General features: G+C 62.6%; 58 protein-coding genes, 2 tRNA genes and 1 pseudogene (1 of these 61 cut by a window edge). 33 read left to right on the plus strand and 28 right to left on the minus strand.

The window, feature by feature from the left end:
- Positions 1 to 42 precede the first annotated feature (42 nt).
- Positions 43 to 119: transfer RNA gene (locus E8E75_RS01470), tRNA-Met, on the minus strand.
- A gap of 186 nt (positions 120 to 305) precedes the next feature.
- On the opposite strand from E8E75_RS01470, the gene dinB reads away from it, so the two are divergent.
- Complete coding sequence (gene dinB / locus E8E75_RS01475) at positions 306 to 1,361, plus strand: DNA polymerase IV (RefSeq protein ID WP_153920853.1); 1,056 nt, start codon at positions 306 to 308, stop codon at positions 1,359 to 1,361.
- 142 nt (positions 1,362 to 1,503) lie between these two features.
- Here the strand turns inward: dinB and E8E75_RS01480 are convergent, their stop codons facing one another.
- From E8E75_RS01480 to E8E75_RS01495, 4 genes are read right to left on the minus strand one after another with little or no spacing between them, the layout of a single operon-like run.
- Positions 1,504 to 1,908, minus strand: coding sequence for an META domain-containing protein (locus tag E8E75_RS01480; protein ID WP_174235611.1), 405 nt, complete (start codon positions 1,906 to 1,908; stop codon positions 1,504 to 1,506).
- Positions 1,908 to 2,348, minus strand: coding sequence for a hypothetical protein (locus E8E75_RS01485; protein WP_120654912.1), 441 nt, complete (start codon positions 2,346 to 2,348; stop codon positions 1,908 to 1,910). The genes E8E75_RS01480 and E8E75_RS01485 overlap by 1 nt, the downstream gene beginning before the upstream one ends.
- Before the next feature lie 35 nt (positions 2,349 to 2,383).
- A complete protein-coding gene (locus E8E75_RS01490; RefSeq protein ID WP_153920856.1) occupies positions 2,384 to 3,367 on the minus strand; it encodes a 2-hydroxyacid dehydrogenase in 984 nt (327 codons plus the stop codon).
- 60 nt (positions 3,368 to 3,427) lie between these two features.
- On the minus strand, positions 3,428 to 6,184 hold the full coding sequence (locus E8E75_RS01495) for an ATP-binding protein (protein ID WP_280357797.1): 2,757 nt from the start codon (positions 6,182 to 6,184) through the stop codon (positions 3,428 to 3,430).
- A gap of 120 nt (positions 6,185 to 6,304) precedes the next feature.
- On the opposite strand from E8E75_RS01495, the gene E8E75_RS01500 reads away from it, so the two are divergent.
- Positions 6,305 to 6,466, plus strand: a complete 162-nt coding sequence (locus tag E8E75_RS01500; RefSeq protein WP_153920858.1) for a hypothetical protein — start codon at positions 6,305 to 6,307, stop codon at positions 6,464 to 6,466.
- Positions 6,467 to 6,593: 127 nt separating this feature from the next.
- Here E8E75_RS01500 and E8E75_RS01505 read toward each other — a convergent pair whose 3' ends face one another.
- The 3 genes from E8E75_RS01505 to E8E75_RS01515 all read right to left on the minus strand — a co-directional run bounded on the left by E8E75_RS01505 (position 6,594) and on the right by E8E75_RS01515 (position 8,333).
- Positions 6,594 to 6,773, minus strand: coding sequence for a hypothetical protein (locus E8E75_RS01505; RefSeq protein ID WP_153920860.1), 180 nt, complete (start codon positions 6,771 to 6,773; stop codon positions 6,594 to 6,596).
- 76 nt (positions 6,774 to 6,849) lie between these two features.
- On the minus strand, positions 6,850 to 7,650 hold the full coding sequence (locus tag E8E75_RS01510) for a tetratricopeptide repeat protein (protein ID WP_153920862.1): 801 nt from the start codon (positions 7,648 to 7,650) through the stop codon (positions 6,850 to 6,852).
- A gap of 2 nt (positions 7,651 to 7,652) precedes the next feature.
- Complete coding sequence (locus tag E8E75_RS01515) at positions 7,653 to 8,333, minus strand: Fe2+-dependent dioxygenase (RefSeq protein ID WP_153920864.1); 681 nt, start codon at positions 8,331 to 8,333, stop codon at positions 7,653 to 7,655.
- Positions 8,334 to 8,854: 521 nt separating this feature from the next.
- Between E8E75_RS01515 and cysM the strand changes: the two genes are divergently transcribed.
- The 5 genes from cysM (at position 8,855) to E8E75_RS01540 (ending at position 15,084) form a co-directional block, all read left to right on the plus strand.
- Positions 8,855 to 9,763 carry a cysteine synthase CysM gene (cysM, locus tag E8E75_RS01520; RefSeq protein WP_120654917.1) on the plus strand — a complete coding sequence of 303 codons (909 nt, stop codon included), beginning with the start codon at positions 8,855 to 8,857 and terminating at the stop codon, positions 9,761 to 9,763.
- A gap of 135 nt (positions 9,764 to 9,898) precedes the next feature.
- Positions 9,899 to 11,251 carry a 23S rRNA (uracil(1939)-C(5))-methyltransferase RlmD gene (rlmD, locus tag E8E75_RS01525; RefSeq protein WP_153920868.1) on the plus strand — a complete coding sequence of 451 codons (1,353 nt, stop codon included), beginning with the start codon at positions 9,899 to 9,901 and terminating at the stop codon, positions 11,249 to 11,251.
- Between the two features lie 83 nt (positions 11,252 to 11,334).
- Entirely contained in the window at positions 11,335 to 13,581 is a 2,247-nt protein-coding gene (relA, locus tag E8E75_RS01530) for a GTP diphosphokinase (RefSeq protein WP_120654919.1), read from the plus strand.
- 111 nt (positions 13,582 to 13,692) lie between these two features.
- Positions 13,693 to 14,523 (plus strand): nucleoside triphosphate pyrophosphohydrolase, encoded by an 831-nt coding sequence (mazG, locus tag E8E75_RS01535; protein WP_120654920.1) that lies wholly within the window; start codon positions 13,693 to 13,695, stop codon positions 14,521 to 14,523.
- Between the two features lie 21 nt (positions 14,524 to 14,544).
- A complete protein-coding gene (locus E8E75_RS01540) occupies positions 14,545 to 15,084 on the plus strand; it encodes a DUF2058 domain-containing protein (protein WP_280357804.1) in 540 nt (179 codons plus the stop codon).
- Between the two features lie 123 nt (positions 15,085 to 15,207).
- Here E8E75_RS01540 and E8E75_RS01545 read toward each other — a convergent pair whose 3' ends face one another.
- From E8E75_RS01545 to purM, 4 genes are all read right to left on the minus strand, one after another.
- Complete coding sequence (locus E8E75_RS01545) at positions 15,208 to 15,483, minus strand: Rho-binding antiterminator (protein ID WP_069086607.1); 276 nt, start codon at positions 15,481 to 15,483, stop codon at positions 15,208 to 15,210.
- A gap of 170 nt (positions 15,484 to 15,653) precedes the next feature.
- Entirely contained in the window at positions 15,654 to 16,370 is a 717-nt protein-coding gene (locus E8E75_RS01550; protein WP_153920869.1) for a DUF3108 domain-containing protein, read from the minus strand.
- An 11-nt stretch (positions 16,371 to 16,381) separates the two neighbouring features.
- Positions 16,382 to 17,032 carry a phosphoribosylglycinamide formyltransferase gene (purN, locus tag E8E75_RS01555; protein WP_120654923.1) on the minus strand — a complete coding sequence of 217 codons (651 nt, stop codon included), beginning with the start codon at positions 17,030 to 17,032 and terminating at the stop codon, positions 16,382 to 16,384.
- A complete protein-coding gene (gene purM / locus E8E75_RS01560) occupies positions 17,032 to 18,090 on the minus strand; it encodes a phosphoribosylformylglycinamidine cyclo-ligase (RefSeq protein WP_120654924.1) in 1,059 nt (352 codons plus the stop codon). The genes purN and purM overlap by 1 nt, the downstream gene beginning before the upstream one ends.
- 229 nt (positions 18,091 to 18,319) lie before the next feature.
- On the opposite strand from purM, the gene E8E75_RS01565 reads away from it, so the two are divergent.
- From E8E75_RS01565 to hda, 4 genes are read left to right on the plus strand one after another with little or no spacing between them, the layout of a single operon-like run.
- Positions 18,320 to 19,360, plus strand: coding sequence for a DUF2066 domain-containing protein (locus E8E75_RS01565; RefSeq protein WP_153920871.1), 1,041 nt, complete (start codon positions 18,320 to 18,322; stop codon positions 19,358 to 19,360).
- A gap of 38 nt (positions 19,361 to 19,398) precedes the next feature.
- A complete protein-coding gene (locus E8E75_RS01570) occupies positions 19,399 to 19,947 on the plus strand; it encodes a CDP-alcohol phosphatidyltransferase family protein (protein WP_153920873.1) in 549 nt (182 codons plus the stop codon).
- Between the two features lies 1 nt (position 19,948).
- A complete protein-coding gene (locus E8E75_RS01575; RefSeq protein WP_153920875.1) occupies positions 19,949 to 21,043 on the plus strand; it encodes an AI-2E family transporter in 1,095 nt (364 codons plus the stop codon).
- Positions 21,040 to 21,744: a DnaA regulatory inactivator Hda gene (gene hda / locus E8E75_RS01580; protein ID WP_044873840.1), complete on the plus strand. Its 705-nt coding sequence runs from the start codon at positions 21,040 to 21,042 to the stop codon at positions 21,742 to 21,744. Before E8E75_RS01575 ends, hda begins: the two co-directional genes overlap by 4 nt.
- A 71-nt stretch (positions 21,745 to 21,815) precedes the next feature.
- Here the strand turns inward: hda and E8E75_RS01585 are convergent, their stop codons facing one another.
- Genes E8E75_RS01585 through arsC form a run of 3 tightly spaced genes read right to left on the minus strand, consistent with a single transcriptional unit; the run spans position 21,816 to position 23,171 of the window.
- Positions 21,816 to 22,223, minus strand: a complete 408-nt coding sequence (locus E8E75_RS01585; RefSeq protein WP_120654927.1) for a DUF2069 domain-containing protein — start codon at positions 22,221 to 22,223, stop codon at positions 21,816 to 21,818.
- The gene (gene wrbA, locus E8E75_RS01590; RefSeq protein ID WP_153920877.1) at positions 22,216 to 22,821 is read right to left on the minus strand and encodes an NAD(P)H:quinone oxidoreductase; all 606 of its coding nucleotides are present in this window, start codon (positions 22,819 to 22,821) and stop codon (positions 22,216 to 22,218) included. The genes E8E75_RS01585 and wrbA overlap by 8 nt, the downstream gene beginning before the upstream one ends.
- The gene (gene arsC, locus E8E75_RS01595) at positions 22,818 to 23,171 is read right to left on the minus strand and encodes an arsenate reductase (glutaredoxin) (RefSeq protein WP_153920879.1); all 354 of its coding nucleotides are present in this window, start codon (positions 23,169 to 23,171) and stop codon (positions 22,818 to 22,820) included. Before arsC ends, wrbA begins: the two co-directional genes overlap by 4 nt.
- A 124-nt stretch (positions 23,172 to 23,295) precedes the next feature.
- Between arsC and E8E75_RS01600 the strand changes: the two genes are divergently transcribed.
- Together E8E75_RS01600 and E8E75_RS01605 are read left to right on the plus strand one after the other, a co-directional pair.
- Positions 23,296 to 24,516: a YihY family inner membrane protein gene (locus E8E75_RS01600; protein ID WP_120654930.1), complete on the plus strand. Its 1,221-nt coding sequence runs from the start codon at positions 23,296 to 23,298 to the stop codon at positions 24,514 to 24,516.
- A 138-nt stretch (positions 24,517 to 24,654) separates the two neighbouring features.
- The gene (locus E8E75_RS01605; RefSeq protein ID WP_153920881.1) at positions 24,655 to 24,846 is read left to right on the plus strand and encodes a hypothetical protein; all 192 of its coding nucleotides are present in this window, start codon (positions 24,655 to 24,657) and stop codon (positions 24,844 to 24,846) included.
- A gap of 8 nt (positions 24,847 to 24,854) precedes the next feature.
- Here the strand turns inward: E8E75_RS01605 and E8E75_RS01610 are convergent, their stop codons facing one another.
- A complete protein-coding gene (locus tag E8E75_RS01610) occupies positions 24,855 to 25,244 on the minus strand; it encodes a hypothetical protein (protein ID WP_120654931.1) in 390 nt (129 codons plus the stop codon).
- A gap of 121 nt (positions 25,245 to 25,365) precedes the next feature.
- Positions 25,366 to 26,772, minus strand: a complete 1,407-nt coding sequence (locus E8E75_RS01615; RefSeq protein ID WP_153920883.1) for a PilZ domain-containing protein — start codon at positions 26,770 to 26,772, stop codon at positions 25,366 to 25,368.
- A 30-nt stretch (positions 26,773 to 26,802) separates the two neighbouring features.
- On the opposite strand from E8E75_RS01615, the gene E8E75_RS01620 reads away from it, so the two are divergent.
- Together E8E75_RS01620 and E8E75_RS01625 are read left to right on the plus strand one after the other, a co-directional pair.
- On the plus strand, positions 26,803 to 27,282 hold the full coding sequence (locus tag E8E75_RS01620) for a TlpA disulfide reductase family protein (protein WP_120654933.1): 480 nt from the start codon (positions 26,803 to 26,805) through the stop codon (positions 27,280 to 27,282).
- 4 nt (positions 27,283 to 27,286) lie between these two features.
- On the plus strand, positions 27,287 to 27,562 hold the full coding sequence (locus E8E75_RS01625) for an acylphosphatase (RefSeq protein WP_120654934.1): 276 nt from the start codon (positions 27,287 to 27,289) through the stop codon (positions 27,560 to 27,562).
- Positions 27,563 to 27,604: 42 nt separating this feature from the next.
- Here E8E75_RS01625 and E8E75_RS01630 read toward each other — a convergent pair whose 3' ends face one another.
- Positions 27,605 to 28,561 carry a hypothetical protein gene (locus E8E75_RS01630; protein WP_153920885.1) on the minus strand — a complete coding sequence of 319 codons (957 nt, stop codon included), beginning with the start codon at positions 28,559 to 28,561 and terminating at the stop codon, positions 27,605 to 27,607.
- 8 nt (positions 28,562 to 28,569) lie between these two features.
- Positions 28,570 to 30,285, minus strand: coding sequence for a proline--tRNA ligase (locus tag E8E75_RS01635; protein ID WP_120654936.1), 1,716 nt, complete (start codon positions 30,283 to 30,285; stop codon positions 28,570 to 28,572).
- Positions 30,286 to 30,443: 158 nt separating this feature from the next.
- Here E8E75_RS01635 and E8E75_RS01640 point away from each other — a divergent pair, with 158 nt between their 5' ends.
- Entirely contained in the window at positions 30,444 to 30,818 is a 375-nt protein-coding gene (locus E8E75_RS01640) for a PaaI family thioesterase (RefSeq protein WP_256673170.1), read from the plus strand.
- 109 nt (positions 30,819 to 30,927) lie between these two features.
- On the opposite strand, the gene E8E75_RS01645 is transcribed toward E8E75_RS01640, so the two are convergent.
- Complete coding sequence (locus tag E8E75_RS01645) at positions 30,928 to 32,265, minus strand: OprD family porin (RefSeq protein WP_120654937.1); 1,338 nt, start codon at positions 32,263 to 32,265, stop codon at positions 30,928 to 30,930.
- A 707-nt stretch (positions 32,266 to 32,972) separates the two neighbouring features.
- Here E8E75_RS01645 and E8E75_RS01650 point away from each other — a divergent pair.
- Both E8E75_RS01650 and E8E75_RS01655 read left to right on the plus strand, forming a co-directional pair.
- Positions 32,973 to 33,398, plus strand: coding sequence for an HIT domain-containing protein (locus tag E8E75_RS01650; RefSeq protein WP_120654938.1), 426 nt, complete (start codon positions 32,973 to 32,975; stop codon positions 33,396 to 33,398).
- A gap of 3 nt (positions 33,399 to 33,401) precedes the next feature.
- Positions 33,402 to 33,608: a SlyX family protein gene (locus tag E8E75_RS01655; RefSeq protein WP_120654939.1), complete on the plus strand. Its 207-nt coding sequence runs from the start codon at positions 33,402 to 33,404 to the stop codon at positions 33,606 to 33,608.
- Between the two features lie 46 nt (positions 33,609 to 33,654).
- Here the strand turns inward: E8E75_RS01655 and E8E75_RS01660 are convergent, their stop codons facing one another.
- The 5 genes and pseudogenes from E8E75_RS01660 to E8E75_RS01680 all read right to left on the minus strand — a co-directional run bounded on the left by E8E75_RS01660 (position 33,655) and on the right by E8E75_RS01680 (position 37,005).
- Positions 33,655 to 33,879 carry a cold-shock protein gene (locus tag E8E75_RS01660; RefSeq protein ID WP_162945915.1) on the minus strand — a complete coding sequence of 75 codons (225 nt, stop codon included), beginning with the start codon at positions 33,877 to 33,879 and terminating at the stop codon, positions 33,655 to 33,657.
- A 57-nt stretch (positions 33,880 to 33,936) separates the two neighbouring features.
- Positions 33,937 to 34,371 (minus strand): annotated as a pseudogene (locus tag E8E75_RS01665) (cold shock domain-containing protein membrane protein); the annotation flags it as partial.
- A 37-nt stretch (positions 34,372 to 34,408) separates the two neighbouring features.
- Positions 34,409 to 35,476 (minus strand): GGDEF domain-containing protein, encoded by a 1,068-nt coding sequence (locus E8E75_RS01670; RefSeq protein WP_120654940.1) that lies wholly within the window; start codon positions 35,474 to 35,476, stop codon positions 34,409 to 34,411.
- A gap of 105 nt (positions 35,477 to 35,581) precedes the next feature.
- Positions 35,582 to 36,052, minus strand: a complete 471-nt coding sequence (locus E8E75_RS01675) for a Dps family protein (RefSeq protein ID WP_077524023.1) — start codon at positions 36,050 to 36,052, stop codon at positions 35,582 to 35,584.
- 134 nt (positions 36,053 to 36,186) lie between these two features.
- Entirely contained in the window at positions 36,187 to 37,005 is an 819-nt protein-coding gene (locus tag E8E75_RS01680) for an SDR family NAD(P)-dependent oxidoreductase (RefSeq protein WP_120654941.1), read from the minus strand.
- Positions 37,006 to 37,276: 271 nt separating this feature from the next.
- Here E8E75_RS01680 and aspS point away from each other — a divergent pair, with 271 nt between their 5' ends.
- From aspS to E8E75_RS01755, 15 genes are all read left to right on the plus strand, one after another.
- On the plus strand, positions 37,277 to 39,052 hold the full coding sequence (aspS, locus tag E8E75_RS01685) for an aspartate--tRNA ligase (RefSeq protein WP_153920889.1): 1,776 nt from the start codon (positions 37,277 to 37,279) through the stop codon (positions 39,050 to 39,052).
- A gap of 61 nt (positions 39,053 to 39,113) precedes the next feature.
- A complete protein-coding gene (locus E8E75_RS01690) occupies positions 39,114 to 39,863 on the plus strand; it encodes a YebC/PmpR family DNA-binding transcriptional regulator (protein ID WP_120654943.1) in 750 nt (249 codons plus the stop codon).
- Between the two features lie 275 nt (positions 39,864 to 40,138).
- Positions 40,139 to 40,663, plus strand: coding sequence for a crossover junction endodeoxyribonuclease RuvC (gene ruvC, locus E8E75_RS01695; RefSeq protein ID WP_120654944.1), 525 nt, complete (start codon positions 40,139 to 40,141; stop codon positions 40,661 to 40,663).
- A 21-nt stretch (positions 40,664 to 40,684) separates the two neighbouring features.
- Positions 40,685 to 41,290: a Holliday junction branch migration protein RuvA gene (gene ruvA / locus E8E75_RS01700; RefSeq protein ID WP_151136196.1), complete on the plus strand. Its 606-nt coding sequence runs from the start codon at positions 40,685 to 40,687 to the stop codon at positions 41,288 to 41,290.
- 6 nt (positions 41,291 to 41,296) lie between these two features.
- The gene (gene ruvB, locus E8E75_RS01705; RefSeq protein ID WP_120654946.1) at positions 41,297 to 42,349 is read left to right on the plus strand and encodes a Holliday junction branch migration DNA helicase RuvB; all 1,053 of its coding nucleotides are present in this window, start codon (positions 41,297 to 41,299) and stop codon (positions 42,347 to 42,349) included.
- Between the two features lie 90 nt (positions 42,350 to 42,439).
- The gene (gene ybgC / locus E8E75_RS01710) at positions 42,440 to 42,886 is read left to right on the plus strand and encodes a tol-pal system-associated acyl-CoA thioesterase (RefSeq protein ID WP_120654947.1); all 447 of its coding nucleotides are present in this window, start codon (positions 42,440 to 42,442) and stop codon (positions 42,884 to 42,886) included.
- Between the two features lie 2 nt (positions 42,887 to 42,888).
- Positions 42,889 to 43,584 carry a protein TolQ gene (tolQ, locus tag E8E75_RS01715; RefSeq protein ID WP_120654948.1) on the plus strand — a complete coding sequence of 232 codons (696 nt, stop codon included), beginning with the start codon at positions 42,889 to 42,891 and terminating at the stop codon, positions 43,582 to 43,584.
- 34 nt (positions 43,585 to 43,618) lie between these two features.
- The gene (gene tolR / locus E8E75_RS01720; RefSeq protein WP_120654949.1) at positions 43,619 to 44,077 is read left to right on the plus strand and encodes a protein TolR; all 459 of its coding nucleotides are present in this window, start codon (positions 43,619 to 43,621) and stop codon (positions 44,075 to 44,077) included.
- Complete coding sequence (gene tolA / locus E8E75_RS01725; RefSeq protein WP_120654950.1) at positions 44,077 to 45,114, plus strand: cell envelope integrity protein TolA; 1,038 nt, start codon at positions 44,077 to 44,079, stop codon at positions 45,112 to 45,114. Before tolR ends, tolA begins: the two co-directional genes overlap by 1 nt.
- On the plus strand, positions 45,111 to 46,415 hold the full coding sequence (gene tolB, locus E8E75_RS01730) for a Tol-Pal system beta propeller repeat protein TolB (protein ID WP_120654951.1): 1,305 nt from the start codon (positions 45,111 to 45,113) through the stop codon (positions 46,413 to 46,415). The genes tolA and tolB overlap by 4 nt, the downstream gene beginning before the upstream one ends.
- A 57-nt stretch (positions 46,416 to 46,472) precedes the next feature.
- Positions 46,473 to 46,970, plus strand: coding sequence for a peptidoglycan-associated lipoprotein Pal (pal, locus tag E8E75_RS01735; protein ID WP_028627602.1), 498 nt, complete (start codon positions 46,473 to 46,475; stop codon positions 46,968 to 46,970).
- A 6-nt stretch (positions 46,971 to 46,976) separates the two neighbouring features.
- Positions 46,977 to 47,801: a tol-pal system protein YbgF gene (ybgF, locus tag E8E75_RS01740; protein ID WP_153920892.1), complete on the plus strand. Its 825-nt coding sequence runs from the start codon at positions 46,977 to 46,979 to the stop codon at positions 47,799 to 47,801.
- Between the two features lie 125 nt (positions 47,802 to 47,926).
- Complete coding sequence (gene queE, locus E8E75_RS01745; RefSeq protein ID WP_120655375.1) at positions 47,927 to 48,574, plus strand: 7-carboxy-7-deazaguanine synthase QueE; 648 nt, start codon at positions 47,927 to 47,929, stop codon at positions 48,572 to 48,574.
- A 70-nt stretch (positions 48,575 to 48,644) separates the two neighbouring features.
- Complete coding sequence (queC, locus tag E8E75_RS01750; protein WP_120654953.1) at positions 48,645 to 49,319, plus strand: 7-cyano-7-deazaguanine synthase QueC; 675 nt, start codon at positions 48,645 to 48,647, stop codon at positions 49,317 to 49,319.
- A gap of 58 nt (positions 49,320 to 49,377) precedes the next feature.
- Positions 49,378 to 49,453 (plus strand) — tRNA-Lys (locus tag E8E75_RS01755).
- A gap of 136 nt (positions 49,454 to 49,589) precedes the next feature.
- Here E8E75_RS01755 and E8E75_RS01760 read toward each other — a convergent pair.
- The 3 genes from E8E75_RS01760 to E8E75_RS01770 form a co-directional block, all read right to left on the minus strand.
- Positions 49,590 to 51,173: an aldehyde dehydrogenase (NADP(+)) gene (locus E8E75_RS01760; protein WP_120654954.1), complete on the minus strand. Its 1,584-nt coding sequence runs from the start codon at positions 51,171 to 51,173 to the stop codon at positions 49,590 to 49,592.
- A gap of 185 nt (positions 51,174 to 51,358) precedes the next feature.
- Positions 51,359 to 53,143, minus strand: coding sequence for an IlvD/Edd family dehydratase (locus tag E8E75_RS01765; RefSeq protein WP_153920896.1), 1,785 nt, complete (start codon positions 53,141 to 53,143; stop codon positions 51,359 to 51,361).
- 47 nt (positions 53,144 to 53,190) lie between these two features.
- A protein-coding gene (locus E8E75_RS01770; RefSeq protein WP_153920898.1) for a fumarylacetoacetate hydrolase family protein crosses the window boundary here: on the minus strand, positions 53,191 to 54,274 show its 3' portion. The gene runs 98 nt beyond the window's last position; 1,084 of the gene's 1,182 nt are visible here — the last part of the coding sequence; its start codon lies beyond the right edge, outside the window — the gene reads right to left on this strand; the stop codon is at positions 53,191 to 53,193.

Here is a 54,274-nt window from a genome sequence, read left to right on the forward strand (position 1 = left end):
AAACGAAAAAGGCCACTCCGAAGAGTGGCCTTTTCCTAATGTTGGTTGCGGGAGCTGGATTTGAACCAACGACCTTCGGGTTATGAGCCCGACGAGCTACCAGACTGCTCCATCCCGCGGCGGCAATTCTACAGTTCTGCGAGGGGCTGTCAAACGATTTCTCAGAAAAAATCTTTTTCCCTCAAATATTTAGCAATCCGCGGAGAGGGCAAGGCTGGCTTACTACTACGCTAGAGCGGCCGGCGGGAGCGACGGCTGCTGTATCATCGCCGGTTACCCGAACCGCCCCTGCGCCACCTACCGCCATGCCGCAACGAAAAATCATCCACATTGACTGCGACTGCTTCTACGCCGCTATCGAAATGCGCGATGACCCTGCTTTGGCGGGTAAGCCCCTGGCCGTGGGTGGTTCCCCGGACAAGCGCGGGGTCGTGGCTACCTGCAACTACGACGCACGGGCCTACGGAATACGCTCGGCCATGCCGATGCGCACGGCCGTCAAGTTGTGCCCGGACCTGAACATCGTCCGTCCGCGGATGGATGTCTATAAATCCGTGTCGCGGCAAATCCACCAGATTTTTCGCGACTACACCGAGATCATCGAGCCGTTGTCGTTGGACGAGGCTTACCTGGATGTATCCGACAGCCCGCATTTCAATGGCAGCGCAACACGCATTGCCCAGGAAATTCGCCGGCGAGTGGCGGCGGAGTTGCATATCACGGTGTCCGCTGGTGTTGCGCCCAACAAGTTCATCGCCAAGATCGCCAGTGACTGGCGCAAGCCGGATGGCCTGTTCGTGGTCACGCCGGACCAGGTGGACGAATTCGTCGCCGCGCTTCCGGTGGGCAAGCTGCATGGGGTCGGCAAGGTGACTTCAGAGAAGCTTGCGCGCCTGGGGGTACGCACCTGTGCGGACCTTCGCGACTGGAGCAAGCTGGCACTGGCACGAGAGTTCGGCAGCTTCGGCGAGCGCCTCTACAACCTGGCCCGTGGTCAGGACGACCGCATCGTGCAGGTGGACAGCCGCCGACAGTCCATCAGCGTGGAAAACACCTATGACCAGGATTTGCCGAATCTGGACGCCTGCCTTGAGCAACTACCGGCCCTGCTGGATGAACTACGCGGGCGAATGGCGCGGCTGGATGCCAGCTACAAACCGGATAAACCCTTCGTGAAGCTGAAGTTCCACGACTTCACCCAGACCACTCTGGAACAGGCCGGTGCCCGTCGTGACCTGGACAGCTATCGGCAACTGCTGAGCACGGCATTCGCCCGTGGCGACAAACCGGTGCGCCTGATTGGCGTGGGGGTGAGGTTGCAGGACCTGCGTGGCTCGCTCGAGCAACTATCCCTGTTCTGACGCACGCCCCGCCTTTTTGTAGGGGCGAACTCATTCGCCAAGCAGGTCGAAGGCCTGCCCTTCGACGCCGCGAGGGGCAGCGTTGCTGCCCTTGGCGAGTGAGTTTACCCCTACATTGAAAGGATGGCGCGGGAGGAGGAGATCAACCTTCCGCCGGCCAAAGCCGGATCGGCTTGCCTTCGGCGGGCCACAGGCGCAGTTGGTCGATGGGGGAAATGTCCCAGCGTTGCACCTTGCCCAGGGAGTCGAGGAAGCGCTGTTCCTGCTCCATCAGTGCTGGGGCGCACATCTTGCGGGTGCTGCCGGCGGCGCCGAAGGTGAGCTTGTCGCCTTCCAGGGTGTAGGACGCGAACCAGTGGTTGCAGCCGGCGTTGCCGTAGGCGCGGTTGTCGTCGCCCAGGGTGATGGTCAGGTGGCTACGGTCGATCAGCGGGCGTTCGCCGATCCACTCCACCTGATAGGTCGTGCCGGTTTCCAGTTGCGGACGGTCAGTGGCGCAGCCTGTGAGAGCGGCAGCCACGGCAGTCAGCAGCAGGGTTTTTGGGATCATTGGGCGTCCTCCTGACGACAGTTCGGGCAGTAATGCTTGCCAGCCTGGCTGCGCCAGCCCAGCTCCGCGATACGCGCTTCGGCGGCGGGGGCCTGGGCCTGCTTGCCGAGGCCGCCGTCGACGGCGAACTCGAAGTCCAGGTGCGCGCCGCAGGCGTCACAGTCAACTTGCCAGTTGTGAATCGAGAGCTCCTTGAAAACCGGGCCCTTGGCCACCGCCAGCCACTGGCCGGGCGGGTTGATCAGGTGGCGCACCTTGTCCACGGTCAGGCGCATGCTGAGGTCGCGGCTGCCTTTGAGGGTTACCAGCAGGGTGTCGCCAGTCTTGATCGAGCCGCCGGTACCCGTTACCTGGTAGAGGCCCGGGGAGAGGGCGCGGCATTCGTTCAAGGTGTGGGCGGGATTGAGCAGGTTGTAACGGAAATCGTGTTCGGCCATAGGTCCTCCGGAAGCGCCGCGCATGCTAACACGGCCTAGGCGTCCACCTGATTGCACGGCCGTCCGGCGGCCCAGGCGAGGATGTTATCCAGGGTGGTGCGGGCTATGGCGGATAAGGCTTCGTGGGTGAGGAAGGCCTGGTGGGCGGTGATGATCACGTTGGGAAAGGTGAGCAGTCGCGCCAGCACATCGTCCTGCAGGGGCAGGTCGGAACGGTCCTCGAAGAACAGGTTGGCTTCTTCTTCATAGACATCCAGGCCCAGGTAGCCGAGCTGGCCGGATTTCAGCGCATCGATCAGCGCTGGCGTATCCACCAGGGCACCGCGCCCGGTGTTGATCAACATGGCACCGGGTTTCATCTGTTCCAGGCTACTGGAGTTGATCAGATGCCGGGTGGCCTCATTGAGCGGGCAATGGAGGCTGATGACGTCGCTATCGGCCAGCAATTCCGGCAGCTCGACATAGACCGCGCCCATCGCTTCGACACTCGGATTGCGCTGCGGATCGAAGGCCAGCAGGCCGCAGCCGAAGCCGGCCATGATGCGAGCGAAGGTGGCGCCGATCTGGCCGGTGCCGACCACGCCGACGGTCTTGCCTACCAGATCGAAACCAGTCAGGCCGTGGAGGGTGAAGTCGCCTTCGCGGGTGCGGTTATAGGCACGATGCAGGCGTCGGTTGAGCGCCAGGATCAGCGCTACCGCGTGCTCGGCTACGGCATGGGGGGAGTAGGCCGGTACTCGCACCACGGTCAGGCCGAGGCGCTTGGCGGCCGCCAGGTCGACATGGTTGTAGCCGGCCGAACGCAGGGCGATGAGTCGTGTACCGCCGCTGGCCAGGCGCTCCAGTACGGGGGCGGACAGGTCGTCATTGATGAATGCGCAGACCACATCGAAACCATTGGCCAGAGCCGTGGTGTCGAGGGTCAGCCGCGTCTGCTGGAAGTGCAGCTCGAAGTTTGGGCCGGCCCCGAGGAAGCTCTCGCGATCATAGGCCTGACTGCTGAACAGAATGGTGCGCATGGATTCTCCTTGGTTGCCCAGCAGCATAGCTGGCGTCTGGCCACTGCACGTTGTTCCGGGTCAGGCCTCCATTCGCGCCACTTCGGCGAGGCGAGTGATGGCCGCATCCAGTTCAGCCAGTGCCTGCGGGGCGCCGGGATCGTTCTGTTTGAGCAGGGTTTCGCTGCGCTGGCAGGCTGCGCGCAGTTGTGGAACGCCGCAGTAGCGAGTGGCGCCGTGCAGGCGGTGAACGCGTTCCAGCAGGGTGGTGCGGTCGCCACTGCGGGCGGCGAGCTGGATGGCTTCGCGGTCTGCGTCGAGAGAGGCCAGCAACATCGAAAGCATGTCCGCGGCAAGGTCCGCCTTGCCCGCGGCCAGGCGCAACCCTTCCTCCGGGTCGAGCACTTCCAGGCCATCATCCAACCGGCCTTCACGCCCCTGGCGTTGCACGGGCTGGCTACCGAGGCTGAGGCCGGTCCATTTGAGGACGACCTGGGCCAGCTGGCGTTCGCCAATGGGCTTGGTCAGGTAGTCGTCCATTCCGCCCTGGAGCAGGGCGCGCTTTTCGTTCGCCAGAGCGTGGGCGGTGAGGGCGACGATGGGCACCGGATCGATGCGCTGGTCGCTTTCCCAGCGGCGGATCGCCTCGGTGGCCTGGGTGCCATCCATGCCGGGCATCTGCACATCCATCAGGATCAGGTCGAAGCGCTCGCGTTGCACGGCTTCTATGGCGTCGAAGCCGCTGTCGACGGCTCGCACTTCGGCGCCCATGTCCGTCAGCAGGGTCTGCACCAGAAGTAGGTTGGCCGGGTTGTCGTCGACGCAGAGCAGACGTGGCGCACGGCTGTTGTTCGGTTGCTGCGGCTCGACGCGCATTTGGCGGGGGCTGACCAGGCCGCTCAGGGCCTGCTGCAGCTTGATTGTGCAGGTGGGCTTGGCCTGCAATTGGCTATGCGCTTCGGGCAGGGCGCGATGGTAGAGCGCCTGTTCGGTCGTGGGGCAGAGCACCAGGCTCTTGCAGCCGAGCTGTTCGAGATCCCAGACCCTTTGGCTGAGCTGCTCTGGTGAAAGTGCCTGGACGTCGGCGCCGATCACGGCGAGGCCGATTGGGCGCTTGCTCAGGCGGCGTGCGGCGACGTCGTCCACCAGAGCGCTGATGCTCGGGTAGTCCAACACTTCCAGGCCGCAGTCTTCCAGTTGGTGATGCAGCGACTGCCGTGTCAGTTCCTGTGGCTCCAGCACGGCTATGCGACGGCCTTCCAGTTGGGGTTGTACACCGCTCTCCATCTCGTCCAGCGACTTGGGCAGGCTGAGCGTGATCCAGAACTCCGAGCCGACCCCCGGTGTGCTGCTGACGCCAATCTCACCGCCCATCTGTTCGATAAGGCGCTTGGATATCACCAGGCCGAGACCGGTGCCACCGGCCTGGCGGGAGAGGGAGTTGTCGGCCTGGGTGAAGGCCTGGAACAAGGCGCGCAAGTCTGCGTCGGTCAGGCCGATGCCGGTGTCCTGAACGCTGATGCGCAACTGCGCCAGCTCGTCGTCGCTGTCGTCTTCGAGCATGGCGCGCACGGCGATGCTGCCTTCGCGGGTGAACTTGATGGCATTGCTCACCAGGTTGGTCAGGACCTGCTTGAGACGCATCGGATCGCCCATCAGGTGCAGGGGGGTGTCGCGATAGACCAGGCTGACCAGCTCCAGGTGTTTCTCGTGGGCAGCCGGGGCAAGGATGGTGAGGGTGTCCTGGACCAGGTCGCGGAGATTGAAGGGGATGCTCTCCAGGACCAGTTTGCCGGCCTCGATCTTCGAGAAGTCGAGCACCTCGTTGATGATTCCCAGCAGGCTGTCGGCGGATTTTTCGATGGTGGCGAGGTAGTCCTGCTGGCGTGAGGTGAGGTCGCTTTTCTTCAGCAGGTTGGTGAAACCGAGAATGCCGTTGAGCGGGGTGCGGATCTCGTGGCTCATGTTGGCGAGGAACTCTGACTTGATGCGGCTTGCCTCCAGGGCTTCCTTGCGCGCCAGGTCCAGTTCGATGTTCTGGATCTCGATGGTCTCGAGGTTCTGGCGGACGTCCTCGGTGGCCTGGTCGATGTTGTGCTGCAGTTCTTCCTGGGCGGTCTGCAGGGCCTCAGCCATGCGATTGATGCCTGACGCCAGTTCGTCCAGTTCATGGCTACCCAGCGGGGGCAGGCGGGTTTCCAGGCGACCCTCCTTGAGCAGCGCGACACCCTGCTTGATGCGGCGTAAGGGGTCGTTGATCGCGCGGCTCATGCGCAGGGCCAGCAAAGCGGTGACACCCAGGCCCGTGGAGATCAGCAACAGACTGGCGAGCAGGCTGCGATAGCCGCGCAGCAAGGTGCCCTGGTGGGACATTTCCAGTTCAACCCAACCCAGCAGGTTGTCGTTGGGTAGTGGTGTCTTGTCGCCGGAAAGCACCCGATGGCGCTCGAACACTGGCTGCAGGAAGCGAGTGGCCTCCGTGTTGCTCGTCAGCGAGAGATTGTTGCCTTCGCCATCAGGGCTTTCATTGAGCATGCGGGGCCCGGCATGGGCGAGGCGCTTGTGATCAGCACCGATGAAACTCACTGCGCGCACATCGGCCTGGTCCAGCGCGTGGTCGGCGATGCGCTCCAGCAACACAGCGTCCCCGCGAATCAATGCGGGAGCAGCGAGAGGCGCCAGGTGCTCGGCGATCATCTGGCCGCGTTGCAGCAGCTGGGCCTGCATGTCGGCCTGCTGCACCCAGGTGAAATAGCCGCCCAATACCAGTGCCAGCAGGCTGGTGGGCAGCAACGTCAGCATGAGCACGCGGCCCTTGATACCCAGATCCTTGTACACGCCCATCCTCTCCCCATGCGCTTTCCGCGCAGTGTAGCGACTCATTGGGTGGGAATCTGCTGGCCGTCTTGTAGAATTGCCGGCGCTCTACGTAATCATTCCTGTTTGCAGGTGATCTCCGTGCTAGGTATCCATCGCGCTCCCGCTCGAATCCTGGCTATCAAGGACGATCTCCGCGACGAAGGCTCAGGTGTACTCGAAGAACAACTGGAACTGATGCTCGAACCCTTCGCCCGGCTCAACCAGGCACGTCAGGGGATGGCGGCTTCGGTTTGGGTTTGAGCATCGCCGCAGCGCGATCGTCCTGCAGGGTGGGGCGGTCTGGGCGCGTAACCTCGATCCGGGCTGTGCATGTACCTTCGTCTGCCGGTCTGGCAGGGCAGCCCGAGCTGAGCCGCCCCGTCACAGGTCAGAACCTGACGTTGGTGGTCAGTTCGGCGAACGGCCTGCAGGTGGCCCACAGGCTGAGGCTTTCCGGGGCGATGAACTTCATCTCCTTGCCGGAATAGTCCGCACCACCGCGTTTCTTCGCGGCCAGGCTAAGGTTTGCCGAAGGCAGAATGGCGCCCTCGGACCTGTTTGTGCTCATCGCAAGTTTCTCCCCGGTGAAAAAATGGAGGGGATCAGATGAGAGGGTTTCTCAAAAGAAAGTTTTTACGTTTGGTTTACCGGTGCGCTATCAACAGGTATTCCTGTAGCGCCTCGCGATCGCTGTCGTCGCCCAGTTCGGCCGCGCGCTGGTAGTAGGGCAGGGCCAGCGCCTGGATGCGTGATTCTGCCGCTTCAGCCAGGCTGGCGCGGCTGGCTCGCAGGAAATTGAGGTTCCCTCCCGCCAGGGCCTGTTCCAGCCAGCGGACGGCTTCATCCACCTCGCCTTTGGCCGCCAGCACCGCAGCGAGGCTGAACTGGCCGCGGAAGTCGCCAGCTTCGGCTGAGCGGCGATACCAGGCGAAGGCAACCTTGGAATCAGGCTCAACAGTGATGCCTTCCTCGTAATAGCGCCCCACCAGGTTCATCGACTTGGCATGTCCCAATTGTGCCGCGCGCAGGTAGAGCGCCATGGCCTGGTGCTGATCGCGCTGGACGCCGCGTCCGGTGGCCAGCAGACCCGCGAAGTTGTACATCCCCCAATCGAGTCCCGCTGCCGCGGCCATGCGAAAGTGAGACGCGGCGCCAGGCAGGTCGATCAGGCCTCCCCAGCCCTGCTCCAGGCAACGGCCGAGCATGTTCCGCGCCATGGCGTCGCCGCGCTCGGCGGCGATCTGGAACCAGGTGCGCGCCAGCGCGGCGTCCTGCTCGATGCCCTGGCCGTCCAGGAGAATCTGGCCCAGCAGCGTCTGTGCTTCAGTCACCCCGTCCCGCGCGGCGCTAAGAATGGTTCGGGCTGCCTGGCGCGGATCGCTGGCCAGACGTTCGCGAAGTTCTTCGCTGCTGAGGGTTTCAGTGCGTGTCAGGGTGAGGTGCATGCCTAGACCTCGACCCAGCGACGCAGAAGGTTGTGGTAATTGCCTGTGAGCTGGACCAATGCGGGATGGTCCGGAACGTCACGCGCAAGACTCTGGATGGCCTGGTCCATCTCGAACAGCAGCGTCCGCTGACTGTCCTCGCGGACCATGCTCTGGATCCAGAAAAACGAGGCGAGGCGTTCACCACGGGTAACCGGTTCCACTTGGTGCAGGCTGCTGGAGGGGTAGATCACCAGGTCGCCGGCTGCCAGTTTCACGCGATGGGCGCCATAGGTGTCCTGGATAACCAGGTCTCCGCCGTCGTAGGCATCCGGCTCGCTCAAGAACAGCGTGGCGGACACATCGGTGCGGACGTGCTCGGAGCTGCCCTTGATTGGGCGCACGGCGTTGTCGATGTGGTAGCCGAAGGTGCCGCCGCACCGGTAGCGATTGAACAGCGGCGGATAGACCTTGTTCGGCAGGACCGCGGATACGAACAGGGGGTTGTTCCACAGCCGTTGCAGCATGGCACTGCTGATTTCGCGAGCCAGCGGGTCGCCTTCTGCCAATTGCTCGTTGTGCTTGGCCTTGGCTGACTGGTATCCCGCAGTAGCCTTGCCGTCCAACCAGTCGGCCTGCTCCAGGGCCTCGCGGATGCGCGTTGCCTCTTCTGAAGTGAAGATGCCGGGAATGTGCAGAAGCATGGCGGTGCACCGGGGAAAACTGAGATGGAGGCGAATAGTATTTATTTTCATTCAGCCTGTAAAACCGAAGCGCTCGGGGCCTTTTTGCGCTCGCGGATTACTTTGGAAATGTTGTAAAAAAGATGCGAATAAGACATGTCAATTAATTTCGACAACCATTGGCTCACCTGCCAGCGGCAGGCTGACCGACAAGTGGCAGGTATTCGCCGGCTACAGCTACCTGGATAGCGAGGTGGTGGACCCGGGCGCGGTGGGTGATCGTGCCGGCGTGGTGACCAGCATCGTCAGCCAGGCGGCTGGCCGTACTGCGCAGTTCACCGCCAGCGTGCACTTCTAAGCGCAGCAAGCGGAAGCCCCGGCCGGGAAACCCGCCGGGGCTTTCGTTATTCGGGGGCGCGAGAAATGCCTTTCCGCTACATATATATAGCTCCACGCCATAAGCCGAAACGCTAGCGCGATATGGCGTAGCGCGGTTTGCCGCTATCATATGCACCCCCTGCGTCTGGATTGCGAAACCCGCCATGACCCTGCAGTACCCCACAATCGCCGATTGCATCGGCCATACCCCGCTGGTGCGTTTGCAGCGGCTGGCCGGCGAAACCAGCAATACCCTCCTGGTCAAGCTCGAAGGCAACAACCCCGCCGGCTCCGTCAAGGATCGCCCAGCCCTGTCGATGATTACGCGCGCCGAACTGCGTGGTGACATCAAACCCGGTGACACCCTGATCGAAGCCACCTCCGGCAACACTGGCATCGCTCTGGCCATGGCTGCGGCCATCAAGGGCTACAAGATGATGCTGATCATGCCGGACAACATGAGCGCCGAGCGCAAGGCCGCCATGACAGCCTACGGTGCCGAGCTGATCCTGGTGAGCCGCGAAGAGGGCATGGAAGGTGCCCGCGACCTGGCAGAAAGCCTGCAGCGTGGTGGACGTGGCAAGGTGCTGGACCAGTTCGCCAACGGCGACAACCCGGAAGCCCACTACGTCGGCACCGGCCCGGAAATCTGGCAGCAGACCCAGGGCACCATCACCCATTTCGTCAGCTCCATGGGTACCACCGGCACCATCATGGGCGTGTCGCGCTACCTCAAGGAGCAGAACCCGAATATCCAGATCGTCGGCCTGCAGCCGCAGGAAGGCTCGGCCATCCCCGGCATCCGCCGCTGGCCGCAGGAATACCTGCCGAAGATCTACCAGGCCGACCGTGTCGATCGCGTGGTCGACATGGCCCAGATCGAAGCCGAAGAAACCATGCGCCGCCTGGCCCGCGAAGAAGGCATCTTCTGCGGTGTCTCCTCCGGCGGTGCGGTGGCCGCGATGCTGCGCCTGTCCCGCGAAGTGGAGAATGCCGTGATGGTGGCGATCATCTGCGACCGTGGCGATCGTTACCTCTCCACCGGCATCTACGAAGACCCAGAACGGCTGTGAAGATATCTACAGCGCGTCCCGATAGCTGCGTTGGGCGGTGCTCGCTCCTTGCCTGTCCAAACGATATGTCTCGTCGCTGCGCTCCGGCCGCTTTGCTCTCGGGCCGCTCTTCACGATCTCTTCAGAGCGTTCATCATGTCCCGGCGTAACACAGGCCTGCGCTTCCAGCCCAGCGGCGGAGCGCGGTCCCAGCAAGTCCCAGTGGGCAAGAAGCAGCGGCTCTCCATCGAGCGGCTGGCCCATGACGGGCGTGGCATAGCCTTCGTCGAAGGGCGCACCTGGTTCGTTGCCGGTGCGCTACCGGGTGAAGAAGTGGAAGCCCGTGTCCTTGCGGCTCGCAGCCAGATTGTGGAGGCCCGTGCCGAGCGTGTGCTCAGCGCCAACGCTATGCGCCTGGTACCGCCCTGCGCCCATGCCGGCCAGTGTGGTGGCTGCACCCTGCAGCACCTGCCCCATGTCGAACAGCTCGCCCTGAAACAGCGCACGCTTGCTGAGCAGCTGGCGCGTTTCGCCGACCTCCAGCCGCAGGAGTGGGTGGCCCCACTTGTGGGGACCGAATTCGGTTATCGGCGCCGCGCTCGCATCGCCGTGCGCTGGGATGTCAAGGCCCGCCATCTGGAAGTCGGATTCCGCGCGGCCGCCAGCCAGGCGATAGTCGGGATCAAGGATTGCCAGGTGCTGGTACAGCCCTTGCAAACGTTGATGCGGGCACTGCCCGGCCTGCTTAGGGGCCTGGACAAGCCCCAGGTAGTCGGGCATGTGGAGCTATTCCATGGCACCGCATCGGCGTTGCTGTTGCGTCACACGCAGCCACTTGGCGAGGCCGACCTGCAGCGCCTTCGCGAGTTCTGCGCGGCGCATCAGGCCCAACTCTGGCTGCACGGCGAGGGCGAACCCCAACCGGATCAGCCTGGTGCTCGCCTGGGCTACCGTCTGGAACGTTGGAACCTGGAGCTTGAATATCGCCCCGGCGATTTCGTCCAGGTAAATGAAACGGTCAACGAAGCAATGGTGGCGCAGGCGCTAGACTGGTTGAATCCGCAGCCGGGCGAGCGGGTGCTGGACTTGTTCTGCGGCCTCGGCAACTTCGCCCTGCCATTGGCGCGCCAGGTGCGCGAGGTGGTTGCGGTGGAAGGTGTGGAGGCGATGGTGCAACGGGCACGCGGCAATGCCACGGCCAACGGCCTGGAGAATGTGCACTTCTTCCAGGCCGACCTGTCGAACCCCTTGGCCAAGGCGCCCTGGGCCAGACAGGGGTTCGACGCTGTGCTGCTCGATCCGCCACGAGACGGTGCTTTCGAAGCCGTTCGGCAGATCGCTGCAACCGGTGCGCAACGAGTGGTCTATGTATCCTGCAACCCGTCGACCCTGGCGCGTGACAGTGCTGAACTGGTCAAGCAGGGATACCAGCTGAAGAAGGCCGGGATTCTCGACATGTTTCCTCAAACGGCCCATGTCGAGGCCATGGCGTTATTCGAGGCGGGCTAGGAAGCCCGTGTAATCCGACCGGCACGACAGAGGCTGGCGACAATTCGGCGTGAGGGGTTCACGTCGTAGGGAAGGTAGGCAAGATGGTACAGGTGAGAGCGCAACAGCCGGTCAATACGGACGGCAGCATCAACCTCGAGGCGTGGCTGGACCATGTCATCAGCCTCGATCCGGTGCTCGACCGCGCGGTACTCAAGGAGGCGTGCGAGTTCGCCCGCGACGCCGAACAACAGGCCATCGCCGCGCAGAACAGTTGGGCGGAGGGCAACTCGAGCTTCCAGACCGGTCTGGAAATCGCCGAGATCCTGGCTGACCTGAAGCTGGACCAGGAATCCCTGGTGGCTGCAGTGATCTACCGCGGCGTGCGTGAAGGCAAGATCCAGTTGCAGGCTGTGCAACAGCGATTCGGTCCGGTGGTCGCCAAGCTGATCGAGGGCGTGTTGCGCATGGCTGCGATCAGCGCCAGCCTCAACCCCCGGCAATCCATGGTCCTCGGCACCCAGGCGCAGGTGGAGAACCTGCGCAAGATGCTGGTCGCCATGGTCGACGACGTACGAGTCGCGCTGATCAAGCTGGCCGAGCGTACCTGTGCCATTCGTGAAGTGAAGAACACCGACGAGGAGAAGCGGCACCGCGTTGCCCGCGAGGTGTTCGACATCTACGCGCCTCTCGCCCACCGCCTCGGCATCGGCCACATCAAGTGGGAGCTGGAAGACCTGTCCTTCCGCTACCTGGAGCCGGAGCAGTACAAGCAGATCGCCAAGCTGCTCCATGAGCGCCGTCTCGATCGCGAGCAGTACATCGCCGACGTGATGAAGCAGCTTCGCGAGGAGCTGGCCGCCACCGGCATCAAGGCCGACATCAGCGGCCGCGCCAAACACATCTATTCCATCTGGCGGAAGATGCAGCGCAAGGGCCTGCAATTCAGCCAGATCTACGACGTACGTGCAGTACGCGTGCTGGTGCCCGAGGTACGTGATTGCTACACCGCACTCGGCATCGTCCACACCCTATGGCGGCACATTCCCAAGGAATTCGACGACTACATCGCCAACCCCAAGGAGAACGGCTACCGCTCCCTGCACACCGCGGTGATCGGCCCGGACGGCAAGGTGCTGGAAGTGCAGATCCGCACCCACGCCATGCACGAGGAAGCCGAGCTAGGGGTCTGCGCCCATTGGCGCTACAAGGGCACTGACGTCAAGTCCAGCTCTGACCACTACGAAGAGAAGATCGCCTGGCTGCGCCAGGTGCTCGAATGGCACGAGGAACTGGGCGACATCGGTGGCCTGGCCGAGCAACTGCGGGTGGATATCGAGCCCGACCGCGTCTATGTCTTCACCCCCGATGGCCACGCCATCGATCTGCCCAAGGGCGCCACGCCGCTAGACTTCGCCTACCGCGTCCACACCGAAATCGGCCACAACTGCCGCGGTGCCAAGGTCAACGGTCGTATCGTGCCGCTGAACTACGGACTGCAGACTGGCGAGCAGGTGGAAATCATCACCGGCAAGCACGGTGCGCCCAGCCGCGACTGGCTGAACCCGAACCTCGGCTACATCACCACCTCGCGCGCACGGGCGAAGATCGTCCACTGGTTCAAGCTGCAGGCCCGCGACCAGAACGTCGCAGCGGGCAAGGCGATGCTCGAACGCGAACTGTCGCGCCTGGCATTGCCGCCGGTGGACTTCGAGAAGCTGGCCGAGAAGTGCAATCTGCGTACAGCCGAAGACATGTACGCGGCCCTCGGCGCCGGCGATCTGCGTTTGGCCCATGTGGTCAACGCCGCTCAGGCGCTGGTAGAGCCGGAGCGTGGCCATAGCGAGCAGTTGGAGCTGATCCCTCGGAGGCCGTCTCATAACAAGCCTGGCAAGCGCGGAGACGTGCAGATCCAGGGCGTGGGCAACCTGCTCACGCAGATGGCTGGCTGCTGCCAACCGCTGCCGGGCGATCCCATCGTGGGCTACATCACCCTTGGTCGCGGTGTCAGCATTCACCGCCAGGACTGCCCATCGGTGTTGCAACTGGGTGGTCGTGAGCCCGAGCGGATGATCCAGGTGAGCTGGGGACCGGTACCGGTACAGACCTACCCGGTGGACATCATCATCCGCGCCTACGACCGTTCCGGTTTGCTGCGTGACGTCTCCCAGGTACTGCTCAACGAGCGCATCAACGTGCTGGCGGTGAATACCCGCTCCAACAAGGAAGACAACACCGCCGCCATGCTGCTGACCATCGAGATCCCCGGCCTGGACGCGCTGGGCCGGTTGCTGGCGCGCATCTCGCAGCTGCCGAATATCATCGAAGCCCGTCGCAACCGGGCTGCCTGATCTGTAGGTTGGTCCGAGCCTGCGAGGCCCAACGGCGAGCGTTGGGTTTCGCTTCGCTCTAACCAGCGTGGCCCGCACCGACCTACAGGCGTTTATAACGGGACCCCCACCATGTACCAACTCGATGACCTGCTGCACCTCATGGCCCGGCTGCGCGATCCGCAGTACGGCTGCCCCTGGGACCTCAAGCAGGACTACGCCAGCATCGTCCCGCACACGATCGAGGAAGCCTACGAGGTGGCCGATGCCATCGAGCGCGGTGACTTCGACCATCTGCCGGGCGAGCTCGGCGACCTGCTGTTCCAGGTGGTCTATTACAGCCAGTTGGCCAAGGAGGAGGGGCGCTTTGAGTTCGCTGGTGTGGTGGATGCAATCACCCGCAAGCTGGTCCGCCGTCACCCCCATGTCTTCCCCGACGGCGATCTCTATGGCGCGCCGGACATGGCCCGGCTGGAAGAGGCTGCGATCAAGCAGCGCTGGGAAGAGATCAAGGCCGAGGAGCGCGCGGAGAAGGCTGATGCCCCTGAGCAGCTTTCACTTCTGGATGACGTACCTACCGCGTTGCCTGCCCTGAGCCGCGCCGCCAAATTGCAGAAACGCGCGGCCCAGGTGGGTTTCGACTGGCCTGAGGCACTGCCGGTGATCGACAAGCTCCGTGAGGAGCTGGACGAGGTCCTGGAGGCCATGAGCGACAACGACCCGCAGGCCATCGCCGATGAGCTGGGTGATTTGCTGTTCGTGGTGGTCAACCTGACCCGTCACCTCAAGGTCGATCCGGAAACCGCCCTGCGTGGCGCCAATGCAAAATTCGACCGTCGCTTCCGCTTTATCGAACAGGCATTGCGCGAGGCGGGTCGTCCCATTGAAGATTGCACCCTGGAAGAACTGGATGCCCTCTGGGGCGAAGCCAAGAAACAGGAAAAACTCAGCCTTGGCTGTTAACTCGAGAGACTGAACCCCGTCATGAGCCTTTCCCTCCGCGACCAGCTGCTGAAAGCCGGGCTGGTGAACGAAAAGCAGGTCAAACAGGCCGGCAAACAGCAACAGAAACAACAGCGCCTGGAGAAGAAGAACCAGGTCGAGAAGGACGATAGCCTGCGTCAGGCTGCCTTGCAGGCCCAGGCCGAGAAGGCCGCCCGTGACCAGGAGCTGAACCGCCAGCAACAGGAAAAGGCCGACCAGAAGGCCAAGGCGGCGCAGATCAAGCAACTGATCGAAAACTCACGCCTGCCGAAGCTGACTACCGACGACTACTACAACTTTGTCGACGAGAAGAAGGTCAAGCGCATCGCGGTCAACGCCATGCTGCGTGACAAGCTGAGCCGCGGCTCGCTGGCTGTCGTCCGCCATGGCGGCGGCTACGAGATCATTCCCCGTGATGCTGCCCTGCGTATTCAGGAGCGCGATCCGCGCCGGGTGGTGCTGCTCAACACCCAGACCGAAGAGCCGGATGCCGATGATCCGTACGCGGCCTACAAGGTGCCGGATGACCTGATGTGGTAATGCGGTGACGAAACCGGGCCTTGTGCCCGGTTTTTCATTGTGGGAGCGCAGCTCCTGTAGCCTGGACGCAATCCGGGGCGGGCGGAGCGGGGCTATCCAGCGTGTCTGGGCTGGCGACGCGCTTCAGCAGATCTGATTCCCCAGCAACACCCGCCCGAAGCTCGCACCCTCGGTCAACGGTGTGATCGCCGTTATCTGGTCCAGCCGCAGGCGCTCCTGGCCACCCTCGTTCTGCACGATCAGGAACTCTTCCTTGTCGGGGGTCGTCAGGGTGGTCATGGCACGCGCGTCCAGGCGCGCACCGCCAGCCAGCTCGATATGCAACTGGTAGCGATGCAGGCAGGCGATCTCGATGTAGTCATAGAGGTCGCAGGAGAGCGGCAGATATTCCTCGGTCATGGCAGTGTCCTCTGCGGCATGTCGGATGGACAGCATAGGCGCTGCGGGCGCGCCTTGGCTTACCTTCAAGTATCCGCCTGTTTCGCCCATCCAGGTCCCGACCAAGGTTCGGCGGGTTTCCCCCAGGCACAAAAAACCGGGCACTGGGCCCGGTTCTTCGTGAGGGGGAGTTACTCCTGCAGGCCTTTTACCGACTTGCCGTTGACTGAGCCCTCCTTGAGCATGATCTGGTATTCCTTGCCGTCCTTTTCCACCTGGTGCAGGCGGACCAGCAGGTAGTCCCAGTCCTTGGCGAACCAGAGCACCGTCTTACGGCTGCTCTGGGTGGGGTCACGCACACGCTCGACCTTGATCGCGTCTACGAGGCCGGCCTTGGTGCGTACGCGCTCCTCGCCCAATACGCGGAAGTCGTAGGTTTCGATCTCGTCGCCATCGATCACCTGGTAGCTCATGCTCTTCTTGCCGTCGGCGACGTCGTGCTGGAGCACCAGCTGGTAGGTGGATTTATCTTGCAGGCCACGGTTCAAGGGCAGGCGAACCTGATTGCCGCGGTCGTTGCCGATGATCTGTTTCTGGGCCCAGTCGAAATCGAACTCCACCTGTTTGCTCTTGCCCAGGCCGCTGCGATTGAAGCGGTAGGTCAGGGGCATGAAAGCGTTGTTCTCGAGGCGGAAGGTGCTCACTTCGCTGAGGCTGGCGACCAGCATGGATGCTTCGAAGTCCAGCTCCCAGCGGCCATTATCGAGCTGCTTCAGGCTCCGTCCGGCGGTGCCGCTGACAGGCAGCTGTTTCCAGTCGGCGGTGTAGCTGGCCTCGAAGGGTTTCAACTCGACTGCCACGGCGGGCAGGGTCACGAGGGCGAGGAGCAACAGCAAGGCACGACGCATTGGCGAATCTCCTAGTTACGCAGTTGTTGCCCCGAGGGAGGCAACGCTTGTCCATCCATTTCGGCGCCGTTCGGGCCCAGGCGCAGTCTGCCTTCGGCAAACCAGCGCATGGCCAGCGGATAGATGCGGTGTTCCTGTGCATGGACCCGCTGGGCCAGACTATCCGGCGAGTCGTTCGACTCTACCGGGATCAGGGCCTGCACTACCAGAGGGCCACCATCAAGTTCTTCGGTGACGAAGTGCACGCTGCAGCCATGCTCGGAATCACCGGCTTCCAGCGCGCGCTGGTGGGTGTGCAATCCCTTGTACTTGGGCAACAGCGACGGATGAATGTTCAGCAGGCGCCCGTGGTAGTGGCGCACGAAACCGGGCGTGAGAATCCGCATGAAACCAGCCAGCACCACCAGTTGTGGGGAATAGGCATCGATGGCTTCGATCAGGGCGGCATCGAAGGCTTCGCGGTCGGCATAGGCCTTGTGATCGAGTATCCCGGTTTCGATGCCGGCCTTTTTCGCCCGTTCCAGGCCGAAGGCATCGGCGCGGTTGGATATCACCGCGCGAATGCGGGCCGGATGGTCATCGCCGGTGATGCTGTCGATCAGCGCCTGCAGGTTGCTGCCAGAGCCGGAGATCAGCACCACCACATCACAGCGTGCAACCATCAGTGACTCTTCAGGTTGTTCAGTACGACGCGTTGGGCACCTTCGGCGGCCGCAGCGATTTCACCGATGACCCAGGGCTGCTCGCCGGCTGCACGCAGGACCTTGAGCGAGGCTTCGACCTGCTCCGGTGCAACGCAAATGACCATGCCCACGCCGCAGTTCAGCACGCGGTGCATTTCGGTCTCGTCGACGTTGCCTTGTTCCTGCAGCCAGTCGAATACCGCCGGACGCTGCCAGCTGGCTACGTCGATCACTGCCTGGGCGTTGTCCGGCAGAACGCGCGGAATGTTGTCCAGCAGGCCGCCGCCAGTGATGTGGGCCATGGCCTTGACCGCGCCGGTTTCCTTGATCAGCTGCAGCAGCGGCTTCACATAGATGCGGGTCGGGGCCATCAGCAGGTCGGCCAGGGGCTTGCCGTCGAGCTGGACCTGTTCGATATCGACGCCGCTGACTTCGATGATCTTGCGGATCAGCGAGTAGCCGTTGGAGTGCGGACCGGAGGAGGGCAGGGCGATCAGGGTGTCACCGGTGCGGACCTTGGAGCCGTCGATGATTTCGGCTTTTTCCACCACGCCGACACAGAAGCCGGCCAGGTCGTAGTCTTCGCCTTCGTACATGCCGGGCATTTCGGCGGTCTCGCCGCCAACCAGGGAGCAGCCAGCCAGTTCGCAGCCGGCGCCGATGCCGGTGACCACGGTAGCAGCCACGTCGACGTTGAGCTTGCCGGTGGCGTAGTAGTCCAGGAAGAACAGCGGCTCGGCGCCGCAGACCACCAGGTCGTTCACGCACATGGCCACGAGGTCCTGGCCGATGCTGTCGTGTTTGTTCAGGTTCAGCGCCAGGCGCAGCTTGGTGCCGACGCCGTCAGTGCCGGACACCAGGACCGGCTGCTTGTAGCCGGCCGGGATTTCGCAGAGGGCGCCGAAGCCGCCCAGGCCGCCCATCACTTCCGGGCGCGCGGTGCGCTTGGCGACGCCTTTGATGCGTTCGACCAGGGCTTCACCAGCGTCGATGTCTACACCGGCGTCCTTGTAGCTCAGGGAGGGTTGCTTGCTCATAAATCCAGGCCTATAGGGGGAAATTCGAGGATCGACCGGCAAGTCTGGCTGCCGGTTTGCGAAGGCGCGCGATTTTATCAGGCTTGCCCGGTAGCGGCCATCCGCAGTGGTCGGCCCAAGGAGAAAACAATGTGAAAACGCCTGCGTTGCCCCGGGGCAAGCGGCTGATTAAGGTATAGCCCTTCGATTGCGGCCTATGCTGCATCTGTTCGCCTCCAGAGAATCCGCCATGCGCCTGATCGCTTCCGCTGTCCTGCTTTGCCTCACGCTGCTGGGCTTGCCCGCCCATGCTGAAACGGCCGAGAACCTCTACCAGGTTCGCGAACCGGTCGCATCTCAGCAGCCGGAGGAGCGTACCCAGGCCTTGGTGCGCGCTCTGGAAACCCTGGTAATGCGCCTGTCTGGCGATCCCAAGGCCGCCCAGAGTCCCGCGCTGGAGGCCGTGCGCAAGGATCCGCAGCAGCTCGTCAGCCAATACGGGTATGAAGGCCAGACACTGGTGGTCGACTTCGATCCGGTTACCACCGAACGGACCTTGCGCCAGGCTGGCATTCCTCTGTGGAGTGCCAATCGCCCAGCCATCCTGGCCTGGTGGCTGAATCGCTCCGGCGAAGGCAGCAACAACCTGGTAGGCGACGGCCAGGACGCCGCAACTCCATTGCGCCAGGCGGCACAGAACCGCGGCCTGCCGTTGCGCCTGCCGATCGCCGACCTCAACGAGCAACTGCTGGCGACGCCCGAACAGCTGACATCCGCCAAGCCCGGCGCGCTGACCCAGGCGTCCGAGCGCTATGGCGCGGACGCACTGCTGGCGGTGGATGCCAGTGAGGCCGATGGCAAATGGCAGGCCCAGTGGCGCCTGTGGCTGGGTGACAGTCGTGAGCAGGGCACCGCCGAAGGGGCTGACAGCGCCGCGTTGGCCGATGCCGTGATGTCCGCAGTGAGCCAGCGTCTGGCGCCGCGCTTTGTGGTGGCTCCCGGCTCCGGGCAGAACCTGGAGCTGGAAGTACAGGGTGCCAACCTCGCCCGTTACGCCGAGCTGTCTCGCCTGCTGGAACCCTTCGGAGCACGCTTGCTGAAGGTTGACGGCGACCGCCTTGAGTACCGGGTCAACGCCAGCCCCGAACAGCTGCGTGCACAGCTTTCCCTGGTCGGACTCCAGGAGTCAGCAGCCGAACCGCCGGCCGCACCGGCCCCTTCCGCTGATCCGCAGGCTGCGCCAGCGCCCCAGGTGATACCGCGTAACAACCTGCTGCGCTTCCACTGGTAGCGGGCGTAAACTGCTGGCCTACCCGTGACGGGGATGCCATGCACCAGTTGCCCAATCTGTTGACTCTGCTGCGCCTGGCACTGGTTCTTCCCATTGCCGGGCTTCTGTTGTCCGATCGATATGGGCAGGCGCTGGTGCTTTTTGCCGTGGCGGGTTGTTCCGATGCCCTGGATGGTTTCCTTGCCCGGCGCTACGGCTGGACCAGTCGGTTCGGTTCGCTGTTCGACCCCGTGGCCGACAAGCTACTGCTGGTGACCAGCTTCGTCTGCCTGACCATGACCCAGGTGCTGCCGTTCTGGCTGACGCTCGTGGTGGTCCTGCGGGACCTGCTGATCCTGCTCGGTGCCGGGCTATTCCGGGTACTGGCGGGACCGGCGGAGTTCTTGCCACGCTGGCTGGGCAAGCTGAGTACATTGCTGCAGATGCTGCTGGTGCTGTGCCTGTTGCTGGAGCTCAGCCTGGCTCCGGCACTCGCTTCATTGCGCTGGCCCTTTAGCTGGCTGGTACTGGTGGTGACGCTATGCAGCGGAGCCCAGTACATCTGGGATTGGGGACGGAAATATCGCTACGCAAGGATGAGGGCCTGACATGACCGATTCACGCCGCTGGCTATGGCTGGGTGGCTTCCTGCTTTTGGGGTGGCTGCTTTATCAGCTGCACCCGGTTCTCTCGCCGTTCCTGATAGGCATGCTGCTGGCTTACCTCGGAGACCCACTGGTGGATCGCCTGGAGCGCCTGGGACTTTCGCGTACCTGGGGCGTCGTGCTGGTGTTCGGCCTGTTCGGATTGGTCCTGCTGGCGCTGCTGCTGGTCCTGTTGCCCATGCTCGGTCGTCAACTTTTCCGCCTCTATGAGGTGGCGCCGCAGATGATCGACTGGCTGCAGCAAACGGCATTGCCCTGGGGCCAGGCCAAGCTCGGCCTACCCGGTGAATTCTGGCGCTTCGACCGCTTCAAGGCGGTGATCAGCGGCCATCTCGGCCAGACCACGGATTTCGCCGGTACTCTGCTTGCCAGCGTCACTGCCTCCGGGCTGGCGCTGCTGGGTTGGCTGGGCAACCTGTTGCTGATCCCCGTAGTGGGCTTCTATCTGTTGCGCGACTGGGATCTGATGGTGGCCAAGCTCCGTGGCTTGCTGCCGCGCAATCGTGAGTCCCTGGTTGTCGGGCTTGTAGGTGAATGTCACGAAGTGCTGGGGGCCTTCCTGCGCGGCCAATTGCTGGTGATGCTGGCGCTGGGCCTCATCTATGCCGTCGGTCTGATGCTGGTAGGGCTCGATCTGGGATTGCTGATCGGTTTGCTGGCAGGCCTGGCCAGCATCGTGCCCTACATGGGGTTCGTCGTCGGCTTCGGTGCCGCATTGATTGCCGCTCTCTTCCAGTACGGCGGTTTCGAACTCTATCCGCTGGTCGGCGTCGTAGCGGTCTTCACAGTGGGACAATTGCTCGAAGGTATGCTGCTGACGCCGCTGTTGGTGGGTGATCGTATCGGCCTTCACCCAGTGGCAGTTATCTTTGCGATACTTGCCGGCGGCCAGCTGTTTGGCTTCACTGGTGTGCTCCTGGCTCTGCCAGTTGCAGCGATCATCATGGTTTTGCTGCGCCATGCGCATGATTTCTATAAACTTTCCGACCTTTACGGACAGTCGAGTAGCGGTCCAGACGACCCTTCCAGTACGGCATGACACCGATCCAGCTTCCCCTGAGTGTGCGTCTGCGTGACGACGCCACCTTCGCCAACTTCTATCCCGGCGCCAACGCCGCGGCACTCGGCTATGTCGAGCGCCTGTGCGAGCCTGATGCGGGCTGGACCGAAAGCCTGATTTATCTCTGGGGGGGCGAGGGCGCCGGGCGCAGTCACCTGCTGCAGGCCGCCTGCCTGCGTTTCGAGCAGCGCGACGAACAGGCGATCTACCTGCCCATGGACGAACTGGTGCACTACGGTCCGGAAGTCTTCGACAACCTGGAGCAGTGTGAACTGGTCTGCCTGGACGACCTGCATGCCCTGGCCGGTCGGCCGGAATGGGAAGAAGGCCTGTTCCACCTGTTCAACCGCCTGCGCGATGCCGGTCGAAAGCTACTGCTGTCTGCCAGCAAATCGCCGCGCGAATTGGGGGTGAAGCTGCCTGACTTGAAGTCGCGCCTGACCCTGGCGCTGGTGTTCCAGCTGCATGCGCTGTCCGACGAGGACAAGCTGCGAGCGTTGCAGCTGCGGGCCTCGCGCCGTGGCCTGCACCTGACCGACGAAGTCGGGCGTTTCATCCTGACCCGCGGCCCGCGCAGCATGAACCTCCTGTTCGATCTGCTGGACATCCTCGATCAGGCTTCGCTCCAGGCCCAGCGCAAGCTGACCATTCCTTTCCTCAAGGAAATCTTCGGCTGGTAGCCAACGCTTCGTGGGGTCGCTGAAGAAAAAGCCCGGATCTGAATCCGGGCTTTTTCGTTTCCGTGCAGGAATCACTCTCCCGCCAGCTTGCGATTGTACTGGAACCGCCATCGGGTATAGAGCAGGGCGGCGCAGAACAACAGCAGGCTGAGACCGGCTTCCAGCCAGCCGAACAGGCTGCGCGCCGGATCGATAGCGGCGAGTACGCCCTGGATGAAATAGAGGTTAACCACGAAGCAGGCCCAGGCATGAGCACGAGCGTTGCCGAGGATCATGCCGGGTGCCAGCAGCGCCAGCGGAACCAGCAGGATGGCCAGGACCACCCAGGTCCGGGCGCCGTGCAGGTCGGCGAAGAACAGTGTGTTGACCGTAAGCAGTGCAGCCAGGGCGATGAAACTCACCAGGCTGACTACGCGGCTGGCCGTCATGCGCGGGGTCAGCCACGTCAGTTCCGGCAGTGTCTTGGGTTTCTTAGCCACGCGGAGCCTCCAGGCGTTGGGCAGTCTGCGCCAGGCGTTGACCCAGGGCGCGGCAGAGGGCGATTTCGTGCACGTCCAGTGGGCGCTTGCCATCGGCACCGGCGTGGTGGCTCGCGCCGTAGGGGGTGCCGCCGCCACGGGTTTCCAGCAGCGCCGACTCGCTATAGGGCAAGCCGGTGACCAGCATGCCGTGGTGCATCAGTGGCAGCAGCATGGACAGCAGCGTGGTTTCCTGGCCGCCGTGCAAGCTGGCGGTCGAGGTGAACACTGCCGCCGGTTTGCCAACCAGTTCGCCGGTGAGCCAGAGGCTGCTGGTGCCGTCGAGGAAATACTTGAGAGGGGCCGCCATGTTGCCGAAGCGGGTGGGGCTGCCCAAGGCCAGGCCAGCGCAGTGGCGCAGGTCGTCCAGTGTGGCGTAGAGCGCGCCGTCGGCAGGAATGTCCGGGGCAACCGCTTCGCACTCGGTGGACACTGCCGGTACGGTGCGCACACGTGCCTCCAGACCGCTCAGCTCGATACCTCGGGCGATATGCCTGGCCATTTCGGCGGTAGCACCGTGGCGGCTGTAGTACAGGACCAGGATGTAGGGCGCGCTCAAGGAAGGATCTCCAGGACCTTTTCCGGCGGCCGGCCGACCACAGCCTTGTCACCTGCGATCAGGATGGGGCGCTCGATCAACTTGGGGTGAGTGGCCATGGCGGCGATCAGCTGCTCTTCGGAGAGGCTGGCATCGTCCAGTCCGAGGGCCTTGTACTCGTCCTCGCCGGTGCGCAGTAGCTGGCGGGCGGATAGCCCCAGCTTGGCCAGCAGATCACGCAGTTCGGCGGCGCTGGGAGGGGTTTCCAGGTACCGCACAATGGTGGGTGCCAGGCCACGGGCTTCCAGCAGCTCCAGGGCTCCGCGGGATTTGGAGCAGCGCGGGTTGTGGTAGAGGGTCAATTCGGTCATGTCGAGGGTCGCATGGGCTTGGTCGAGGCGGCTATTCTAACCGCGTCGTGGCGCCGGTCTGAACCGTGAGCTGCGCTTGCGGTCTGCTTAGCCTGACCGGATCGATCTGAATCAAGGAGATGGAATGCGCCAACGCCTCACCGACGTCGTCGAATTCTGGCGCTTCCTGCTGCAGAGGTTCATTGCCGATCATGGCACCAACAGCGCAGCGGCCCTGACCTATACGAGCCTGTTCGCCGTAGTGCCGATGATGACGGTGACCTTCACCATGCTCTCGGCCATCCCGGCTTTCGAGGGGACGGGCGAGCAGATCCAGAGCTTCATTTTCCGCAACTTCGTCCCTTCCACCGGTGAAACCCTGCAGGAATACCTGCGTGGCTTCACGGTACAGGCCCGGCACCTGACATGGGTCGGGGTTGGCCTGCTGGTGGTAACGGCATTCATGATGCTGGTGACCATCGAAAAAGCCTTCAACACCATCTGGCGCGTGCGCCAGCCACGTCGAGGCGTATCCAGCTTCCTGCTCTATTGGGCGATCCTCAGCCTGGGCCCGTTGCTGCTGGGGGCGGGCTTTGCCGTCAGCACCTACATCACATCGCTGTCGCTGATTTCCGGTCCGGATGCACTGATCGGCGCCAAGACGCTGCTGGGCTTCATGCCGCTGCTCTCCAGCATTGCCGCTTTCACGCTGATCTACGCTGCGGTACCCAATGCCCGGGTACCCGTGCGCCATGCGCTGGTGGGCGGTGCCTTCACGGCATTGTTGTTCGAAGCCGCCAAGGCATTGTTCGGGCTCTATGTCAGCTTCTTTCCCGGATACCAGTTGATTTATGGCGCCTTCGCAACGGTGCCACTGTTCCTGCTGTGGATTTATCTGTCGTGGGTGATCGTGCTGTTCGGTGCCGAGCTGGTCTGCAACCTTTCGACTCCCTGGCACTGGCGACGCCGCGCATTGCCGCGCCTGCTGGTATTGCTGGGCATCCTGCGAGTGTTCCACGACCGACAATTGCGTGGCATGCCGGTTCGTCATCTCGACGTGCAGCGGGCCGGCTGGCATTTGCCGGAAGACGAATGGCTGGAAATGCTGGAGCTGCTGGAAAGCCAGCATCTGGTCTGCCGCGCCAGCGGCGGTAACTGGGTGCTCTGTCGCGATCTGGGAGGCTACAGTTTCTATCAATTGCTCGTTCATTTGCCTTGGCCGCTTCCACGGTTGAACCAATTGCCCGAGCATCTGGACGAGGAATGGTATCCGCCGCTGCGCACGGCCCTTGAGCTGCTTCAGGAAGAGCAGCAGGCCTTGTTCGGTGGCAGCCTGGCGCAGTGGCTCAAGCCGGGGAACGACTGACGAAATTTGTCAGTTACAAACGACGGAGCGTTTGCTGGACGCAACAGCGGCCCGTGCGATAGCGGGTCCGAGCGATTGGCATGCTTATGGCACTGACAGGGAAGAGGCCATCGAGTCGATGGCCAGGGGATGAGAGCGATGGGTAGCAAGAAAGACAAACTGGTCCGTCTGCACGAGCGCGCACCGCAACGGGCGCTGGAGGGACTCAATCGGGTGACCGGGCTGAGTTTCCGCCACTGGCCAGAGTCGCTGACACCTGTGGTCGTGCAGGAGGAATGGGGGAGTGCGGAGCTGTCGCTCCAGGAGAACAATCGGGCGCTGCCCGGCTGAGTTGCAGGTCAGGCGCGAGCCTGGCTCTTTGCTGGCTCGGCCAGTTCCACGGCCTGCACGAAGAGTTCTTCCACCAGCAAACCCTTGATTGGTACCGCCGAGCGCAGGCGCACCTGCATCAGCTCGATTTTCTGCTTGAACGGCACGCGGGCGATGCCCGCCAGTAGAATCTTGCCCTTGGTATTCAGCCTGCCGTGATCCACCGCGACCTCGCGGCGTTGTCCGCCGTCCATATAGCTCACCAGCAGCGAGACCGGCAGATCGGTCATTCCGGGCAGGTGCAACCAGGCCGCGACATTGAAATCAGCCACCCTTCCCTCGAATGGGGTGAGAGTGGAGCGGGCGACTTCGATGATTCGGACAGGGACAGGGCCGATCAGGCTGTCTTGCTGTGGCATGGGGCATCCAGGCTGGGAAAGGTACGCTCGTACCGATAGGGCAGGATTATAAGCAGCCATTCCCTTGCGTACTGTGCGCCTTGGCCCCCGCTGGGCGTGACCCGTCTCGCAGTTTGACTACTCAGGCAAGTTGCAGGGGATAGCGCGCCACCATCGACGAGGCGAGATTGGGCTCCGGTAGCGTCACGATGGCCTGGTTGTTCACGCTGGCCAGTTGAAGCCAGAGATTCTCCCCTTCGACGAATTGTTTGCAAGGCAGCCACAGGCCGTGGTGCCAGCCGTTACCGGGCTCCGGCGTGCTTTGCAGGACGCCTGGGTGGGTCTGGGCGCTGGGCGCGCGGCGCAGCCAGACAGGACGTGGCAAGCCTTTGAGGTAGCGCAGGCCGAGGTGCAGGCCTTCGCTGTTCTGGTAGCGCCAACGTACCAATGCGAGAACCGGCGTGCTTTGGTTCCGCACCAGGACCAGTTGCCCAACCGGAAGTTGGCTGCCCAGGTCACCGTGACAGAGCAGGCGGGTGCCGCCAGGGCTGGCGTCCAATAGTTGTGCATCGCAACGACCAGGATGCTGTGCCAGCAAATCGGCATGAATGGCAGCCAGGCTCACGACCAACTGGCAATTTCCTGATTGCTCCGTGCGTGGGTGACGGCGCTGCTGGCGCCCCAGCCAGTGCTGGCGAACCCTCTCCAGAAGCTGGTGTTCGGTTTCACTGCGCAGGGGGGCGGGTTCGTGCACGGCGATCAACAAGGCGCCCAGCTCGAAGCGGCGCAGATAGCCGTTGGCGCCATCCGGGCGCTGGTCCAGTGGCAGGCAGGGTTGGGACTCGGTCAGGTCTACTGTCGGACCGCCGTTGTCGTCTTCTTCATCCCAGGGCAGGAGTCGCGCCAGGTTGGCAAGCGGCGCCAGGGCGCCGAACAACAAAGGGCATTCGCCTTCACTCAAATGGAATGGGTTGCTGAGCGCCAACAGCAGCATCTGCTGGTAGAGCCCGCGCAAGGTATTGGCAGGCGTGGGGCGGAAAGCGGCTGCGACTGGCTCATCCAGGCAGTTCTGGTGCTCACCTATCCAATAGAGCAGATGGCTGTCACGCCACAGTCGTGGGTTGGGTTCCTGATAGAGCTGGTAGTGACGCAGTTGGGTCTGGGCGAGGAAGTGCTGGGCCATGTACAGGCACCAGGCCAGATGTGGGCGCGATGGCTGATGGCCCTGGAGGATCTGTAGCAGCAGGCGTTTGAATCCGCAGGCCAGCTCGTTGCAGAGCTTGACGAATAGCGTGGGGGGCACCTTGCGGTCGTGATAGGCCTGAGCGTAGTGGCGAAACTCCTCGCTGAAGCTTTGCAGCACGCGTTGCCTTTCGAGTAAGGTCATTGCGCTGCGGTTGAGCCTGAACAAATGCCCCAGGAGCTGCTGCAGGGCACTATCCTGAGGAAGCTGGCGCGCTTTCGCGAGGAGGGTCGGCACACTTGCCAAAGAAGTGCTGTTTTCCTCAAGGATGTCTGGCACTTCCAAGCGCAGGGCATCCAGCGTCATATCAACCCCGCGTAAACGAGGACCGAATGCATGGGATCGCGACTCCAGGCTGTTTTGGGGGTATTCGCACTGATGGGCGCCGGCCTGCTCCTGGCCAGCTGCTCGGACGACGTAGGTGTCGATCAGCATGGGCAGAAGGTAGCGGTTGAGCGCCTCGAAGGCCAGTGGCTGGTTATCAATTACTGGGCGGAATGGTGTGCGCCGTGCCGCACGGAGATTCCCGAGCTGAACGCATTCGCTGAACAACAGCGGGACAAGGGCGTGAAGGTGTTGGGCGTCAACTTCGATGGGCTTCAGGGCGACGAACTCGGCCAGGCCGCGCAGAAAATGGGCATCCAGTTCACTGTGCTTTCGGAGGACCCCGCCAAGCGATACGACCTGCCGCGCAGTGAAGCATTGCCTGTCACCTACATCATCGATGCTCAGGGCAAGATGCGGGAGCGTTTGCTGGGTGAGCAGAGCGCTGCAGGCCTGACTGCACGCTTGGACGAGCTGCGCAAGGGAGGCTAGGACGATGGCTCGAATCTGTTTGCACGGCTACGTGAGCGGCACGGTGCAAGGCGTCTATTACCGTCAGTCTACCCAGGAGCAGGCTGACCAGCTGGAGCTGGATGGCTGGGTGCGAAACCTGGCGGATGGCCGGGTCGAGGTGTTGCTGGAGGGAGAGGAGGACGCCGTGCGTGCGTTGGCTGCCTGGTTGGAGCAAGGGCCTGCAGAAGCAAGGGTGACGGGCGTCGAGCTTCAGGAACAGCCGGTACAGGGCGTTACCGGCTTCATCGTGCGACGCTGAAGTCACGAGGTGGGAGCGAGCCAGGCTCGCTCCTCGCGCAAGTCAATCCGAATCGCCGGGATCGGCAGCCAGTCGGCCGGCATCTTTCATCAGCGAGTGAAGAAACTCCTGCTGCAGTTCCGGATCGTTGCGGGTCAGTTCGATCAGGCTCTGCTCCAACTCGCTGGCTTCTTCTTCGAGGCCCAGTTCCGACAGACGCTTGACCCGGTGGACCCACTGCGGGACTTCATCGTCTTCGAGGTCTTCGAAGATCAGCGCATGGGCCTCCATCAGCTTGCCGCGCAGAGCATGGCTAATGCCGAGGTTGGCGTCGGCGCGGGCGTTGTCCATCGGGTCCTCGACGCTCAACTGGAGCTTTCCGATGCGGCTGATGTCCTGGTCGGCGAAGGGGCCGTCCAGCAGGTTCAGGCGCAGGATTCCGTTGCGGTCGGTAGCCAGTTCATGGGTGTGGTTGCCCAACTTGACCAGTACCGGGCGCTCGGCCCAGGGCAGGCTCGAATACTCCATGCGCTTGTCCAGCTGCTTCTCGTCGATGCTGGCAAGGTTCTGCTCGGAGCGACCATTGGATTCGACGTTCATCGCCGGGTTGAGGCCGGCGAAGCCGTAGCTGATCCAGTCTTTGGTGGCGGTATCCGGCAGGCTGCCGAGTAGTACCACGTTGAGCACGTTCGCGCCGACGCCTGCGACCACCGCAACCGCACCCAGCGGGACCTCGTAGAGCTCCCGCCAGGGCTGGTAGGGCGTATAGCGGTCGTAGTGACGGCTGACCTCGAACTCGGTGACTTCGAAAGTCTTCTGCTCGTTGATGCGGATGCGTCGCTGCGGTAGTTCCAATACCTGTGGATCACCAACGTCGATCTGCAGGCTGTGGTTGAGCAGTTTGCGCTCGACACGCTCCTCGTGCTCGCTGCGCTGTGGCAAATGATTGGCACAGCCGCTGAGGAAGAGGGCGCCGCACAGGGCGGCGCCGACGAGGTAATGGGAACTACGCTTGGACATTTTTTAGATCAGCGATTCACGCGGGCGGTGATGAAGGACAGAACCTCAGCAACCGGCACATTATGATTGTCGGTCTCGCGGCGGTTCTTGTATTCCAGGTTGCCTTCGGCCAGGCCACGCTCGCTCACGACGATGCGGTGCGGAATGCCGATCAGCTCCATGTCGGCGAATTTGACGCCGGGGCTGGTCTTCTTGTCACGGTCATCCAGCAGTACGTCGACGCCCGCTGCGCGCAGCTCGGCGTAGAGCTTGTCGGTGGCTTCCTTGACGGCCGGAGTCTCGTACTTGAGCGGAACCAGTGCGACTTGGAACGGCGCCAGAGCCTCGGGCCAGAGGATGCCGCGCTCGTCGTAGTTCTGCTCGATGGCTGCGGCCACAACGCGAGATACGCCAATGCCGTAGCAGCCCATGATCAGGGTCACCGGCTTGCCTTGCTCGCTCAGTACGTTCAGCTTCATGGCTTCGCTGTACTTGGTGCCCAGCTGGAAGATATGGCCGACTTCGATGCCGCGCTTGATTACCAGGGTTCCCTTGCCGTCCGGACTCGGGTCGCCAGGAATCACGTTACGCAGGTCAGCGACTTCCGGCAGCGGCAGATCGCGCTCCCAGTTCACGCCGAAGTAATGCTTGTCGTCGATGTTGGCACCGATGCTGAAGTCACTCATCAGGGCCACGGAACGGTCCACGATGCAGGGCAGCGGCAGATTCATCGGGCCAAGCGAGCCTGCGCCGGCGCCGATGGCCTGGCGCAGTTCGGCTTCGCTGGCGAACACCAGCGGGCTGGCAACCTGTGCCAGGTTGGCTGCCTTGATTTCGTTCAGTTCGTGGTCACCACGGACGATCAGGGCGACCAGCTTGCCTTCTTCGGCACCGTGGACGACCAGCGTCTTGATGGTTTTTTCGATCGGCAGGCCGAAGTTTTCCACCAGATCGGCAATGGTCTTGGTATTCGGCGTATCGACCAGCTTAAGTTCCTGGCTGGGCGCAGGACGTTCGGTCTCACGCGGCAGGGCTTCGGCTTTCTCGACGTTGGCCGCGTAGTCGGAGCTGTCGCTGAAGGCGATATCGTCTTCACCGGACTCGGCCAGTACATGGAATTCGTGGGAACCGGTGCCGCCGATGGAGCCGGTGTCGGCCAGTACGGGGCGGAAATCCAGGCCCAGGCGGCTGAACACGTTGCAGTACGCCTGGTGCATGCGGTCGTAGGTTTCCTGCAGCGACTCCTGGTTCATGTGGAAGGAGTAGGCATCCTTCATGATGAATTCGCGGCCGCGCATCAGGCCGAAGCGCGGACGGATCTCGTCACGGAACTTGGTCTGGATCTGGTAGAAGTTGAGCGGCAGCTGCTTGTAGCTGTTCAGCTCGTTGCGTGCCAGGTCGGTGATGACTTCTTCGTGGGTCGGGCCAACGCAGAAGTCGCGCTCATGGCGGTCCTTCAGGCGCAGGAGTTCAGGCCCGTATTGCTGCCAACGGCCGGACTCCTGCCACAGCTCTGCAGGCTGCACGGCAGGCATCAATACTTCCAGCGCACCAGCGGCATTCATCTCTTCGCGGACCACCGTCTCGACCTTGCGCAGCACTCGCAGGCCCATTGGCAGCCAGGTGTAGAGGCCGGAGGCAAGCTTGCGGATCATGCCAGCGCGCAGCAGCAGCTGATGGCTGATCACCACGGCATCGGTGGGGGTTTCCTTGAGGGTAGACAGCAGGTACTGACTGGTACGCATGTTTGGCCGTTTTGTCGGTTGCGATGGGTTTGAATGGCTCGGCATTGTACGGCGCAGATCAAGTGGCGTACAGGATTGCGGTCCGGTTGAGGGAGGAGGGCGACGTAGTGAGTCTTACAGCGACAGAGGTCCAGGCACTGATTCGCAATGGGGTACCCATGGCGGAGGAAATCGATCTGCGGATCGAGCGGATGGACGATCGGGGTACGTTGGCCAGGGTGCCGTTCCAGTCCAGATTGGTGCGTCCGGGTGGAACTCTGTCCGGTCCCACGATCATGGCGCTGGCTGATGCCGCCATGTATGCAGTAGTGCTGGGCAGGTTGGGGAAAGTTGAAATGGCGGTGACGTCTAACTTGAACATCAACTTCCTGGCCAGGCCCAAGCCGGTGGATCTATTTGCAGAGGCGCGGATACTTAAACTTGGTCGGCGTCAAGCGGTATGCGAAGTATCACTTTATTCATTGGGCGCGGAAGATGACCTTGTGGCGCATGTAACAGGCACTTATGCCTTGCCGTTCCTGGTTAAAGTTTGAGCAGTTGATTGGTGGCGATTTGATCAACTCGAGAGTCAAGTTCTTCCGCCCAAAAAGAAACCCGGCCTAGGCCGGGTTTCTTCTATCACTTACGTGTACACAAAGGATATTACAGGATATCCAGCGGGTACTCGGTGATTACGCGGATTTCGTCGTTGGCAGTGCCGCCAGCGGAGCCGAAGAAGGCCATGTCGCTGTTGGCGCGCCAGCTGGCGTGACGAATGCGGATGGACAGGTCTTTAGCTGCGCCTTCCTGAACCACGTACTTGGCTTCGATATCGCGTTCCCATTCCTTGCCATCGTCGCCGATCGCACCCGCGAAGGCGCCATTCGGGTCGGCCTTGGTGCCGTCAACGTCTTCACCGGTGATGTAGCGAGCCATGAAGCTCAGGCCGGGGATGCCGAATTCAGCCATGTTCAGGTCGTAGCGAACCTGGATGGACTTCTCGTTCGGGCCGTTGAAGTCGGAGTACTGAACCGAGTTGGCCAGGAAGATGGAGTCGCCGGAGTTCTGGCCGTCCATCGAGATGTAGTCGAAGGGCTCGTCGCCGTTCACTTTCTGGTAGGCCAGGGTGAACTTGTGAGCGCCGAGGGAGTAGGCGGCAGCAGCGGACCAGGCGGTGGTATCCAGGTCGCCGGCGATGGCGTCGCCCTTGTCGGTGGTGCGGTAGACGTTGAAGTCCAGGTTCAGGGCCTGAGAGTCAGAGAACGGAATGTTCCAGTTCAGGTTGCCGTAGTACTGGCGCCAGATGTCTTCCAGCTCGGCACCGTACAGGCTGGCGCTGACGTTGTCGTTGAAGGAGTAGGAGCCGCCTACGTAGTCAGCGCTGTTGCTGGCGAGACCGGTGTAGGTGGTGGTGATTTCGCCGTGACGGTTGGTGGAGGCGCTGCCGTCGCGAATGGAAGTGAAGTGACCTGCGTCGATGTTCAGGCCTTCGAGTTCGCTGCTGGTCAGCTGGAAGCCTTCAGCGGAGCCCGGGAACAGGCGCGCGGTACCGGTTGCGAATACCGGAGCGGTCGGGAACAGGTTGCCGTACTTCAGCTGGGTGTTGGACACCTGCATCTTAACGGAGCCGCCGGCGTAGGAGTAATCGTCCTGGGAACGGCCGTCGGAACCGGTGGGGAGCAGGCCGGTACCGTTGGTGCCGTTGCCGCTGTCCAGTTTCAGACCCAGCATGCCGTGGGCGTCAACGCCGAAACCAACAGTGCCTTGGGTAAAGCCGGACTCGTACATGGCGCTGATGCCATGGGCCCATTCTTTACGGTAGTTCTGGCTGGTGTTCGGGTTGTTACGGAAGTCGCGGTAGAAGAAGAAGTTCTTGTTCAGAAGAGTCAGGTTGCTGTCTTCTACGAAGCCCTTGGACTCTTCCTGGGCGCTGGCAAAAGCCAACTGCATGCTACCGGCGGTCACGGCCAGAGCCAGTGCGCTCCACTTCATCACTTGCATTGTGATTGCTCCTTTGGTTTTGAAGATTCTCGCCGCTTTCTTATTAATGGAAGGCGGTTCTTTCTTTTTGTGTCGGCGCTAACTTATAGCACGGCGACAATATTGGCGATAGTTGAAACCGGGTCCTTACGATTTCTTCACAGTGCTGTCGCAAATCGAGAAGACCTGTGTCGCATATCTATAGGTTTGGCCTTGCATCCCTTCACCCCCTATGTATCCAAGGCACTTTGCGAGCGGGCGCCCAATGACGTAGTTCCCGGCGTCGCGTGTGACCTGGCACCTGCCAAGCAACAAACGTGCACAAAACGTAAGGGGTGGAGATAAAACTCGCTACGTCTACGTGGTGCGCTCGTTCCAGCTCCTCTAACCCCTGATCCATGTGTGGTTGCTGCAGAATAATGTGCCCTGAAATGAGGCATTCTGCATGCCGGCTGGCTCTTGACAGGCAAGAGTGCAGGAGTTGAAGAGACCACCGCCCCCAGTCTTCAGTAGGCGGGCGTAACCAGGGGTGTGGCGAGAAGTAACGCGGTGTTGGGTTTGAGCAGTTTTGGTGCGTGTGGCGACAATCCTTCCTTTTTATAGCCAGGATGTCATGGTGAGTTCCGCTGGGCGTTAGCCTTGGCTATGCTGCGCGACCCCGTGGCGGTCGCCTGGTCGTGATGGGGTGTTAATCTCGAATTCCCTACAGTCGAACAGGAGAGGCCAGTATGTTCGCCCTGGACCCAAGACTTCAGCAGGATACCCTGCCCATCGGTGATTTTCCCCTGTGCCGGCTGCTGTTGATGAACGATGCTCAATACCCCTGGTTCATCCTAGTGCCGCGTCGTGAGGAAATCAGTGAGCTGTTCCAGCTCGGCGTCGATGAGCAGCGCCAGCTTTGGCAGGAAACGACATTCCTGGCGGAGACCCTCAAGGACACCTTCGGCGCTGACAAGATGAACGTTGCTACGTTGGGCAATGTAGTTAGCCAATTGCACATGCATGTGATCGTGCGTCGTCGTGAGGATGCTGCCTGGCCGGCGCCTGTCTGGGGGCGTCATCCAGCTGTGGCTTATTCGTCCGAACAGGTGGCTGCCATTCGCTCAAAGCTTCGCTTGGTGCTGGCGGATGATTTCCATTTCGTGGGGGAGTGAGTCATGAGCCTTGAAATGCGGATTGCCGACCTGGAGAGCCGACTCGCTTTCCAGGACGACACCATTCAGACCCTCAACGACGTACTGGTTGAGCAACAGCGGCTGGTGGATCGCCTGCAGCTACAGGTGGCGGTACTGGCCAAGCGCCAGGAGGAGCTGCTCAGCCAGTTCGGGCCGAGTGAGGATGAGGCACCGCCACCGCACTATTGAGTGACCATGAAAAAGCCCGCCATTCGGCGGGCTTTTTCGTTCTGCTTTAGCGTCGGCTGGGTAATGCAGCGATTACGTCTTCGGCCTGCAGACCTTTGTCGCGCTGGATGACCGAGAACTCCACGCGCTGGCCCTCGATCAGTACACGGTGACCTTCGCCGCGAATGGCACGGAAGTGGACAAAGATGTCATCGCCGGAGTCCCGGGAGATGAAACCGAAACCCTTGGAGGTGTTGAACCACTTCACCGTACCGGTTTCACGGTTGGACATGTCCTGGGGCAGCAGTGGAGCCTGGGTGACCTTGTGCAGGTTGATACAGAGGTGCAGCACAACGGCTACGATCACAGCCAGGAGGCTGACGAGGATTGCTGGCTGCTCACCGATCATCGGTAGCGGGGCCAGGAGGATCAGAGTTTGCAGGACGACCGCCAGAGCCAGAAGGGCGGAAACCAGGCTTTGCAGCTGATTGCGCAGTCCCTTTGCCCAGACTGGAACCACGGGTGCCAACAGAAGATTGAGCAGGCCGGAGAAGGCCAGATACAGCGCATCAGGTTGTTGCAGGTAGGGCAGGGCGTCGGCGCGCAGGCTGGGAATGAAGGACAGCAGCAAAGCGGCAGCGCCCGTCAACAGATGGACGATTTTCAGGATGTTCAATGGATTCACCTTGGAAACGGAATCTCTAACGAAAGAGCCGGGCCACGCGAGATGAAAAAGGCATGGGCATCGGCCTATGCCGCAAGTCTTTGGATCGACTTGCGGCACCGGCTGTATTTAACAGCAAAGGAGAGGGCTACTCAAATCAAGCGGTTAGCGCTGCTTCAGGTGCTGGTGGATGCACTTGATTACGGCCATTGCGCTTGGCTTGGTAGAGCGCATCGTCAGCTCGTGTGATGAAACTTTCCAGGGTATCGCCCGGTTCCGCCAGTGCCAGGCCGAAGCTGGCGGTGATGGTGTCGAGCACCTGGTCGGTGCGGCGGACCTTTACACGTAGCGCCTGCATCTTGCTGCGTAGTTGCTCTGCGAAGACGCGTGCTGCCTCCAGCCCCTGGCAGTCGCGCAGCACAACGCAGAACTCCTCGCCGCCGTAACGACCGGCCATGGCGCGCGGAGGCAGCAGTTCACGCAACAGCTGGCCCACATGCTGGAGCACGCGATCTCCCAGCGGGTGGCCGAACTGGTCGTTGAATTGCTTGAAGTGGTCGATATCCAGCATCACCAGCGCCAGTCCTTCCTGGTCGCTTTTCAGTGATTGTTCCAGCAGGCGAGTGAACGCCTGGCGGTTGAATACCTGGGTCAGGCCATCCAGAGTGGCGGCCAGTTGCGCGCGCTCCAGCTGATTGCGCAGATGCTGAATTTCCGCCTGGGCGGCACGCAGGCGATAGAGGAACTGTTCCTGCTGCTCCTGCATCAGTTGAGTGCTCTCCTGAAGGTGGTTCAGGACGCTGGGGAGGTCGTCGATTATGGGTTCGTGCAGGGCTGCCAGGCCCGCTGTCAGGCTGCTCTGGTAAGCGTGGCTGCCGTTGACGCTGCGGCTGACATCACCCTCGATATCGTCGACAAGGTCGATGACTTGTTGCTGGCCATGGCGTGCTTCTTCGAGTTCGCCACGAATGATGTACTCGCGGAACAGCTTGAGGGCTGATTCCGGCGGGAAGGCGTCGAAGTCGTTGGTAATCTTGTCCAGGCGGCGATTGAGGTCCGGCTGCGCACCCTGGCTGTAGCTGTACCAGAGCGCGTAATGCACTGGGTTCGGCGGAATCGCATGGCGCACCATGTGGGGGACCGCCTGCTTCAGCAGATCGGCCGCCTCACGCGTTTCTTCGGGGAAAAGCTCAAGCAGCGACGGATGTTTCGGAGGCTGGCTCATGCACTTCACTGTGGCGAGATATCGAATTGCCAGAGCATAGAACAGGCAGTCTTTCGCGCATAGCGAAAGGCCCGGTTTCCCGGGCCTTTTTGATTTGCCTCGACGTCAGGCGGCGAGCAGGCTGCGGAGCATCCACGCAGTCTTTTCGTGAACTTGCATGCGCTGGGTGAGCAAGTCGGCGGTGGGTTCATCGCTAACCTTGTCCAGCAGCGGGAAGATGCCACGGGCGGTGCGCACCACGGCCTCTTGGCCCTGCACGAGCTGCTTGATCATGTCCTCGGCAGACGGCACGCCTTCTTCTTCCTTAATGGAAGACAGCCGGGCGTAGGCCGCGTAGGTGCCGGGTGCCGGGAAGCCCAGGGCGCGGATTCGCTCGGCGACGGCGTCCACTGCCAGGGCGAGTTCGTTGTACTGGCCTTCGAACATGAGGTGCAGGGTGTTGAACATCGGCCCGGTAACGTTCCAGTGGAAGTTGTGGGTCTTGAGATAGAGGGTGTAGGTGTCGGCCAGCAGGCGGGACAGGCCCTCGGCGATGGCTGCACGATCCTGCTCGGCGATTCCGATGTTGATTTCCATACCAGTTCTCCTCTCGGTAGCTTGTGGCCCGCACCGGGCGTGTGATGGGCAAAGCCTAACACGGGGTGGTCGCGGGACAGTCTTGTCTTCCATCAATGAAAGCCATGCTTAGAAGTCATTGGCTACTTCAGGGTTCACGTCTTCTTCAGCAATTTGGCCAGCAGGCGGGGGTAGCTGGCGGGCATCAGGCGCTGAATTTGGTCGAGCAAGCGTGCGTCGGCGCCTATGAGGATGCGTGGCTGCCCGGCCCTTATACCCTTGATGATGCTCTGGGCCGCCTGTTCTGCTGAGGTGCGTGCCAGCTTGTCGAAGCGGGCCGCCGCCTTGGTGGCGTCTGTCTTGCCGTCGATTCCCTGATAGAAGCGTGCCGAGCGAGCGATGTTCGTGCGAATGCCACCGGGATGCACGCAGCTGACTTTGATGGCGGTGCCGCAAAGTTCCTGGCGCAGTGCCTCGGTAAAGCCCCTCACTGCGAACTTGCTGGCGTTATAGGCGCCCTGGGTGGGCATGCTGACGATGCCGAAGATGCTCGACACATTGACGATATGGCCCTCGCCCCGTGCCAGCAGGTGAGGGAGGAAGGCCTTGGTGCCGTGGACCACGCCCCAGAAGTTGATGCCCATAAGCCATTCGAAGTCGTCGTAGCGGAGTTCCGCGATGGTTTGCGATACGGCCACGCCGGCGTTGTTGATTACCAGGTGTGCCTGGCCGTGTTGGGTCAGGACGCTATCGGCGAAGGCGTGGACCGCTTCGCGGTTGGAGACATCCAGGTTGTGGGTGGAGAGTTGAAGGCCGTCGCGGCGTAGGGTGGAAGCCGTGGCCTCCAGGCCGTCGGTGTCCACATCGGCGAGGGCAAGGTGGCAACCCAGTGCGGCGAACTCATTGGCCAGCGCACGGCCGATGCCGGAGCTTGCGCCCGTGATGACTGCGACTTTCCCAGCAAGCGATTGCATTTCCACTCCTTCCTTGTGTGCTTCGCGTCCGTCCGTCGGGCGAGTGCTGGCGAGCTTAGACACTGCCCGATGGCCCAGCAAGAGAACCCGCTCCCGATCAGGGGTTGCGGGGTGGCGGGGAGGGCGGCTGCGCGGTGGCAATTTACGCTATATAATCCCGCTCTTTGCCGCGAACCCCGGCCTGTCCGGCAGGGGTTGCACCTCCGCCGGATGCTCCGCAGCCCTTGGGCGGGCGGACGAATTCACGACTCAAGAGAAGCGAAACACGACCATGATGCGCAGCCACTATTGCGGCCAACTGAACGAGAGCCTGGACGGCCAGGAAATCACCCTCTGCGGTTGGGTACACCGCCGCCGCGACCACGGCGGGGTCATTTTCCTCGATATCCGTGACCGCGAAGGCCTGGCCCAGGTGGTGTTCGACCCGGATCGCGAAGAGACCTTCGCCCGCGCCGACCGCGTCCGCAGCGAGTTCGTGGTCAAGATCACCGGCAAGGTCCGCCTGCGTCCAGAAGGCGCGCGCAACGCCAACATGGCGTCCGGCGCCATCGAAGTGCTGGGCTACGAGCTCGAAGTGCTGAACCAGGCCGAGACGCCCCCCTTCCCGCTGGATGAATACTCCGACGTCGGCGAAGAAACCCGCCTGCGCTATCGCTTCATCGACCTGCGTCGTCCGGAAATGGCCGCCAAGCTGAAGCTGCGTGCGCGTATTACCAGCAGCATCCGTCGTTATCTGGACGAGAACGGCTTCCTCGACGTGGAAACCCCGATCCTGGGTCGTCCGACTCCGGAAGGCGCCCGCGACTACCTGGTACCGAGCCGCACCTACCCGGGCCACTTCTTTGCCCTGCCGCAGTCGCCCCAGCTGTTCAAGCAACTGCTGATGGTGGCCGGCTTCGACCGCTACTACCAGATCGCCAAGTGTTTCCGCGACGAAGACCTGCGTGCCGACCGTCAGCCGGAATTCACCCAGATCGACATCGAAACCAGCTTCCTCGACGAGAGCGACATCATCGGCATTACCGAAAAAATGGTTCGCCAGCTGTTCAAGGAAGTGCTGGATGTCGAGTTCGACGAGTTCCCGCACATGCCTTTCGAAGAAGCCATGCGCCGCTACGGCTCCGACAAACCTGACCTGCGTATCCCGCTGGAACTGGTTGATGTCGCCGACCAGCTGAAGGGAGTGGAGTTCAAGGTGTTCTCCGGTCCGGCCAATGATCCGAAGGGCCGAGTCGCTGCCCTGCGCGTGCCGGGTGCCGCTTCCATGCCGCGCAGCCAGATCGATGACTACACCAAGTTCGTCGGTATCTACGGTGCCAAGGGCCTGGCTTACATCAAGGTCAACGAGCGCGCCAAGGGTGTCGAGGGGCTGCAGTCGCCCATCGTCAAGTTCATTCCCGAAGAGAACCTCAATGTGATCCTCGACCGCGTGGGTGCGGTTGATGGCGACATCGTGTTCTTCGGCGCCGACAAGGCCAAGATCGTCTGCGACGCCCTGGGCGCGCTGCGTATCAAGGTCGGTCATGACCTCAAGCTGCTCACCAAGGAGTGGGCGCCGATGTGGGTCGTGGACTTCCCGATGTTCGAAGAGAACGACGACGGCAGCCTGACCTCGCTGCACCACCCGTTCACCTCGCCCAAGTGCAGCCCGCAAGAGCTGGAAGCCAACCCGGCTGCCGCTCTGTCCCGTGCTTATGACATGGTGCTGAACGGCACCGAGCTGGGCGGCGGTTCCATCCGTATCCACGACAAGTCCATGCAGCAGGCGGTGTTCCGCGTGCTCGGCATCGACGATGCGGAGCAGGAAGAGAAGTTCGGCTTCCTCCTCGATGCCCTCAAGTACGGCGCGCCGCCGCATGGTGGCCTGGCCTTCGGTCTGGACCGTCTGGTGATGCTGATGACTGGCGCGGCGTCGATCCGCGAAGTTATCGCCTTCCCGAAAACCCAGAGTGCCGGCGACGTCATGACCCAGGCACCGGGCACCGTGGATGCCAAGGCTCTGCGCGAGCTGAACATCCGCCTGCGCGAGCAGGCCAAGGCCGAGTAATCAGAACCAACCCGGGGCGGCGCCAGATGGCGCCGTCCGTTCAGAAAGTACGGAGTGAGTTATGGCTGGTCATTCCAAATGGGCCAACATCAAACACCGCAAAGAACGCCAGGACGCCAAGCGCGGCAAGATCTTCACCAAGCTCATCCGTGAGCTGACTGTCGCCGCCAAGCATGGCGGTGGCAACCCTGCGGACAATCCGCGTCTGCGTCTGGCTGTGGACAAGGCGCTGACCGCGAACATGACCCGCGACACCATCGATCGTGCGATTGCGCGTGGCGCCGGCTCGAACGAAGCCGACAACATGGTCGAGCTCAGTTACGAAGGTTATGCGCCGAGCGGCGTGGCCATCATCATCGAAGCCATGACCGACAACCGCAACCGCACTGCGGCGGAAGTGCGTCATGCCTTCAGCAAGTGTGGCGGCAACCTGGGTACCGACGGCTCGGTCGCCTACATGTTCGACCGCAAGGGCCAGATCAGCTACGCGCCCGGTGTGAACGAAGAATCCCTGATGGAGGCTGCCCTGGAAGCGGGCGCCGACGACGTCGTGGCTGACGAAGACGGTTCCGTCGAGGTCTACACCACCTTCGCCGACTTCCTCTCTGTGAACGAAGCGCTGACTGCAGCCGGCTTCAAGGGCGATGAGGCCGAAGTGGCGATGATCCCGTCGATCACTGCGCCCATCTCCGACCTGGAAACCGCGCAGAAGGTGATGAAGCTGATCGATATGCTGGAAGACCTGGATGACGTCCAGAACGTCTACCACAACGCTGAAATCCCTGACGAGATCATGGAGCAGCTCGGCTGAGAACCTGATCACGATAAGCTGCGCCTCGGCCCTGCGGCGTTAAAAACCGGCTCGGAATGCTCATTTACGGCTCGTAAACTCCGCTCCCTTTCCTGTTTTTGCCCATGGCTTTAACCCGCACGATCGTGACTAGGTTCGAGTGCTGGCGTGATCCGAAAGCCGGAAGTCGCCCCGTGCGCTTCCGGCTTTTTTGTTTGCGGGCCGCTCCGTATACTCGCGGCTGGATAAATAGACAGTGTGCCGGCTTCAGGTCGGCCCGTGGAGCTTGCGGCGGCATGACCCTGATTCTTGGTATCGACCCTGGTTCGCGTATCACCGGTTATGGTGTGGTTCGCGATACTGGGCGCGGCTGCGAATACGTCGCCTCGGGTTGCATCCGTACTGGCGCTGGCGCATTGCACGAGCGCTTGCAGATCGTTTTCCGGGGGGTAAGTGAAGTCATCCGTTCCTACGAGCCGGTGACCATGGGTATCGAGCAGGTATTCATGGCGCGGAACGCGGATTCCGCGCTCAAGCTCGGCCAGGCTCGTGGTGCAGCCATAGTCGCGGCTGCCGAGGCGGGTCTGGAAATCGCCGAATACACCGCCAGTCAGGTCAAGCAGGCTATTGCCGGAACCGGTGGTGCTGACAAGCAGCAGGTGCAGATGATGGTCATGCACCTGCTCAAGCTGGTGCAGAAACCCCAGATCGACGCATCCGATGCCCTGGCAATCGCCCTGTGCCATGCCCATCACCGGCAGAGTCTGATTCCCCATGGTCTGGCCACCGCCAAACGGCGGGGTGGCCGCCTTCGTCTGTAATCAATTCAAAGGACGCAATTCGTGATTGGACGCCTGCGTGGCAACTTGGCGGAGAAGCAACCGCCGCATCTGATCCTTGACGTCAATGGCGTGGGCTATGAGCTGGAAGTGCCCATGACCACCCTCTATCGCCTGCCTTCAGTGGGCGAGCCGGTGACATTGCACACCCATCTGGTGGTGCGAGAGGACGCCCACCTGCTCTACGGCTTCTTCGAGAAGCGGGAGCGAGAGCTGTTTCGCGAGCTGATCCGCTTGAATGGCGTCGGGCCGAAATTGGCCCTGGCACTGATGTCCGGCCTGGAGGTGGATGAGCTGGTGCGCTGCGTACAGGCCCAGGACACTTCCACGCTGGTGAAGATTCCTGGCGTCGGCAAGAAGACCGCCGAGCGCTTGCTGGTCGAGCTCAAGGATCGATTCAAGGCTTGGGAAAGCATGCCGGCCATCGCCACCCTGGTGGTCGAACCTCGGGTTGGCGTGGCAGTCTCTAGCGCGGAGAATGATGCGCTGGCTGCGCTGATCGCCCTCGGATTCAAGCCTCAAGAGGCCAGCCGCGCTGTGTCCGCGATCAAGGAAGACGGGCTGTCCAGCGAAGAAATGATCCGTCGCGCCCTGAAAGGAATGGTGTAAGTCCGAATGATCGAAGCCGACCGCCTCATCACTGCCAGCAGTCGCGACCGCGACGAGCAGCTGGACCGTGCCATCCGCCCACTGAAACTTGCCGACTACATCGGGCAGCCGGTGGTGCGTGAGCAGATGGAACTCTTCATCCAGGCTGCCAAGGGACGGAGCGAGGCTCTCGACCATACCCTGATCTTCGGCCCGCCCGGCCTTGGCAAGACTACCCTGGCGAACATCATTGCCAGCGAGATGGGGGTTGCCATCAAGAGCACATCCGGCCCAGTTCTGGAGCGCCCGGGAGACTTGGCGGCGCTGCTGACCAATCTGGAGGCGGGCGACGTGCTCTTCGTCGACGAGATCCATCGCCTTTCACCCATCGTTGAAGAGGTGCTTTACCCCGCGATGGAGGATTTTCAGCTGGATATCATGATCGGCGAAGGCCCTGCGGCTCGTTCGATCAAGCTGGACTTGCCCCCGTTCACCCTCGTCGGCGCCACCACGCGGGCTGGCATGCTGACAAACCCTCTGCGCGATCGCTTCGGTATCGTCCAGCGCCTGGAGTTCTACAGCACTCCGGACCTGGCCACCATCGTTGCGCGCTCCGCCGGTATCCTCGGCCTGCATATCGAACCGGAGGGCGCGTTCGAGATCGCGCGCCGTGCCCGTGGTACGCCGCGTATCGCCAACCGCCTGCTGCGCCGGGTACGGGACTTCGCTGAAGTGCGTGGTCAGGGTGAGATCACCCGCGTCATTGCCGACAAGGCTCTGAATCTGCTGGATGTCGACGAGCGTGGCTTTGACCACCAGGACCGGCGTCTACTGCTGACCATGATCGACAAGTTCGATGGCGGCCCGGTAGGGATCGACAACCTGGCAGCGGCCATCAGTGAAGAACGCCACACGATCGAAGACGTTCTCGAGCCCTATCTGATCCAGCAGGGCTACATCATGCGTACGCCGAGGGGGAGGGTGGTGACCCGTCACGCCTACTTACACTTCGGTCTCAACCTGCCCAAGCGCATGGCGGAGAATCCGACCGCCGATCTTTTCAGCTCGGGTGACGAATAGGCGCTTTCGTGGTCGAAGCGCTCGGCAGGGCTAGCCATGAAAAAACAGTTGCCTGGCCGGATTGGCAACCTTAGGAGTAAGCACTAGAGTATGCGCGCGCAAAATGGGGCCCAGCCGTTTCAGCATCGTTGTCGTGTGTATTACGAAGACACCGATGCCGGCGGCATCGTCTACTACGTCAATTACCTCAAGTTCATGGAGCGGGCTCGAACCGAGCGCCTGCGCAGTCTGGGCTTTGCCCAGTCCGAGCTGGCCGGGGAGAACCTGCTGTTCGTCGTTCATTCGGCCCAGGCGCGCTACGTGGCGCCTGCGAAGCTGGACGATGAGCTGGAGATCAGTGCCGAGGTGATGGAGTTGAACCGTGCCAGCCTGCGTTTTCGTCAACAGGTCAGGCGAGCCACCGATAACGCATTGTTGTGCGAAGGGCAGTTCCTGATTGCCTGTGTACGTGCCGACAGTTTGAAACCCCGGGCGATCCCCGAAGCGCTGCGTGAAGCCTTCGCCGCCGACCCGGGTCTATTCCCAGCAGGAGATTAAGCGTGGAAGCCAACGTCGTCGACCATACCTCCATGTGGAGCCTGATCAGCAACGCCAGTATCGTGGTGCAGCTGGTCATGCTGACCCTGGTGGCCGCATCGGTCACCTCCTGGATCATGATTTTCCAGCGCAGCAACATGCTGCGCGCCGCCAAGAAGTCCCTGGAAACCTTCGAAGAGCGTTTCTGGTCCGGTATCGACCTGTCCAAGCTGTACCGCCAGGCAGGCAGCAACCCGGATCCGGACTGCGGCGTCGAGCAGATCTTCCGCGCCGGCTTCAAGGAATTCTCCCGTCTGCGCCAGCAAGCCGGCGTTGATCCGGATGCGGTGATGGAAGGTGTGGCCCGCGCAATGCGCGTAGCCATTTCCCGTGAGGAAGAGAAGATCGAACAGAGCCTGCCGTTCCTCGCTACTGTGGGCTCTACGAGTCCGTACATCGGCCTGTTCGGTACCGTCTGGGGCATCATGAACTCCTTCCGTGGCCTGGCCCAGGTGCAGCAGGCGACCCTGGCCACTGTGGCGCCCGGCATCGCCGAGGCTCTGATCGCCACCGCGATCGGCCTGTTCGCCGCGATCCCGGCGGTAATCGCCTACAACCGCTTCTCCGCTCGCGGCGAGACCCTGATCGGTCGCTACTACACCTTCGCCGATGAGTTCCAGGCCATCCTGCACCGCAAAGTGCACACCAGCGACGAGTAAGTCGCTGGGTCCCTGATAGGAAAGGTTTCAAGTCATGGCCAGAGTCCGCCACAAACGCAAACCGGTCGCCGAGATGAACGTCGTGCCTTACATCGACGTCATGCTCGTGTTGCTGGTGATTTTCATGGTCACCGCGCCCATGCTCAACCAGGGCGTAAAGGTCGACCTGCCGAAGGTTTCCAGCGAGGCCCTGCCGCAGGACAACAATGCCCGTGTCCTGACGATCTCGATCAAGGCCGACAAGTCCTACTACTGGAACATGGGCGAAGAAGTACAGACCGACCAGACCCGCAAGAGCGAGACCTCGGTCTCCCTGGATGCTCTGGTTCAGGCAGCCTCCGGCATCATGGCCGAGAACAGCCGCCAGGGTAAGACGGTCCAGGTATTCGTCCGTGGCGACAAAACGGTCGACTACGGCGCCGTGATGGCCGTGATGGGCGGCCTGCAGAAGGCCGGCGTGGCCAACGTCGGGCTGATCACCGAGGCGCCCTGATGCAGCAGCAGAGCGAACGCTCCTCCTCGGAAAGTTACTTCTGGCCGACCGTCTGGGCTGTGTCTCTGCACGTCCTGATGTTCGGCATGTTGTTCGTCAGCTTCGCCTTCACTCCGGAACTGCCTCCGTCCCGTCCGATTGTCCAGGCCACTCTGTACCAGCTCAAATCCCAGAGTCAGGCCACTACCCAGACCAACCAGAAGATCGCCGGCGAGGCCAAAAAGACTTCTGCGCCGCAGTTCGAAACCGAGCAGATGGAGCAGAAGAAGGCCGAGGAGCAGAAGGTAGCGGCGGCCAAGGCCGCGGAACAAAAGAAAGCTGACGAAGCTCGAAAGGCCGAAGAGGCGGAACAGAAAGCTGAGGAAGCCAAGCAGGCGGCCGAAGCCAAGAAGGCTGATGAAGCGAAGAAGGCCGAAGAGAAGAAACAGGCCGATTTCGCCAAGAAAAAAGCCGAAGAGGAAGCCAAGAAAAAGGCGGCCGAAGAAGCGAAGAAGAAAGCCGCTGAAGAGGCCAAGAAAAAGGCTGCGGAAGAGGCGAAGAAGAAGGCGGCAGCCGAGGCAGCGAAGAAGAAGGCCGCCGAGGATGCCAAGAAGAAAGCGACCGCTGACGCCGCGAAGAAGAAGGCGGCCGAGGAAGCCAAACGCAAGGCCACCGAGGACAAGAAGGCCGCCGCTCTGGCCGAGTTGTTGTCCGAGGATGTGGGCCGCCAGCAAGCGTTGGCCGACGAAGTCGGCGACCAGGTAGCAGGCAGCCTCGACGATTTGATCATCAAACTGGTCAGTGAGCAGTGGCGCCGTCCGCCATCGGCACGTAACGGCATGAGCGTAGAGGTACTGATCGAGATGCTGCCCGATGGCACCATCACCAACGCCAGCGTCACCCGCTCCAGCGGTGATTCGCCCTTTGACAGCTCGGCCGTGAGTGCGGTGCGCAGCGTAGGGCGTATCCCCGAGATGCAACAATTGGATCGCGCTACCTTTGACCAGATGTACAGGCAGCGCCGCATCATCTTCAAACCGGAGGATTTAGGTCTGTGAATACCCTCATTCGTATCGTCCTGGTCGGGGTGGCCATGCTGGTCGGCTCCGTCCAGGCCGCCGACCCGCTGGTAATCACCAGTGGTACCGACCGGGCGACCCCGATCGCCGTAGTACCCTTTGGCTGGCAGGGCGGTACCGTGCTACCCACTGAAATCTCAGAGGTGGTCGGCAACGACCTGCGCAACTCGGGCTATTTCGAGCCGATCCCGCGCCAGAACATGATCAGCCTGCCGACCCAGGCCAGCGAAGTGATCTACCGCGACTGGAAGGCCCTTGGCGCCCAGTACGTGCTGGTAGGCAGCGTCGTCCCGTCCGGCGGCCGTCTGCAGGTGCAGTTCGCCCTGTTCAACGTAACCACCGAGCAACAGGTCATGGCCGGCAACGTCAGCGGCTCGACCGACCAGCTGCGTGACATGGCGCACTACATCGCCGACCAGTCGTTCGAGAAACTCACCGGCATCAAGGGTGCGTTCTCCACCCGCATGCTCTACGTGACCGCCGAGCGTTTCTCGGTGAACAACACCCGCTACACCCTGCAGCGTTCCGACTACGACGGCCAGCGTGCGGTGACCCTGCTGCAGTCCCGCGAGCCCATCCTGTCGCCGCGCTATGCGCCTGATGGTCGCCGTATCGCCTACGTGTCCTTCGAGCAGCGTCGTCCGCGTATCTTCGTCCAGCACATCGACACCGGTCGCCGCGAGCAGATCACCAACTTCGAAGGCCTGAACGGTGCGCCTGCATGGTCTCCTGAGGGCAATCGCCTGGCGTTCGTGCTGTCCCGCGATGGCAACCCGGAGATCTACGTGATGGACCTTGGCAGTCGCCAGATGCGTCGCGTAACCAACAACATGGCCATCGACACCGAACCGTTCTGGGGCGCGGACGGCCAGACCATCTATTTCACCTCGGATCGCGCCGGCAAGCCGCAGATCTACAAGGCCAACATCAATGGCGGCGAACCGCAGCGCGTGACCTTCGTGGGCAACTACAACGCCAACCCGAAGCTCTCGGCTGACGAGAAGATGCTAGTGATGATCCATCGTCAGGATGGCTTCACCAACTTCAAGGTGGCTGCCCAGGATCTGACCCGCTCGGGCAGTGCTCCGCGCATCCTTTCCGGCACCACGCTGGACGACTCGCCCACTGTTGCGCCTAATGGCACCATGCTAATCTACGCAACTCGCCAGCAGGGGGGCGGCGTGCTGATGCTCGTGTCTACAAACGGGCGCGTACGAGTCCCGATTCCCACAGTTCAGGGCGACATTCGCGAACCTTCTTGGTCGCCGTACCTGAACTGAAGCGGTCTTTAAAAATACCTTTGCTAAACACACCTGGGGTTCATTAGGAGTTACATGATGGAAATGCTGAAATTCGGCAAATTTGCCGCTCTCGCTCTGGCCATGGCCGTAGCTGTTGGTTGCTCGTCCAAAGGCGGCGAAGGCACCGGTGAAGGCGCTGTTGACCCGAACGCTGGCTACAACGCCGGTGGCAGCGGTGTAGACGGCAGCATGAGCGAAGAAGCCGCTCTGCGCGCTATCACCACCTTCTACTTCGAGTACGACAGCTCCGACCTGAAGCCGGAAGCCATGCGCGCTCTGGACGTACACGCCAAGGACCTGAAAGCCAACGGCAACCGCGTTGTCCTGGAAGGCCACACTGACGAGCGCGGTACCCGCGAGTACAACATGGCTCTGGGTGAGCGTCGTGCCAAGGCCGTTCAGCGCTACCTGGTTCTGCAGGGCGTTTCCCCGGCTCAGGCTGAGCTGGTTTCCTACGGCGAAGAGCGTCCGGTTGCCACTGGCAACGACGAGCAGTCCTGGGCGCAAAACCGCCGCGTAGAACTGCGTAAGTAATTCGCTATGCGCAAGTCCAGTCGTGCTCTGACCATCCTGGCCCTCTCCAGCCTGCCGTTCGCGGCTCTGGCTGAGGTTCCCGTTGTGGATAACGACGCCGGTTACGGTGGCAGTTACCCTCCGGCCGGTTACGGCACGACTGGTGCCGCCTACGCAGGGACCGGGGCCCCCGCGGCCCCTGTCTCCGCGCAGGGCGAGCTGTTCATGCAGCTGCAGCAAATGCAGGAAGAGATCGCTCGCCTGCGCGGCATGCTCGAAGAGCAGCAGTACGAAATCCAGCGCCTGAAACAGGAAAGCCTGGAGCGATACCAGGATCTGGATCGCCGTCTTTCCGGTGGTGCCGCAGCCGGCGCGCCGGTATCTCCGAATTCCCCTGCCGCTGGCGCACCTGCAGCCAACGGCGCCCCAGCCGCCCCGGCGCAGCAACCGGCTGCCAGCAGCGAACCGGGCGACCCTGCGAAGGAAAAGCTCTACTACGACGCTGCCTTCGACCTGATCAAAGCAAAGGATTTCGACAAGGCCAGCCAGGCCTTCACCGCTTTCCTGCGCAAGTATCCGAACAGCCAATATGCTGGCAACGCACAGTACTGGCTGGGCGAGGTAAACCTCGCCAAGGGCGACCTGCAAGGCGCCAGCCAGGCTTTTGCCCGCGTTGGCCAGGCTTATCCACAGCACCCGAAAGTGCCGGACTCCATGTACAAGCTGGCGGATGTTGAGCAGCGCCTGGGTAACACCGACAAGGCCAAGACCATTCTCCAGCAGGTCGTCAGCCAGTTCCCTGGCAGCTCGGCCGCCCAGTTGGCCCAGCGCGACCTGCAGCGCCTGCCCTGAGGTTCTGCCTCCAGATCACGAAAACCCGCGCCAGCCGCGGGTTTTTTCGTTAGAATCGCCGCCCCAAACCTTCATTCCCGCAACGGAGGCGGATGGCCTGTTTCGCCGTCACGCCCGTGGCTGATATGCATCAAACCCTGCGAATTACCGAGATTTTCTACTCGTTGCAGGGGGAAACACGTACCGCCGGCTTGCCGACGGTCTTCGTGCGCCTGACCGGCTGCCCCCTGCGTTGTCAGTACTGCGACACCGCCTACGCCTTCAATGGCGGTGAGATCATGACGCTCGACGCCATCCTCGAACGCGTCGCCGCCTACAAGCCGCGCTATATCTGCGTCACCGGTGGTGAGCCGCTTGCCCAGCCGAATTGCATCCCGCTGCTGCAGCATTTGTGCGACGCCGGCTATGAGGTGTCCATCGAGACCAGCGGTGCGCTCGATGTCTCCGCTGTGGATCCTCGAGTGAGCAAGGTCGTTGATCTCAAGACTCCGGGCTCGGCGGAAGTCGGTCGTAACCGCTACGAAAACATTGCCCACCTCACGGCAAATGATCAGGTGAAGTTCGTCATCTGCTCCCGCGAGGACTATGACTGGGCGGTGTCCAAGCTGATCGAGTACCGCCTCGACCAGCGCGCCGGTGAGGTGCTGTTCTCTCCTAGTCACAAGGAGGTGAGTGCCCGCGACCTGGCGGACTGGATCGTCGCCGACAACCTGCCGGTGCGTCTGCAACTGCAGCTGCACAAAATCCTCTGGAACGACGAACCGGGTCACTGATCCGGCTCCATTGCGCAGCTTGCCTCCCAGCGCCTTGCGTGCGGGGTAGGCCGATTTCGAGGGATATCCCATGAGCGAGAAAAAAGCGGTCATCCTGCTGTCCGGGGGCCTGGATTCGGCCACCGTAGTCGCGCTGGCCCGCGCCGAAGGCTACGCCTGCTACACCATGAGTTTCGATTACGGCCAGCGTCATCGCGCCGAACTGAATGCGGCGGAGCGCGTCGCCCGCCAGTTGGGCGTGGTGGAGCACAAGGTGATCGGTCTCAATCTGAATGGAATTGGTGGCTCGGCCCTGACGGACGCCTCAATCGACGTGCCTGAAAGCCCGACCGAAGGTATTCCAGTGACCTATGTGCCGGCGCGCAATACCGTGTTCCTGTCGCTGGCACTGGGTTGGGCCGAGGTGCTGGGCGCGCGCGACATCTTCATCGGTGTCAACGCAGTCGACTATTCCGGCTACCCGGATTGCCGCCCCGAATTCGTCGAAGCGTTCGAGCGCATGGCCAACCTGGCCACTAAGGCTGGTGTGGAAGGCAATGGATTCCGAATCCAGGCGCCGCTACAGAACCTGAGCAAGGCCGACATCGTCCGTGCTGGGCTACGTCATGGCGTGGACTACGGGTTAACGGTGTCTTGCTACCAGGCTGACGACGACGGCCGCGCCTGCGGCAAGTGCGACAGCTGCCGGCTGCGTGCGGCAGGCTTCACCGCTGCCGGTGTTGAGGATCCGACCCGCTACCAGTAATTTTTTTCACGAGGGGTGTTGAATTCCTGAATAAAATCAGTATCATGCGCCTCGCGTTGGGTCGTTAGCTCAGTCGGTAGAGCAGTTGGCTTTTAACCAATTGGTCGTAGGTTCGAATCCTACACGACCCACCATCTCCAAAAGCCCGCCTTGAAAAAGGCGGGCTTTTACGTTTCCGCCTCCCAGTATTCGCCCCCGCCCATTGCTCTCGTTCGCTCCCGGCGGCACCGATGCCGCGCCGTTGCCAGCGCGGCATAGAGCAGCAAGGGCTTAGTTCAGCGCGTCGCGGCTGTAGACGCCATCCACCAGGCGCAGGATGCCCAGCGGGTTGGCGTCCCGCAGGGCCTCGGGCAGGACATCGTCCGGATAGTTCTGGTAGCACACCGGGCGCAGGAATCGGTTGATTGCCAAGGTACCCACCGAGGTGCCACGGGCATCCGAAGTCGCCGGGTAGGGGCCACCATGCACCATCGCGTCGCAGACCTCGACACCGGTGGGGTAGCCGTTGAGCAGTACGCGCCCGGCCTTCTCTTCCAGCAAGCCGATCAGCTCGCGGTAGGCCAGCAGGTCGTCCCGTTCGGCGATCAGGGTGGCTGTCAGTTGCCCGTGCATGCTCCGCAGCGCGCGGGTCAGTTCGTCGCGGTCGGCGACCTCCACCACAATGGTGGTCGGGCCGAACACCTCCTCCTGCAGCAGGGGGTCGCCGCTCAGCAGCATGTCCACATCCGCCTTGAACAGTTGGGGAACGCCCTGTTGGCCGTTCTGCTCGGTACCGGCCAGATGGCTGACCTGTGCGTTGGCGTGCAGGCGGGCGACGCCGGCGGCGTAGCTGCGCAGGGTGCCGGGGTTGAGCATGGTCTGCGCCGGTTGCGTGGCGATGGCGTCCCCCAGTTGGGCCAGGAAGTCGCTGAACGCCGCCGAGCGGATGCCCAGGACCAGGCCGGGGTTGGTGCAGAACTGGCCGCAGCCTAGCGCCACCGAAGCCGCCAGTTCCCTGGCCACGGTCGCGCCGCGTGCCTGCAGCGCGCCGGGCAGTACCACCACCGGGTTGACGCTGGACATCTCCGCGAACACCGGGATCGGTTGCGGGCGTGCGGCCGCCAGATCGCACAAGGCCCGGCCACCTTTGAGCGAGCCAGTGAAGCCGACGGCCTGGATCGCCGGATGCCGGACCAGCGCTTCGCCCACGCCGGAGCCGAAAATCATGTTGAACACACCTTTCGGCATATCAGTCTTTTGCGCCGCGCGAATGATGGCATCGGCAACGCATTCGGCGGTCGCCATGTGCCCACTGTGCGCCTTGAACACTACCGGGCAACCGGCGGCCAGGGCCGAAGCGGTGTCGCCGCCGGCAGTGGAGAAGGCCAGGGGGAAGTTGCTCGCGCCGAACACGGCGACCGGACCAACGCCGATCTGATACTGGCGCAAATCCGGACGGGGCAGTGGCTGACGCTCGGGCTGCGCGCGGTCAATACGCGCACCGAGGAAGTCGCCGCGCCTTAGCACCTTGGCGAACAGACGCATCTGGCCACTGGTGCGGCCACGCTCACCCTGGATACGCGCCGTCGACAGTGCGGTTTCGCGGGTCACCAGGGCGATGAACTCGTCGCCCAGGGCGTCCAGCTCGTCAGCGATGGCGTCGAGGAATTCGGCGCGGCGCACTGCCGACAGATTGCGGAACCTCGGATAGGCGGCCGCCGCAGCCTCGGCGGCGGCGTCAACTTCCTCCGGGGTGGCCTGGATGAAGCGGTAGGGCAGCGCCTGGCCGGTGCCCGCGTCGAGGCTATGGTGGGTGATGTCGCCTGCGGCTCGGCGGGCACCGCCGATGTAGTTGTGGCCAATCAGATTGAGCATGGGGTTCTCCTGCCCGGGGGCGAGGTTGGGATCGAAGGGAGGCCCCGGCCGTGTGGGCCGAGGCATGGCAGCCGTCGAATGCGGCGCCCAGACTAGTCCAGATGAAAAAGCGCCCGTCCCCCTCGTAGGGGGAGGGGCGTGCCTGCGGTTGGTCGGGTGCGAGAGGGAGGGGTTGCCTCCCGACCTCAATGGGAGTGACGCGGTTCGCCGTTGCTGGTGATCACCTTCATGTACAGGGTCGCCGGCTCCAGGCAGCCGCCGGTGGACAGCTGGCCGACCATCTGCCGGTAGATCTCCTGCCAGGGCGTTTGCGACGGCGGCATGCTGGGTTTGCTGTTCTGCCGACGACGCTCCAGTTCACCCGCGTCCACCAGCAGTTCGACCCGGCGGGCGTTGAGGTCGATGTGCAGTCGGTCGTCGGTTTGCAGCAGGGCGAGGCCGCCGCCGACCGCCGCTTCCGGCGACATGTTGAGGATGGAGGGGCTGGCCGAGGTACCGCTCTGACGTCCGTCGCCCAGGCAGGGCAGGGAGGTGACGCCGCGTTTGATCAGTTCTGCCGGCGGATCCATGTTGACCACCTCGGCGCTGCCGGGGTAGCCCACTGTGCCGGCGCCGCGGATCACCAGGATGCAGCGCTCGTCGATGTCCAGGGCCGGGTCGTCGATGCGCGCGTGGTAGTCCTCCGGTCCTTCGAAGACGATGGCCCGCGCCTCGAAGCTGTTCTCCGCGCCGGGGGTGGACAGGTAGGTCTTTCGGAACGCCTCGCCCACCACCGACATTTTCATGATGGCGTTATCGAAGAAGTTGCCGCCCAGCACGATGAAGCCGGCGCCGTGCTTGAGGGGCGCCTCGTAGGGCAGGATCACGTCGGCGTTGCTGGTGGCGGCGTCGCGGACTATCTCACCGATGCGCTTGCCGCTGACCGTGTTGCAGGCCTCATGCAGGCGTCCGGCTTTCTGCAATTCGTGCATCACCGCCGGCACGCCACCGGCGCGGTGGAAGCCTTCGCCCAGGTACTTGCCCGCCGGCATGCAGTTGACCAGTAGCGGCACATCGACGCCGACGCGTTGCCAGTCATCCAGCGTCAGCTCCACACCCATATGTCGCGCGATGGCGATCAGGTGCGGCGGGCAGTTGCTCGAGGCGCCCAGGGCCGAGGCCACGGCTATGGCGTTCTCGAAAGCTTCGCGGGTCATGATCTGCGACGGTCGCACGTCCTGCAGGACCAGGTCACAGATGCGCTTGCCGGTGGCGTAGGCCATCTGCCCACGCTCGCGATAGGGTGCCGGGATGCTGGCGCAACCAGGTAGCGACATGCCCAAGGCCTCGGCCAGGGCGTTCATCGACAGGGCCGTGCCCATGGTGTTGCAGTGCCCCACCGAGGGGGACGCCGCGGTGGTCATTTCCATGAAACCTTCGTAGTCGATTTCCCCCGCCGCCAGCAGCTTGCGGGCATGCCAGAGCACGGTGCCCGAGCCGATCAGCTCGCCCTTGTGGTGGCCGTCGAGCATAGGGCCGCCGGAGAGCACGATGGCCGGCAGGTCGGTGGTGGCCGCCGCCATCAGGCAGGCTGGGGTGGTCTTGTCGCAACCGGTGGTCAGCACCACACCGTCCAGTGGGTAGCCGTGGAGGATTTCCACCAGGCCCAGGTAGGCCAGGTTGCGGTCCAGGGCCGCGGTGGGCCGGCGGCTCTGTTCGGCGATCGGATGCACCGGGAATTCCATGGGAATGCCGCCCGCATCGCGGATGCCGGCCTTGACCCGCTGCGCCAGCTCCAGGTGGTGGCGGTTGCAGGGCGCCAGGTCGCTGCCGGTCTGGGCGATGCCGATGATTGGGCGGCCGGACTGCAGCTCGTCACGGGTCAGCCCGTAGTTCATGTAGCGCTCGACGTAGAGCGCGGTCATATCGGCGTGGGCCGGGTCGTCGAACCATTGCTGGCTGCGCAGGCGGCGTACGGTAGTCGATGTCATGGGCGTTGCTCTCTTGTTCTGGTGGGGCGGCCGGCGCGGAGCTGGGATCAGCGTGGCAGCAGTCCGCGTGCGGTCAGGTTGCGCATCAGGGCGCCGAGGCCGAAGGTCCAGGGCCGGGCTGCGTCGCTGTGGGTCACTTCGTTGTGCAGTCCGCCCAGCAGCGGGCTGCTGATGCTGACGCGGTCACCGGGCTTGTGGGTGAAGCCGGCGCCAGGGTGGTCACGGTCCTCGGTGGGTGCGAACAGCGTGCCGAGGAACAGCATGAAGCCGTCAGGATACTGGTGATTGCGATTCACGGTCTGCGCCACCAGCTCCAGCGGATCGCGGCTGATCTGCTCCATCGAGCTGGAACCGCGCAGCTGATAACCATCGAGCCCCTGGACTTCCAGGTCCACCACACAGCGGCGCACCGCATCCAGGTCGAAACCTTCGTCGAACAGGCGGATGAAGGGCCCGATGGCGCAGGAGGCGTTGTTGTCCTTGGCCTTGCTCAACAGCAGGGCGCTACGTCCCTCGAAGTCCCGCAGGTTGACATCGTTGCCCAGGGTGGCGCCGTGGATCTGGCCACGGCTGTTGACCGCCAGTACCACCTCGGGTTCCGGGTTGTTCCATTGCGAATGCGGGTGGACGCCAATCAGGCTGGCGCTGCCCACGGCGGCGAGGACAGGCGCCTTGGTGAAAATCTCGGCGTCCGGGCCGATGCCGACTTCCAGGTACTGCGACCACATGCCCCGCTCGATGAGCACTTCCTTCAGGCGTTGCGCCTGCTCGGAGCCTGGCCGGATCGAACGCAGGTTGTCGCCGATCACCTCGCGCACCATCGCCCGCACCCCTTCGGCCAGGGCCGCATCGCCACCGGCTTTTTCCTCGATCACCCGTTCCACCATGCTGGCGGCGAAGGTCACGCCGGCGGCCTTGATCACCTGCAGATCCAGAGGGGCCAGCAGGTGGGGTTTTTCCGGGTCGGCATCCGCGCCGCTATTGGCCAACAGCTCCTCGATGCTGGTCAGGAAGGTGCCGGGGGCCTGGCGCAATGCCTGCAGCGGTGCGTCCAGCTCCAGCAGCTCGCTGAGGGTGGCGAAACGTCCGGACAGGTCGAAGACGCCATCGGCGCGCAGCACGATGGGCGAG

This window comes from Pseudomonas sp. BN606, assembly GCF_029873115.1.
Classification (GTDB): domain Bacteria; phylum Pseudomonadota; class Gammaproteobacteria; order Pseudomonadales; family Pseudomonadaceae; genus Metapseudomonas.

Bases quoted from the DNA above. Each gene is read 5' to 3' on its own strand.
- dinB (WP_153920853.1), top strand. From the start codon at position 306: ATGCCGCAACGAAAAATCATCCACATTGACTGCGACTGCTTCTACGCC.
- E8E75_RS01485 (WP_120654912.1), bottom strand. From the start codon at position 2,348: ATGGCCGAACACGATTTCCGTTACAACCTGCTCAATCCCGCCCACACC.
- E8E75_RS01490 (WP_153920856.1), bottom strand. From the start codon at position 3,367: ATGCGCACCATTCTGTTCAGCAGTCAGGCCTATGATCGCGAGAGCTTC.
- E8E75_RS01505 (WP_153920860.1), bottom strand. From the start codon at position 6,773: ATGAGCACAAACAGGTCCGAGGGCGCCATTCTGCCTTCGGCAAACCTT.
- E8E75_RS01510 (WP_153920862.1), bottom strand. From the start codon at position 7,650: ATGCACCTCACCCTGACACGCACTGAAACCCTCAGCAGCGAAGAACTT.
- E8E75_RS01515 (WP_153920864.1), bottom strand. From the start codon at position 8,333: ATGCTTCTGCACATTCCCGGCATCTTCACTTCAGAAGAGGCAACGCGC.
- cysM (WP_120654917.1), top strand. From the start codon at position 8,855: ATGACCCTGCAGTACCCCACAATCGCCGATTGCATCGGCCATACCCCG.
- rlmD (WP_153920868.1), top strand. From the start codon at position 9,899: ATGTCCCGGCGTAACACAGGCCTGCGCTTCCAGCCCAGCGGCGGAGCG.
- relA (WP_120654919.1), top strand. From the start codon at position 11,335: ATGGTACAGGTGAGAGCGCAACAGCCGGTCAATACGGACGGCAGCATC.
- mazG (WP_120654920.1), top strand. From the start codon at position 13,693: ATGTACCAACTCGATGACCTGCTGCACCTCATGGCCCGGCTGCGCGAT.
- E8E75_RS01540 (WP_280357804.1), top strand. From the start codon at position 14,545: ATGAGCCTTTCCCTCCGCGACCAGCTGCTGAAAGCCGGGCTGGTGAAC.
- E8E75_RS01545 (WP_069086607.1), bottom strand. From the start codon at position 15,483: ATGACCGAGGAATATCTGCCGCTCTCCTGCGACCTCTATGACTACATC.
- E8E75_RS01550 (WP_153920869.1), bottom strand. From the start codon at position 16,370: ATGCGTCGTGCCTTGCTGTTGCTCCTCGCCCTCGTGACCCTGCCCGCC.
- purN (WP_120654923.1), bottom strand. From the start codon at position 17,032: ATGGTTGCACGCTGTGATGTGGTGGTGCTGATCTCCGGCTCTGGCAGC.
- purM (WP_120654924.1), bottom strand. From the start codon at position 18,090: ATGAGCAAGCAACCCTCCCTGAGCTACAAGGACGCCGGTGTAGACATC.
- E8E75_RS01565 (WP_153920871.1), top strand. From the start codon at position 18,320: ATGCGCCTGATCGCTTCCGCTGTCCTGCTTTGCCTCACGCTGCTGGGC.
- E8E75_RS01570 (WP_153920873.1), top strand. From the start codon at position 19,399: ATGCACCAGTTGCCCAATCTGTTGACTCTGCTGCGCCTGGCACTGGTT.
- E8E75_RS01575 (WP_153920875.1), top strand. From the start codon at position 19,949: ATGACCGATTCACGCCGCTGGCTATGGCTGGGTGGCTTCCTGCTTTTG.
- hda (WP_044873840.1), top strand. From the start codon at position 21,040: ATGACACCGATCCAGCTTCCCCTGAGTGTGCGTCTGCGTGACGACGCC.
- arsC (WP_153920879.1), bottom strand. From the start codon at position 23,171: ATGACCGAATTGACCCTCTACCACAACCCGCGCTGCTCCAAATCCCGC.
- E8E75_RS01600 (WP_120654930.1), top strand. From the start codon at position 23,296: ATGCGCCAACGCCTCACCGACGTCGTCGAATTCTGGCGCTTCCTGCTG.
- E8E75_RS01605 (WP_153920881.1), top strand. From the start codon at position 24,655: ATGGGTAGCAAGAAAGACAAACTGGTCCGTCTGCACGAGCGCGCACCG.
- E8E75_RS01610 (WP_120654931.1), bottom strand. From the start codon at position 25,244: ATGCCACAGCAAGACAGCCTGATCGGCCCTGTCCCTGTCCGAATCATC.
- E8E75_RS01615 (WP_153920883.1), bottom strand. From the start codon at position 26,772: ATGACGCTGGATGCCCTGCGCTTGGAAGTGCCAGACATCCTTGAGGAA.
- E8E75_RS01620 (WP_120654933.1), top strand. From the start codon at position 26,803: ATGGGATCGCGACTCCAGGCTGTTTTGGGGGTATTCGCACTGATGGGC.
- E8E75_RS01625 (WP_120654934.1), top strand. From the start codon at position 27,287: ATGGCTCGAATCTGTTTGCACGGCTACGTGAGCGGCACGGTGCAAGGC.
- E8E75_RS01630 (WP_153920885.1), bottom strand. From the start codon at position 28,561: ATGTCCAAGCGTAGTTCCCATTACCTCGTCGGCGCCGCCCTGTGCGGC.
- E8E75_RS01635 (WP_120654936.1), bottom strand. From the start codon at position 30,285: ATGCGTACCAGTCAGTACCTGCTGTCTACCCTCAAGGAAACCCCCACC.
- E8E75_RS01640 (WP_256673170.1), top strand. From the start codon at position 30,444: ATGGCGGAGGAAATCGATCTGCGGATCGAGCGGATGGACGATCGGGGT.
- E8E75_RS01645 (WP_120654937.1), bottom strand. From the start codon at position 32,265: ATGCAAGTGATGAAGTGGAGCGCACTGGCTCTGGCCGTGACCGCCGGT.
- E8E75_RS01650 (WP_120654938.1), top strand. From the start codon at position 32,973: ATGTTCGCCCTGGACCCAAGACTTCAGCAGGATACCCTGCCCATCGGT.
- E8E75_RS01655 (WP_120654939.1), top strand. From the start codon at position 33,402: ATGAGCCTTGAAATGCGGATTGCCGACCTGGAGAGCCGACTCGCTTTC.
- E8E75_RS01660 (WP_162945915.1), bottom strand. From the start codon at position 33,879: ATGTCCAACCGTGAAACCGGTACGGTGAAGTGGTTCAACACCTCCAAG.
- E8E75_RS01670 (WP_120654940.1), bottom strand. From the start codon at position 35,476: ATGAGCCAGCCTCCGAAACATCCGTCGCTGCTTGAGCTTTTCCCCGAA.
- E8E75_RS01675 (WP_077524023.1), bottom strand. From the start codon at position 36,052: ATGGAAATCAACATCGGAATCGCCGAGCAGGATCGTGCAGCCATCGCC.
- E8E75_RS01680 (WP_120654941.1), bottom strand. From the start codon at position 37,005: ATGCAATCGCTTGCTGGGAAAGTCGCAGTCATCACGGGCGCAAGCTCC.
- aspS (WP_153920889.1), top strand. From the start codon at position 37,277: ATGATGCGCAGCCACTATTGCGGCCAACTGAACGAGAGCCTGGACGGC.
- E8E75_RS01690 (WP_120654943.1), top strand. From the start codon at position 39,114: ATGGCTGGTCATTCCAAATGGGCCAACATCAAACACCGCAAAGAACGC.
- ruvC (WP_120654944.1), top strand. From the start codon at position 40,139: ATGACCCTGATTCTTGGTATCGACCCTGGTTCGCGTATCACCGGTTAT.
- ruvB (WP_120654946.1), top strand. From the start codon at position 41,297: ATGATCGAAGCCGACCGCCTCATCACTGCCAGCAGTCGCGACCGCGAC.
- ybgC (WP_120654947.1), top strand. From the start codon at position 42,440: ATGCGCGCGCAAAATGGGGCCCAGCCGTTTCAGCATCGTTGTCGTGTG.
- tolR (WP_120654949.1), top strand. From the start codon at position 43,619: ATGGCCAGAGTCCGCCACAAACGCAAACCGGTCGCCGAGATGAACGTC.
- tolA (WP_120654950.1), top strand. From the start codon at position 44,077: ATGCAGCAGCAGAGCGAACGCTCCTCCTCGGAAAGTTACTTCTGGCCG.
- pal (WP_028627602.1), top strand. From the start codon at position 46,473: ATGGAAATGCTGAAATTCGGCAAATTTGCCGCTCTCGCTCTGGCCATG.
- ybgF (WP_153920892.1), top strand. From the start codon at position 46,977: ATGCGCAAGTCCAGTCGTGCTCTGACCATCCTGGCCCTCTCCAGCCTG.
- queE (WP_120655375.1), top strand. From the start codon at position 47,927: ATGCATCAAACCCTGCGAATTACCGAGATTTTCTACTCGTTGCAGGGG.
- queC (WP_120654953.1), top strand. From the start codon at position 48,645: ATGAGCGAGAAAAAAGCGGTCATCCTGCTGTCCGGGGGCCTGGATTCG.
- E8E75_RS01760 (WP_120654954.1), bottom strand. From the start codon at position 51,173: ATGCTCAATCTGATTGGCCACAACTACATCGGCGGTGCCCGCCGAGCC.
- E8E75_RS01765 (WP_153920896.1), bottom strand. From the start codon at position 53,143: ATGACATCGACTACCGTACGCCGCCTGCGCAGCCAGCAATGGTTCGAC.